Source organism: Sphingomonas faeni, assembly GCF_040407495.1.
Taxonomy (GTDB): Bacteria; Pseudomonadota; Alphaproteobacteria; order Sphingomonadales; family Sphingomonadaceae; genus Sphingomonas; species Sphingomonas faeni_D.
This window is the reverse complement of sequence record NZ_JAPZPP010000003.1, coordinates 57672-112726: the sequence shown is the minus strand read 5'-3', so window position 1 is coordinate 112726 and position 55055 is coordinate 57672. Positions and strand designations below refer to the sequence as shown.

The 55055-nt window shown below is 66.3% G+C and carries 62 protein-coding genes and 1 tRNA gene (2 of these 63 cut by a window edge); 30 read left to right on the top strand and 33 right to left on the bottom strand.

Annotated features, from left to right (window positions below; translation table 11 throughout):
- The 4 genes from hemE to O6W96_RS10455 form a co-directional block, all read left to right on the top strand.
- Window positions 1-531: the 3' portion of a uroporphyrinogen decarboxylase gene (gene hemE / locus O6W96_RS10470; protein ID WP_353469965.1), read on the top strand. It extends 519 nt beyond the left edge of the window; only the last 531 of its 1050 coding nucleotides appear in the window; its start codon lies beyond the left edge, outside the window; its stop codon occupies window positions 529-531.
- A complete protein-coding gene (locus O6W96_RS10465) occupies window positions 528-989 on the top strand; it encodes a CopD family protein (RefSeq protein ID WP_353469488.1) in 462 nt (153 codons plus the stop codon). Before hemE ends, O6W96_RS10465 begins: the two co-directional genes overlap by 4 nt.
- A 273-nt stretch (window positions 990-1262) precedes the next feature.
- Entirely contained in the window at window positions 1263-2519 is a 1257-nt protein-coding gene (gene rho, locus O6W96_RS10460; RefSeq protein ID WP_031395107.1) for a transcription termination factor Rho, read from the top strand.
- 206 nt (window positions 2520-2725) lie between these two features.
- Window positions 2726-3445: a TerC family protein gene (locus tag O6W96_RS10455; protein WP_333924278.1), complete on the top strand. Its 720-nt coding sequence runs from the start codon at window positions 2726-2728 to the stop codon at window positions 3443-3445.
- A 113-nt stretch (window positions 3446-3558) separates the two neighbouring features.
- Here the strand turns inward: O6W96_RS10455 and O6W96_RS10450 are convergent, their stop codons facing one another.
- Together O6W96_RS10450 and O6W96_RS10445 are read right to left on the bottom strand one after the other, a co-directional pair.
- The gene (locus tag O6W96_RS10450; RefSeq protein WP_353469487.1) at window positions 3559-4260 is read right to left on the bottom strand and encodes a dienelactone hydrolase family protein; all 702 of its coding nucleotides are present in this window, start codon (window positions 4258-4260) and stop codon (window positions 3559-3561) included.
- Window positions 4257-4727, bottom strand: coding sequence for a methylated-DNA--[protein]-cysteine S-methyltransferase (locus tag O6W96_RS10445; protein ID WP_353469486.1), 471 nt, complete (start codon window positions 4725-4727; stop codon window positions 4257-4259). Before O6W96_RS10445 ends, O6W96_RS10450 begins: the two co-directional genes overlap by 4 nt.
- 55 nt (window positions 4728-4782) lie before the next feature.
- Here O6W96_RS10445 and O6W96_RS10440 point away from each other — a divergent pair, with 55 nt between their 5' ends.
- Genes O6W96_RS10440 through O6W96_RS10415 form a run of 6 tightly spaced genes read left to right on the top strand, consistent with a single transcriptional unit; the run spans window position 4783 to window position 10483 of the window.
- Window positions 4783-5016 carry a DUF6489 family protein gene (locus tag O6W96_RS10440; protein WP_056053820.1) on the top strand — a complete coding sequence of 78 codons (234 nt, stop codon included), beginning with the start codon at window positions 4783-4785 and terminating at the stop codon, window positions 5014-5016.
- Between the two features lie 7 nt (window positions 5017-5023).
- Window positions 5024-6301 (top strand): tRNA uridine-5-carboxymethylaminomethyl(34) synthesis GTPase MnmE, encoded by a 1278-nt coding sequence (gene mnmE, locus O6W96_RS10435; RefSeq protein ID WP_353469485.1) that lies wholly within the window; start codon window positions 5024-5026, stop codon window positions 6299-6301.
- A 54-nt stretch (window positions 6302-6355) separates the two neighbouring features.
- A complete protein-coding gene (mnmG, locus tag O6W96_RS10430; RefSeq protein ID WP_353469484.1) occupies window positions 6356-8191 on the top strand; it encodes a tRNA uridine-5-carboxymethylaminomethyl(34) synthesis enzyme MnmG in 1836 nt (611 codons plus the stop codon).
- Window positions 8192-8250: 59 nt separating this feature from the next.
- Complete coding sequence (gene rsmG / locus O6W96_RS10425; protein WP_353469483.1) at window positions 8251-8808, top strand: 16S rRNA (guanine(527)-N(7))-methyltransferase RsmG; 558 nt, start codon at window positions 8251-8253, stop codon at window positions 8806-8808.
- A complete protein-coding gene (locus O6W96_RS10420; protein ID WP_056487592.1) occupies window positions 8805-9587 on the top strand; it encodes a ParA family protein in 783 nt (260 codons plus the stop codon). The genes rsmG and O6W96_RS10420 overlap by 4 nt, the downstream gene beginning before the upstream one ends.
- Window positions 9584-10483 carry a ParB/RepB/Spo0J family partition protein gene (locus tag O6W96_RS10415; protein WP_353469482.1) on the top strand — a complete coding sequence of 300 codons (900 nt, stop codon included), beginning with the start codon at window positions 9584-9586 and terminating at the stop codon, window positions 10481-10483. Before O6W96_RS10420 ends, O6W96_RS10415 begins: the two co-directional genes overlap by 4 nt.
- A gap of 264 nt (window positions 10484-10747) precedes the next feature.
- Here O6W96_RS10415 and holA read toward each other — a convergent pair whose 3' ends face one another.
- From holA to O6W96_RS10395, 4 genes are read right to left on the bottom strand one after another with little or no spacing between them, the layout of a single operon-like run.
- Window positions 10748-11767, bottom strand: a complete 1020-nt coding sequence (gene holA / locus O6W96_RS10410) for a DNA polymerase III subunit delta (RefSeq protein WP_353469481.1) — start codon at window positions 11765-11767, stop codon at window positions 10748-10750.
- Window positions 11764-12294 carry an LPS assembly lipoprotein LptE gene (gene lptE, locus O6W96_RS10405; protein ID WP_353469480.1) on the bottom strand — a complete coding sequence of 177 codons (531 nt, stop codon included), beginning with the start codon at window positions 12292-12294 and terminating at the stop codon, window positions 11764-11766. Before lptE ends, holA begins: the two co-directional genes overlap by 4 nt.
- A complete protein-coding gene (leuS, locus tag O6W96_RS10400; protein WP_353469479.1) occupies window positions 12291-14879 on the bottom strand; it encodes a leucine--tRNA ligase in 2589 nt (862 codons plus the stop codon). Before leuS ends, lptE begins: the two co-directional genes overlap by 4 nt.
- Before the next feature lie 11 nt (window positions 14880-14890).
- Window positions 14891-15322 (bottom strand): DUF3576 domain-containing protein, encoded by a 432-nt coding sequence (locus tag O6W96_RS10395; RefSeq protein ID WP_056053843.1) that lies wholly within the window; start codon window positions 15320-15322, stop codon window positions 14891-14893.
- Window positions 15323-15622: 300 nt separating this feature from the next.
- Between O6W96_RS10395 and O6W96_RS10390 the strand changes: the two genes are divergently transcribed.
- Entirely contained in the window at window positions 15623-16330 is a 708-nt protein-coding gene (locus tag O6W96_RS10390) for a hypothetical protein (protein WP_353469478.1), read from the top strand.
- 79 nt (window positions 16331-16409) lie between these two features.
- Here the strand turns inward: O6W96_RS10390 and O6W96_RS10385 are convergent, their stop codons facing one another.
- Window positions 16410-16970 (bottom strand): thiamine phosphate synthase, encoded by a 561-nt coding sequence (locus tag O6W96_RS10385; RefSeq protein ID WP_353469477.1) that lies wholly within the window; start codon window positions 16968-16970, stop codon window positions 16410-16412.
- Window positions 16971-16992: 22 nt separating this feature from the next.
- Here O6W96_RS10385 and O6W96_RS10380 point away from each other — a divergent pair, with 22 nt between their 5' ends.
- Together O6W96_RS10380 and O6W96_RS10375 are read left to right on the top strand one after the other, a co-directional pair.
- On the top strand, window positions 16993-17667 hold the full coding sequence (locus O6W96_RS10380; protein WP_353469476.1) for a YggS family pyridoxal phosphate-dependent enzyme: 675 nt from the start codon (window positions 16993-16995) through the stop codon (window positions 17665-17667).
- A complete protein-coding gene (locus O6W96_RS10375; protein ID WP_353469475.1) occupies window positions 17664-18326 on the top strand; it encodes an HAD family hydrolase in 663 nt (220 codons plus the stop codon). Before O6W96_RS10380 ends, O6W96_RS10375 begins: the two co-directional genes overlap by 4 nt.
- A 194-nt stretch (window positions 18327-18520) precedes the next feature.
- Here the strand turns inward: O6W96_RS10375 and O6W96_RS10370 are convergent, their stop codons facing one another.
- The 5 genes from O6W96_RS10370 to O6W96_RS10350 form a co-directional block, all read right to left on the bottom strand.
- Entirely contained in the window at window positions 18521-19000 is a 480-nt protein-coding gene (locus O6W96_RS10370) for a YdcF family protein (protein WP_353469474.1), read from the bottom strand.
- Window positions 19001-19029: 29 nt separating this feature from the next.
- Window positions 19030-20076 (bottom strand): GTP cyclohydrolase II, encoded by a 1047-nt coding sequence (gene ribA, locus O6W96_RS10365; RefSeq protein WP_353469964.1) that lies wholly within the window; start codon window positions 20074-20076, stop codon window positions 19030-19032.
- Entirely contained in the window at window positions 20070-20852 is a 783-nt protein-coding gene (locus tag O6W96_RS10360; RefSeq protein WP_353469473.1) for an exodeoxyribonuclease III, read from the bottom strand. Before O6W96_RS10360 ends, ribA begins: the two co-directional genes overlap by 7 nt.
- 94 nt (window positions 20853-20946) lie before the next feature.
- Window positions 20947-21099, bottom strand: a complete 153-nt coding sequence (locus O6W96_RS10355) for a hypothetical protein (protein WP_165886441.1) — start codon at window positions 21097-21099, stop codon at window positions 20947-20949.
- Between the two features lie 76 nt (window positions 21100-21175).
- Window positions 21176-21262: transfer RNA gene (locus O6W96_RS10350), tRNA-Leu, on the bottom strand.
- A 112-nt stretch (window positions 21263-21374) separates the two neighbouring features.
- Between O6W96_RS10350 and O6W96_RS10345 the strand changes: the two genes are divergently transcribed.
- The gene (locus O6W96_RS10345) at window positions 21375-22739 is read left to right on the top strand and encodes an MATE family efflux transporter (RefSeq protein ID WP_353469472.1); all 1365 of its coding nucleotides are present in this window, start codon (window positions 21375-21377) and stop codon (window positions 22737-22739) included.
- On the opposite strand, the gene O6W96_RS10340 is transcribed toward O6W96_RS10345, so the two are convergent.
- Window positions 22736-23524, bottom strand: a complete 789-nt coding sequence (locus O6W96_RS10340) for an MJ0042-type zinc finger domain-containing protein (protein WP_353469471.1) — start codon at window positions 23522-23524, stop codon at window positions 22736-22738. The two genes, O6W96_RS10345 and O6W96_RS10340, sit on opposite strands and share 4 nt — an antisense overlap.
- 152 nt (window positions 23525-23676) lie before the next feature.
- Here O6W96_RS10340 and ftsE point away from each other — a divergent pair, with 152 nt between their 5' ends.
- The 4 genes from ftsE to O6W96_RS10320 are packed head-to-tail and all read left to right on the top strand — an operon-like array spanning window position 23677 to window position 26493.
- Window positions 23677-24393, top strand: coding sequence for a cell division ATP-binding protein FtsE (gene ftsE, locus O6W96_RS10335; RefSeq protein WP_353469963.1), 717 nt, complete (start codon window positions 23677-23679; stop codon window positions 24391-24393).
- On the top strand, window positions 24390-25283 hold the full coding sequence (locus O6W96_RS10330) for a permease (protein WP_353469470.1): 894 nt from the start codon (window positions 24390-24392) through the stop codon (window positions 25281-25283). The genes ftsE and O6W96_RS10330 overlap by 4 nt, the downstream gene beginning before the upstream one ends.
- Window positions 25280-25816, top strand: coding sequence for a YdcF family protein (locus O6W96_RS10325; RefSeq protein WP_353469469.1), 537 nt, complete (start codon window positions 25280-25282; stop codon window positions 25814-25816). Before O6W96_RS10330 ends, O6W96_RS10325 begins: the two co-directional genes overlap by 4 nt.
- Window positions 25813-26493 (top strand): lysophospholipid acyltransferase family protein, encoded by a 681-nt coding sequence (locus O6W96_RS10320; protein ID WP_353469962.1) that lies wholly within the window; start codon window positions 25813-25815, stop codon window positions 26491-26493. Before O6W96_RS10325 ends, O6W96_RS10320 begins: the two co-directional genes overlap by 4 nt.
- Window positions 26494-26653: 160 nt before the next feature.
- Here O6W96_RS10320 and O6W96_RS10315 read toward each other — a convergent pair whose 3' ends face one another.
- Both O6W96_RS10315 and hisC read right to left on the bottom strand, forming a co-directional pair.
- Entirely contained in the window at window positions 26654-27562 is a 909-nt protein-coding gene (locus O6W96_RS10315) for a prephenate/arogenate dehydrogenase family protein (RefSeq protein WP_353469468.1), read from the bottom strand.
- Window positions 27562-28659: a histidinol-phosphate transaminase gene (hisC, locus tag O6W96_RS10310; protein WP_435372217.1), complete on the bottom strand. Its 1098-nt coding sequence runs from the start codon at window positions 28657-28659 to the stop codon at window positions 27562-27564. Before hisC ends, O6W96_RS10315 begins: the two co-directional genes overlap by 1 nt.
- 253 nt (window positions 28660-28912) lie before the next feature.
- Here hisC and metX point away from each other — a divergent pair, with 253 nt between their 5' ends.
- The 4 genes from metX (at window position 28913) to O6W96_RS10290 (ending at window position 31572) form a co-directional block, all read left to right on the top strand.
- Window positions 28913-30067 carry a homoserine O-acetyltransferase MetX gene (gene metX, locus O6W96_RS10305; protein WP_353469466.1) on the top strand — a complete coding sequence of 385 codons (1155 nt, stop codon included), beginning with the start codon at window positions 28913-28915 and terminating at the stop codon, window positions 30065-30067.
- A complete protein-coding gene (locus O6W96_RS10300) occupies window positions 30064-30498 on the top strand; it encodes a GNAT family N-acetyltransferase (RefSeq protein ID WP_353469465.1) in 435 nt (144 codons plus the stop codon). The genes metX and O6W96_RS10300 overlap by 4 nt, the downstream gene beginning before the upstream one ends.
- On the top strand, window positions 30495-31082 hold the full coding sequence (gene metW, locus O6W96_RS10295) for a methionine biosynthesis protein MetW (RefSeq protein WP_353469464.1): 588 nt from the start codon (window positions 30495-30497) through the stop codon (window positions 31080-31082). The genes O6W96_RS10300 and metW overlap by 4 nt, the downstream gene beginning before the upstream one ends.
- Window positions 31083-31185: 103 nt before the next feature.
- Window positions 31186-31572, top strand: a complete 387-nt coding sequence (locus O6W96_RS10290; RefSeq protein WP_353469961.1) for a response regulator — start codon at window positions 31186-31188, stop codon at window positions 31570-31572.
- On the opposite strand, the gene O6W96_RS10285 is transcribed toward O6W96_RS10290, so the two are convergent.
- The 6 genes from O6W96_RS10285 to O6W96_RS10260 form a co-directional block, all read right to left on the bottom strand.
- Complete coding sequence (locus O6W96_RS10285; RefSeq protein ID WP_353469463.1) at window positions 31562-33094, bottom strand: sensor histidine kinase; 1533 nt, start codon at window positions 33092-33094, stop codon at window positions 31562-31564. The genes O6W96_RS10290 and O6W96_RS10285 overlap by 11 nt on opposite strands.
- 5 nt (window positions 33095-33099) lie before the next feature.
- Window positions 33100-33690 carry a single-stranded DNA-binding protein gene (gene ssb / locus O6W96_RS10280; RefSeq protein ID WP_353469462.1) on the bottom strand — a complete coding sequence of 197 codons (591 nt, stop codon included), beginning with the start codon at window positions 33688-33690 and terminating at the stop codon, window positions 33100-33102.
- 8 nt (window positions 33691-33698) lie between these two features.
- The gene (gene feoB, locus O6W96_RS10275; RefSeq protein ID WP_353469461.1) at window positions 33699-35573 is read right to left on the bottom strand and encodes a ferrous iron transporter B; all 1875 of its coding nucleotides are present in this window, start codon (window positions 35571-35573) and stop codon (window positions 33699-33701) included.
- A gap of 9 nt (window positions 35574-35582) precedes the next feature.
- Window positions 35583-35858, bottom strand: a complete 276-nt coding sequence (locus tag O6W96_RS10270) for a FeoA family protein (RefSeq protein WP_055874807.1) — start codon at window positions 35856-35858, stop codon at window positions 35583-35585.
- Window positions 35859-36045: 187 nt separating this feature from the next.
- Entirely contained in the window at window positions 36046-36699 is a 654-nt protein-coding gene (locus O6W96_RS10265) for a COQ9 family protein (RefSeq protein ID WP_353469460.1), read from the bottom strand.
- Window positions 36696-37688, bottom strand: a complete 993-nt coding sequence (locus tag O6W96_RS10260) for a DMT family transporter (RefSeq protein WP_435372213.1) — start codon at window positions 37686-37688, stop codon at window positions 36696-36698. The genes O6W96_RS10265 and O6W96_RS10260 overlap by 4 nt, the downstream gene beginning before the upstream one ends.
- A 51-nt stretch (window positions 37689-37739) precedes the next feature.
- On the opposite strand from O6W96_RS10260, the gene O6W96_RS10255 reads away from it, so the two are divergent.
- Window positions 37740-38828, top strand: coding sequence for an alkene reductase (locus O6W96_RS10255; RefSeq protein WP_353469458.1), 1089 nt, complete (start codon window positions 37740-37742; stop codon window positions 38826-38828).
- 295 nt (window positions 38829-39123) lie between these two features.
- Window positions 39124-39633, top strand: coding sequence for a hypothetical protein (locus tag O6W96_RS10250; RefSeq protein WP_353469457.1), 510 nt, complete (start codon window positions 39124-39126; stop codon window positions 39631-39633).
- 5 nt (window positions 39634-39638) lie between these two features.
- On the opposite strand, the gene O6W96_RS10245 is transcribed toward O6W96_RS10250, so the two are convergent.
- From O6W96_RS10245 to gltX, 10 genes are all read right to left on the bottom strand, one after another.
- Window positions 39639-40010 carry a hypothetical protein gene (locus O6W96_RS10245; protein WP_353469456.1) on the bottom strand — a complete coding sequence of 124 codons (372 nt, stop codon included), beginning with the start codon at window positions 40008-40010 and terminating at the stop codon, window positions 39639-39641.
- A 47-nt stretch (window positions 40011-40057) separates the two neighbouring features.
- The gene (locus O6W96_RS10240; protein WP_353469455.1) at window positions 40058-40873 is read right to left on the bottom strand and encodes a DUF1206 domain-containing protein; all 816 of its coding nucleotides are present in this window, start codon (window positions 40871-40873) and stop codon (window positions 40058-40060) included.
- Window positions 40874-41227: 354 nt separating this feature from the next.
- The gene (locus O6W96_RS10235) at window positions 41228-41428 is read right to left on the bottom strand and encodes a DUF4169 family protein (protein ID WP_353469454.1); all 201 of its coding nucleotides are present in this window, start codon (window positions 41426-41428) and stop codon (window positions 41228-41230) included.
- 9 nt (window positions 41429-41437) lie between these two features.
- The gene (gene ribH / locus O6W96_RS10230) at window positions 41438-41860 is read right to left on the bottom strand and encodes a 6,7-dimethyl-8-ribityllumazine synthase (RefSeq protein ID WP_056053704.1); all 423 of its coding nucleotides are present in this window, start codon (window positions 41858-41860) and stop codon (window positions 41438-41440) included.
- Window positions 41860-43014: a 3,4-dihydroxy-2-butanone-4-phosphate synthase gene (ribB, locus tag O6W96_RS10225; RefSeq protein ID WP_136188794.1), complete on the bottom strand. Its 1155-nt coding sequence runs from the start codon at window positions 43012-43014 to the stop codon at window positions 41860-41862. The genes ribH and ribB overlap by 1 nt, the downstream gene beginning before the upstream one ends.
- Window positions 42998-43609, bottom strand: a complete 612-nt coding sequence (locus O6W96_RS10220) for a riboflavin synthase (protein ID WP_353469453.1) — start codon at window positions 43607-43609, stop codon at window positions 42998-43000. Before O6W96_RS10220 ends, ribB begins: the two co-directional genes overlap by 17 nt.
- Window positions 43609-44592, bottom strand: a complete 984-nt coding sequence (gene ribD, locus O6W96_RS10215; protein ID WP_353469960.1) for a bifunctional diaminohydroxyphosphoribosylaminopyrimidine deaminase/5-amino-6-(5-phosphoribosylamino)uracil reductase RibD — start codon at window positions 44590-44592, stop codon at window positions 43609-43611. The genes O6W96_RS10220 and ribD overlap by 1 nt, the downstream gene beginning before the upstream one ends.
- A complete protein-coding gene (locus O6W96_RS10210; RefSeq protein WP_056053696.1) occupies window positions 44589-44936 on the bottom strand; it encodes a hypothetical protein in 348 nt (115 codons plus the stop codon). The genes ribD and O6W96_RS10210 overlap by 4 nt, the downstream gene beginning before the upstream one ends.
- Window positions 44937-44991: 55 nt before the next feature.
- Entirely contained in the window at window positions 44992-45657 is a 666-nt protein-coding gene (locus O6W96_RS10205; protein ID WP_353469452.1) for an energy transducer TonB, read from the bottom strand.
- A gap of 519 nt (window positions 45658-46176) precedes the next feature.
- Window positions 46177-47502, bottom strand: coding sequence for a glutamate--tRNA ligase (gene gltX, locus O6W96_RS10200; protein WP_353469451.1), 1326 nt, complete (start codon window positions 47500-47502; stop codon window positions 46177-46179).
- Between the two features lie 96 nt (window positions 47503-47598).
- Between gltX and O6W96_RS10195 the strand changes: the two genes are divergently transcribed.
- Window positions 47599-48537: a ribose-phosphate pyrophosphokinase gene (locus tag O6W96_RS10195; RefSeq protein WP_353443058.1), complete on the top strand. Its 939-nt coding sequence runs from the start codon at window positions 47599-47601 to the stop codon at window positions 48535-48537.
- A gap of 88 nt (window positions 48538-48625) precedes the next feature.
- Here the strand turns inward: O6W96_RS10195 and O6W96_RS10190 are convergent, their stop codons facing one another.
- The gene (locus tag O6W96_RS10190; protein WP_056064110.1) at window positions 48626-48955 is read right to left on the bottom strand and encodes a PilZ domain-containing protein; all 330 of its coding nucleotides are present in this window, start codon (window positions 48953-48955) and stop codon (window positions 48626-48628) included.
- A gap of 335 nt (window positions 48956-49290) precedes the next feature.
- Between O6W96_RS10190 and sucC the strand changes: the two genes are divergently transcribed.
- The 4 genes from sucC (at window position 49291) to O6W96_RS10170 (ending at window position 53591) form a co-directional block, all read left to right on the top strand.
- Window positions 49291-50493: an ADP-forming succinate--CoA ligase subunit beta gene (sucC, locus tag O6W96_RS10185; RefSeq protein WP_056053980.1), complete on the top strand. Its 1203-nt coding sequence runs from the start codon at window positions 49291-49293 to the stop codon at window positions 50491-50493.
- A 231-nt stretch (window positions 50494-50724) separates the two neighbouring features.
- Window positions 50725-51471 (top strand): electron transfer flavoprotein subunit beta/FixA family protein, encoded by a 747-nt coding sequence (locus O6W96_RS10180; protein WP_353469450.1) that lies wholly within the window; start codon window positions 50725-50727, stop codon window positions 51469-51471.
- Window positions 51468-52397 carry an electron transfer flavoprotein subunit alpha/FixB family protein gene (locus O6W96_RS10175; protein WP_133029741.1) on the top strand — a complete coding sequence of 310 codons (930 nt, stop codon included), beginning with the start codon at window positions 51468-51470 and terminating at the stop codon, window positions 52395-52397. Before O6W96_RS10180 ends, O6W96_RS10175 begins: the two co-directional genes overlap by 4 nt.
- Window positions 52398-52832: 435 nt before the next feature.
- Window positions 52833-53591: an energy transducer TonB gene (locus tag O6W96_RS10170; RefSeq protein WP_353469449.1), complete on the top strand. Its 759-nt coding sequence runs from the start codon at window positions 52833-52835 to the stop codon at window positions 53589-53591.
- On the opposite strand, the gene O6W96_RS10165 is transcribed toward O6W96_RS10170, so the two are convergent.
- Window positions 53577-54707, bottom strand: a complete 1131-nt coding sequence (locus tag O6W96_RS10165; RefSeq protein ID WP_353469448.1) for an acyltransferase family protein — start codon at window positions 54705-54707, stop codon at window positions 53577-53579. The genes O6W96_RS10170 and O6W96_RS10165 overlap by 15 nt on opposite strands.
- Before the next feature lie 95 nt (window positions 54708-54802).
- Between O6W96_RS10165 and O6W96_RS10160 the strand changes: the two genes are divergently transcribed.
- Window positions 54803-55055, top strand: the beginning of a protein-coding gene (locus O6W96_RS10160; protein WP_353469447.1) for a dipeptidase. 989 nt of this gene lie beyond the right edge of the window; 253 of the gene's 1242 nt are visible here — the first part of the coding sequence; the start codon lies at window positions 54803-54805; its stop codon lies beyond the right edge, outside the window.

Here is a 55055-nt window from a genome sequence, read left to right as displayed (position 1 = left end):
TATCGCGATCCCGAGGCGTTCGGTGCGATCATCGATGCGATCGCCGACAATACGGTCGAGTATCTCGCGCGGCAGGTCGAGGCGGGCGTCGACGTGGTGCAGCTGTTCGACAGCTGGTCGGGGTCGCTATCGCCCGCACAGTTCGAGCGCTGGGTGATCGCGCCGACCGCGTCGATCGTCGAGCGCCTGCACGCGCGCTGCCCCGGCGTGCCGATCATCGGCTTTCCGAAGGGGGCGGGCGGCAAGCTGCCGGCGTATGCGCGCGAGACGGGTGTCGATGCGATCGGGCTGGACGAGACGGTCGATCCGGTCTGGGCGCACGCCTCGCTGCCTGCGGATATGCCTGTGCAGGGCAACCTCGATCCGCTGGCGTTGATCGCGGGCGGCGCGGATCTCGATGCGGCAGTCGACCGGATCCTGGCGGCGTTCGTCGAGCGCCCGCACGTCTTCAACCTCGGCCATGGCATCCTTCCCGACACACCAATCGAGCACGTCGAGCAGCTGATCGCCCGCGTAAGGAGCACGACATGAGCGGATTTCTCGGCGCTGCCTATGACTGGGTGAAGGCGGCGCATCTGATTTTCGTGATCTTCTGGATGGCGGGGCTGTTCATGCTGCCGCGCTATCTAGTGTATCATCAGGAGGCGCTGGCGGCGGGCAACACGACCGAGGCGGCGAACTGGGTCGAGCGCGAGAGCAAGATCCGCCACATCATCCTGACGCCGGCGATGATCGTCGTCTGGGTGCTGGGGATCGCGCTGGCGCTGAACCTGGGGCTTGCGGACGGTGCGCCGGGGCTGGGGTGGTTGCACCTGAAGTTGCTGCTGGTGTTCCTGCTGACGGGGTATCACGGCTGGGCGGTCGGCTATGCGAAAAAGCTCGCCGCGGGGAAGCCGACGCTGGCGGGGAAGCAGTTGCGGATCTTGAACGAGGTGCCGGCGCTGGCGGTGACGCTGATCGTCGTGCTGGTGATCGTTAAGCCGTTCTGAGTGCCACGTCATCCTGGACTTGATCCAGGATCTAGAGCGGCGGACGATACCGCTCGTGTCTCTGGATCCTGGGTCGAGCCCAGGATGACGGCCCGAGCGGGGTACGCACTCCCGCTTGACTAACCGCCCCCCCAATTCTAACCCCTTCTCCCAACACGGCCTCCTGGCGTCCTGCCCGGTCGTGGGTTCCAGAAGACTCGTCTCGCCCAGTTCCGCTTCCCAAGCGCACCGCCGACCGAGCGTTCTCCCGTTGATTGCTATCCGGAAATCCCCATGCATCTCAAAGACCTGAAGAAGAAGAAACCCGCCGAGCTGGTCCAGCTGGCCGAGGAACTGGGGGTCGAGAGCGCCTCGACGCTGCGCAAGCAGGACCTGCTGTTCGCGATCCTGAAGGTCCAGGCGGACAATGGCGACCAGATCATGGGGCTCGGCACGATCGAAGTGCTGCCCGATGGCTTCGGCTTCCTGCGCTCGCCGGAATCGAACTATCTCGCCGGTCCGGACGACATCTACATCTCGCCGAACCAGGTGCGGAAGTTCGGCCTGCGTACCGGTGACACGGTAGAGGGCGAGATCCGCGGACCGAAGGATGGCGAACGCTATTTCTCGCTGGTGAAGCTCACCGCGGTCAATTTCGACGACCCCGACGTCGTCCGCCACCGCGTCAATTTCGACAACCTCACGCCGCTCTACCCCGAGAGCAAGCTGACGCTCGATCCCGCCGACCCGACCGTCAAGGACAAGTCCGCGCGGGTGATCGACATCGTCTCGCCGCAGGGCAAGGGCCAGCGTACGCTGATCGTCGCCCCGCCGCGCGTCGGCAAGACGGTCATGTTGCAGAACATGGCCAAGGCGATCACCGACAACCACCCCGAGGTGTTCCTGATCGTCCTGCTGATCGACGAGCGGCCTGAGGAAGTCACCGACATGCAGCGCAGCGTGAAGGGCGAGGTGGTCAGCTCGACCTTCGACGAACCCGCACAGCGTCACGTGCAAGTCGCTGAAATGGTGATCGAAAAGGCCAAGCGCCTGGTCGAGCACAAGAAGGACGTGGTGATCCTGCTCGACTCGATCACGCGTCTGGGGCGTGCCTACAACACCGTCGTGCCGTCGTCGGGCAAGGTCCTGACCGGTGGTGTCGACGCGAACGCGCTGCAGCGTCCGAAGCGCTTCTTCGGTGCCGCGCGCAATATCGAGGAGGGCGGGTCGCTCTCGATCATCGCCACCGCGCTGATCGATACGGGCAGCCGCATGGACGAGGTGATCTTCGAGGAGTTCAAGGGCACCGGCAACTCGGAAATCGTGCTCGATCGCAAGGTCGCGGACAAGCGCATCTTCCCGGCGCTGGACGTCGGCAAGTCGGGCACGCGCAAGGAAGAGCTGCTGGTCGACAAGGCCAAGCTCAGCAAGATGTGGGTCCTGCGCCGCATCCTGATGCAGATGGGCACGATCGACGCGATGGAATTCCTGCTCGACAAGATGAAGGATTCGAAGACCAACGAGAATTTCTTCGACAGCATGAATCAATAACCGAGTGCGGCCTGCTGCAAGCTGCAGCAGGACTCGCACCGGTTCGGCCGGCGGGGGCGCGAGCCTCCCGACCGACGACATGGGCTTTGCCCATGTCCGCCAAGCAGACCCAAGCGGCACGCGAGAGCAATGGCTTTCGCGTGCCGTTTCGCTATTAAACCCTACGTAATCCGTCACCGGGAGCTGACATCTTGAGTATCATCGCCATGCTGGCCGCCGCCGCATCGAGCACCGCGGGCCCCGGCTCGCCGCTGGAGATCTGGCAGCACATCGTCGCCGACTTTTCCAACCTCGGCGACCCGAAGGCGCTCGCCGCATTCGGATCGGTCCTGATGATCGACCTCGTCCTCGCGGGCGACAACGCGATCGTCGTCGGCGCACTTGCCGCTGGCCTCCCTGCCGACCAGCGCAAGAAGGTCATCCTGATCGGCATCGGCGCCGCGCTCGTTCTGCGCATCTTCTTCGCGTTGATCGTCACGTGGCTGATGGGCATCGTCGGGCTGATCTTCGCGGGCGGCCTGTTGCTGCTCTGGGTGAGCTGGAAGTTCTGGCGCGAAATCCGCGAAGGCGCAGAGAACGCGGGTTCCGAGGAAATCGAGGGCGATGAGCGCTCGGGTATCCGCTCCTCGAAGGGCTTTGCGAGCGCGGCCTGGGCCGTCGCTGTCGCCGACGTCTCGATGAGCCTCGACAACGTCCTGGCGGTCGCCGGCGCGGCGCGCGAGCACCCTGGCATCCTCGTCATCGGCCTGCTGCTGTCGGTCGCGATGATGGGTCTGGCGGCGAACTACATCGCGCGCGTCATCAACAAGTATCGCTGGATCGCGTATATCGGCCTCGCGGTGATCCTCGTGGTCGCGCTGAAGATGATCTACGAAGGCTGGGTCGGCACCGGCGAGACGCTCGGGATCATCTCGTTGCTGCGCTGATCGCGGTGCGAGTGGGATGAGAAAAGGCCTCGCCGGGATCGTCCGGCGAGGCCTTTTTCATGTCTGTCCCGAGCAACCCGTCACCCCGGAACAGGGTAACGGGGAGGGAGTGGTCAGCCCAGATTCTCTGCGAAGAACTTAGCCGTCCGCTCGTCCGCCAGCTTGGCCGACGCATCCGACCGCCGCTCGCCGAACTCGGTCGCGAAACCGTGGTCCTCGCCGGCGTAATCGTAGATCGTCACCTTAGGGTGATCGTCGAGCCCCGCGTGCATCGCCGACTGTGCGTCCTTGTCGACGAAGTGATCCTCCTCCGGCACGTGCAGCAGCACCGGGTGTGCGATCGCGTGCTTTTCGCCGAGCAGGCCGTCGATCCCGACGCCGTAATAGCCGACGCTCGCATCGACGTCGGTCCGCGCCGCGGTCATGAACGCGAGGCGCCCGCCGAGGCAGTAGCCGACCACGCCGACCTTTGCGTCGTCACCGAGTTCCGACCGGACCGCGCGGATGCTCGCTTCGATATCGGCGATGCCCTTGTCCTGGTCGAACTGGCCCATCAGACCGAGCGCACGATCCATCTCGGGCTTGATGTCCGGGTCGAGCTCGATACCCGGCTCGAGACGCCAGAACAGGTCGGGGGCGATCGCGAGATAGCCGGCCTCGGCGAGCGTATCGCACTTGCGGCGGATCCCGGCGTTCACGCCGAAGATCTCCTGGATCACGACGATCGCCGCCTTTGGCGTGCCTGCCGGAGTCGCGCGATACGCGGTGAATTCGCCATCGCCCGCGAGCGTGGCGATCTTGGTAGTGTTCGTCATAACAGTCCTCCTGGCGGCCGCTCGTGGTCGAGCAGCCGGGATTTGGTGATCGGGCCGTCCCCCGCGGAGTACGCACCAAGCGCTCCGCCGGCTCCAAGGATTCGGTGGCAGGGGACGATGATCGGAAAAGGATTGCGTGCACACGCTTGGCCGATCGCGCGCGGGCTGGAGCCGATCGCCCTGGCGAGCGCGCCGTAGCTGGCCGTGGTGCCGTAGGCGATGTCGACGATCGCCTGGCGAAGGTCGGCACCGCGCGGGGTAGGGGAGAGTGCGAGGGGCAGGTCGAACACGGTCAGCCGTCCGGCGAAATACGCGTCGATCTGGCGAAGTGCTTCGAGGATCGCGGGGGCGTCGCTGGCCGAACCATCCTTCACGCCGATATCGATCGCGTCGATCCGGTCCCCGGTGCCGGTGACGCGGACCAGGCCGATAGGAGTTGCGATCGAGGCGGCATCGCGCGCATACATTCCCCGCTATGCAGCGCCGCGATGGACCGCTCAAGCGTCATCGAGGGTGCCTCACATGAAGATGAATATCGAAATCGAATGTACCCCGGAGGAGGCGCGTCGCGCGGTCGGGCTGCCCGACCTGACGCCGATCCACGACCGCTATATCGCGATGATGATGGAGGCGATTCCCGACGGCCAGATGAAGCCGGAAATGCTCGAATCGATGATGCGCGGCTGGCAGCCGATGGGCGAGGCGGGGATGGCGATGTGGAAGCGCCTGTTCGATAGCGCGACGAAAAGCGGCTGAGTTTCCCGTGAAGACGATTTTCGCGGTATCGAGCGGACGACCGCCAGCGGCGATCGCTGTCGTTCGGGTGAGTGGGCCTCAGGCGTTTGCCGCGGCAGAGGCGCTGGCGGGACCTTTGCCGGCGCCGCGTCATGCTAGCCTCCGGGGACTGCGGGACAGCGATGGTGCGTTGCTCGACCGGGCGCTAGTGATCGTGTTTCCGGGACCCGCGACGGCGACCGGCGAAGACCTGGTCGAGTTTCATTGCCACGGTGGTCGCGCAGTGATCGCGGCGGTCGAGCGTGCGTTGTCGGTAATGTCCGGCTTACGTCATGCCGAGCCGGGGGAGTTCACCCGTCGCGCGCTGACCAATGGCCGCATCGACCTGACCGAGGCGGAGGGGCTCGCCGATCTTCTCGAAGCCGAGACCGAGAGCCAGCGCGTCGCTGCGATGACGGCGGCGGAGGGGCGGGTGAGCCAGGCTGTTCGCAGTTGGATGGACTCGGTAGCGATGCTGTCCGCGCGGGTCGAGGCTATGCTCGATTTTGCGGACGAGGATGACGTCGCGAGCGATACCGCGGCGTTCGACGCGATAGTCTTGGAGATCGCCGCGCTCGCCACGCAGATCGAGGCGGTGGTCGATGCCCCGCCGGTGGAGCGGCTGAAGGATGGGCTGCGGGTCGTTATTGGCGGCCCCCCCAACAGCGGCAAGTCGACATTGCTCAACCTGCTCGGCGAACGCGACGCGGCGATCGTCTCGCCGATCTCGGGAACGACGCGTGACCGCATCGACGTGCCGGTTACGCGGAACGGGGTTGCCTATGTACTGACCGACACTGCCGGTTTGATCGATACACTGGACCCGATCGAGGCGATCGGCGTCACGCGTGCGGAAGGTGCGCTCGCCGCGGCGGACATCGTGATGTGGCTGGCCGATACCGTGCCGCCCCGCGTCGATGCGATCTGGATTCATGCGCGTGCCGATCTGCCGGGGCGGGGAGAGTTGCCGTCTGGTCGGACATTGGCGGTTTCACAAAACGACCGTGGATCACTCGATGCCCTGTGGGGTGAACTGCATCGGCGAGCGATTGCTATGCTGCCGCGTGGCGATGAGATCGCATTGAAGCAGCATCAGCGTCGGCAGTGCGCCGCAGCTGTGGAGGCGCTTCGTGATCGAAGCTCGGACGCGCTTATCGTTGCGGAACACCTTCGACAGGCCCGCGCGCTTCTTGCTGGTGTGCTTGGGCTCGACGCAACTGGGGAGATGCTCGACGCGCTCTTCGGACGTTTCTGCATCGGGAAGTGATGTTCCACGTGGAACATCTTTGACGCGTCGGCCGCGGCGTTCTACGGCCGTGACATGTTCGATGTAGTGGTTGTTGGCGGTGGCCATGCCGGAACCGAAGCCGCAGCCGCGGCGTCGCGGAGGGGCGCGCGTACCGCGCTCGTGTCGTTCGACGCGCGGCATATTGGCGCGATGTCGTGTAATCCGGCGATCGGTGGGCTTGGAAAAGGGCACATGGTTCGCGAGGTCGATGCGTTCGATGGGCTGATCGCGCGAGCGGCCGATGCTGCCGCGATCCACTATCGGATGCTCAATCGCAGCAAGGGTTCGGCGGTGCAGGGGCCTCGGATCCAGGCCGATCGGCGTCTCTATTCCGGTGCGATCCAGGCGATGCTGTCCGCCACGGAAAGGCTGTCGATCGTCGAGGGCGAGGCGACGGCGTTGCATTTCGACGGCGATCGCGTGGCGGGTGTCGTGCTGGCGGATGGCTCGATCGTGGCGGCACGAGCGGTCGTGCTGGCGACTGGCACGTTCCTTGGCGGACGTATCTTCCGGGGGGATGACCGCGAGGAGGGGGGCCGGATCGGTGAGCGTGCCGCCAAGCCACTCGCGGACCAGTTGCGCGCACGGAGCCTGCCGATGGCGCGGCTGAAGACGGGGACGCCACCTCGGCTCGATGGGCGCACGATCGATTGGGGCGCACTCGCCGAACAGCCATCGGACCTCGATCCCTGGACGATGTCGCCGATGACCCGCGCGCGTCCGCTGCCGCAGATCGCGTGTGCCATCACGCGTACGACTGATCGGACGCATGCGATTATTCGCGAGGCATTCCATCGGTCGCCGCTGTTCACCGGTGCAATCGAGGCGGCGGGGCCGCGTTACTGTCCGTCGATCGAGGACAAGGTGCATCGGTTTGGCGACCGCGACGGGCATCAGGTTTTCCTCGAACCCGAGGGGCTCGATGACGCGACGGTTTATCCGAACGGGCTGTCGACGTCGCTGCCGGTCGAGGTCCAGGCGGCTATGCTGGCTAGCATTCCCGGGCTCGAGCGCGTCAAGATGACGATGCCGGGCTATGCGGTCGAGTATGATTATATCGATCCGCGGGCGCTCGATACGCGGTTGGCGTTGGGTGCGATCGAGGGGGTATTTTGCGCGGGGCAGATCAACGGCACGACCGGGTATGAGGAAGCGGCGGGGCAGGGGCTTGTCGCGGGGCTCAATGCGGCGGCGTATGCGTGCGACCTCGCGCCGGTGATCCTCGATCGTGCGTCGAGCTATCTTGGGGTGATGATCGACGACCTCACGTTGCAAGGGGTGACCGAGCCGTATCGGATGCTGACGGCACGGGCGGAGTTCCGGTTGTCGTTGCGCGCGGATAATGCCGAGACGCGGCTGGGCGGGATTGCGGAGGCGGCGGGGTGTCTTGGACCCGAGCGTCTGGCGCATCAGCATGCGCTGGCCCGGGATCGCGCTCGTTTCCGCTCGGCACTCGACTGCGAGCGGACGGCAACCGAGGTTGCCGATCGGGGTGTTGCGATCGGTCGGGATGGTGCGCGGCGGACTGCGTTCGACTGGCTTCGGTTCGAGGGGGTAACGCTCGCGCATGTCGCGCCGGACGCTGCTGAAGGCATCCCGGCGGCGGTCGTTGACGAAGTGTTAGAGGACGCGCGCTACGCTCCGTATATCGAGCGGCAGGCGCAGGAGGTCGCGCGGTTGCGGGCTGACGAGGCGATCCGTTTGCCGGAGCACCTTGCCTATGACCGCGTGCCGGGTCTTTCGAACGAGATGATCGATCGCCTGAGTGCGGCGCGGCCGACCTCGCTGGCGGCGGCGGCGCGGGTACGGGGGATCACTCCGGCGGCGTTGTCCGCGGTATTATTGCATACGAAACGAGTGCCAGCATGACCGAAGATGAAGCACAGAGCTGGACGACCGAGCGGTTCGGGGCAGAGGCGACCGAGCGCTTGAATGCGTTCGTCGCGATGGTCGTCGAGGAAGCGCCGCATCAGAATCTTATCGCGCCGTCGACGATCCCGACGATCTGGGATCGGCACGTGGTGGACTCGCTCCAGCTCATTGCGCTCGCAGGGGCGGATACTTCGGCGAAGCGGTGGCTCGATATCGGCACCGGCGGAGGGTTTCCCGGTATGGTCGTTGCACTGGTTCGCGATGGGCCGGTCGATCTGGTCGAGCCCCGGCGCCGTCGTGCGGACTTCCTCCAGCTGTGTGTAGCTCGACTTGGCCTTGGCGAACAGGTCCGCGTTCATGCCTCGAAAGTGGAGAATGCCATTGCCGACGCTTCGATCATTTCCGCTCGTGCGGTCGCGTCGCTGCAAAACCTTTTGCGTGGTGCGGCGCACTGCGCCACAACGGAGACGCGGTGGTTGCTTCCTCGGGGGCGTTTCGACGAGGATGAGCTGGCCGCGCTCAAGCAGCATTGGCGGTTTATGTTCCACGTGGAACAAAGCGTCACGAACCCGGAGTCGTCGATCGTGGTTCTGGATCGGGTAAGCGCGCGATGATCACCATCGCGGTCGCCAATCAAAAGGGCGGGGTGGGCAAGACCACCAGCGCCATCAACCTCGCGACCGCGCTGGCCGCCACGGGAATGCGCGTGCTGCTGGTCGATCTCGATCCGCAGGGCAACGCATCGACCGGGCTCGGCATCGGCCATTCGCAGCGTGAACGGTCGAGCTACGACGTGTTGGTCGGCGAGACGTCGATCGAGGAAGCAGTGGTGCATACGCGCGTGCCGCGGCTCGATATCGTCCCCGCGACGGTCGACCTGTCGGGGGCGGAGATCGAGCTGGTCGATTTCGATGCGCGCACGCACCGGCTCGATCGTGCGGTGAAGGCGGCGCAGGGGCCATGGGATATCGCGCTGATCGATTGCCCGCCGTCGCTGGGGCTGCTGACGATCAACGCGATGGTCGCGGCGGACTCGCTGCTGGTGCCGCTGCAATGCGAATTTTTCGCGCTTGAGGGGTTGTCGCAGTTGTTGAGTACGGTCGAGCGCATCCGCCAGCGGTTCAATCCTGGGTTGTCGATCCTCGGTGTCGCGCTGACGATGTTTGATCGGCGCAACCGGCTGACCGACCAGGTCTCGGCGGACGTTCGCGCGGTGCTGGGTAAAGTGGTGTTCGAGACGGTGATCCCGCGCAACGTGCGGCTGTCGGAGGCGCCGAGCCACGGGTTGCCCGCGCTGATCTACGATCACCGGTGTTCGGGGTCGCAGGCGTATATTGCGCTCGCCCGCGAACTTATTGGGCGGCTTCCAGCAACTGCGCAGGTTGCGGCATGAGCGACGGTAACAAACGTGGTCGCCCGGGGTTGGGCAGGGGCCTCAACGCGCTGCTCGGCGAGATGGCCCGCGAGACGCCAGTATCGGCCGATGGTGCGGCGCAGCAATCTTCGGGTGTGCGGATGCTGCCGGTCAGTTCGCTGTCGCCGCATCCCGATCAGCCACGGCGGCATTTCGACGAGGCGATGCTCGACGAGCTGGCTGCGTCGATCGCGTCGCGCGGGCTGATCCAGCCGATCGTCGTCCGGCCGCATGGGCATGATTTCCAGATCGTCGCAGGCGAGCGGCGCTGGCGGGCGGCGCAGCGTGCGCGGCTGCACGAGGTGCCGGTCGTCGTTCGCGACTTCGACGATGCCGAGACGCTCGAGATCGCGCTGATCGAGAACATCCAGCGCGAGGATCTCAACGCGATCGAAGAAGCGCAGGCCTATCAGCGGCTGGCGGGCGAGTATGGCCACACGCAGGAGGTGCTTGCCAAGATCGTTCACAAGTCGCGTAGTCATGTCGCGAATCTGCTGCGGTTGCTGGAGTTACCGGCGCAGGTGCAGTCGCAGGTGGTCGATGGATCGCTGTCGATGGGACATGCTCGGGCGTTGCTGGGGTCGCCCGACGTGGAGTCGCTGGCGGACCAGGTCGTGTCGCGGGGGCTGTCGGTGCGCGAGACCGAGAAGCTAGCGCGGGATGCGAAGCCTGGGCGGAGTCGTGGGGGCGGTGGATCGTCCGAGCCTCGGGTGCCGGATGCCGATATTGCGGCGTTGGAGCGGCAGTTGGCGGATCTGCTCGGGTTGCAGGTGCGGGTGGCGCATACCGAGACTGGGGGGACGTTGACGTTGAATTACTCGACGCTCGACCAGCTCGATATGGTGTGCCAGCGGTTGACGGGTGGGGCGATCTAATCACGCGCTCCGTTCGTGCTGAGCGAAGTCGAGGCACCTGCGTCCTGGACCATCCTTCGACTTCGCTCAGGACGAACGGGGATAGGAGGGCGTGAAGGGTGGAGGGAGGACCAATAATTTCCGTCATCCCGGCGGAAGCCGGGACCCACGGTTGCGGTCCGCTTCGTTAGTGATCGCACCCTATCCATGGGTCCCGGCCTGCGCCGGGATGACGGAAGGGGGGCGGGAAGCGGAGGCAGACGCAGACGCAGACGCGGGTGCGCGTTAGTTTCGCCGGGCGATCGCTTGGGATAGCGCCACCACCGCTGCCTCCGCCACAACCCCGCCAGCATTCCCCGACGCCATGATCGCCCGCTCGGCGGTCCGGACGCGCTGGATCGCCGTCGCGAGCATTACCGGTGACCAGCGGCGTAGCGACCTAGCCGTGCTAGCCTCTTCCTTGAAGAACACCCTGTGGCGTTTCATCACGGCGTCGACCGCTTCGCCGCGGTCGATTTCGCCGCGCATGTCGGCGAGCGCGATCAGGCGGCGGACGAGTTGGCGTAGCCACGGGATCGGCGACGTGCCGGCTTCTTCGAGCACGGCGAGTTCGGCGCCGAGATCGTCGACCCGGCCTTCGATCACCGCATCGATCGCGCGGCTCATTTCCGCATCGCCGAGGTCTGCGCCGACCGCATCGAGTGCGTGGTGATCGAGGTCCGCAGGCCGATCGGGCGCGGCGTCGAGGTACAAAGCCAGCTTCTCGATCTCGCGTGAAATGACGGCTCGATCGCCTCCGGTGGTGTCAACGAGGCGGCGGGCGACGCCGGGGGCGGGGCGGAGGCCGTTCTCGTTGGCGATCGTCGTCGCGAGGCGTTCGGCGTCCTGCGCGGTCGGGGCGTAGCAGGCGAACGCCATTGCGCGGGGAGAATCGATCGCGAGCTTGACGATCTTGGCGGTGGATTTGACGGTCGGGGCGATCGCGACGACCGGGTTGCCGACGCGCTCGGCCGCGAGGAGGTTGGTGAACGCTTCGAGGCTTTCCTCGCCGGCCGACGCGACGCGGACGAACCGCGCACCGGCGAACAACGATAGCGACGCGGCTTCGTCGGTCAGCCGGCCCGGGTCGCCCTTGAGCGTCGAGCCGTCGAGATCGACGCGTTCGGCATCCGCGCCCATCGCCTTGGCGAGCACGCGGGCGAGGTCGCTTGCGCCGGCCTCGTCGGGGCCGTGGAGCAGGTACAGGCGGATGTCGCCACCCGGCTTGGCCAGCGCACCGCGGATCTGGCCGGCGCTGGCCTTCACTTTGCCGGCGTAGTGGCCTGCGCCGCTGCGACCGCGGGCGTGTTGCGTGCATACAGGGCGACACGCGCGACGATCTGGTCGGCGACGATCTGTGACAGGCGTTCGAGCGCGGTGTTCTCCGCCGCAATCGTCGCATATTCGGAGCGGACGACGTCGATGCCGGCGTCGGAGCCGGCAGTCGCGTCGAGCAGTACCGAATTGTCGCCGATCCGCACAAGCTGATAGCGCGCGCGCAACGTACGGCGTTCGCGCGAGACGCTGTCGTCGGTGCGGACACCGAGGCCGCTGATCTGGTCGTCGAGGCGGATGTCGATCCGGTAGAGTGCGGGTGCGCCGTTCGACGGCAGGCGGTCGCGCAGCGCGGTGGCCATCAGCCAGCCGTTCTTGCCAGCGATCGGCGCGATCTCGACCTGGCCGAGCGCACCCGCGACCGGACCGCTGCTGCCACCTGCATAAAGCGGGTGCAGGCCGCAGCCGGACAGCGCGGGGGCCAGCGCGAGCGCGCCGAGGATCGCTAGGCGCTTCATGCGACGATGTTCACGAGACGGTCGGGCACGACGATCACTTTCCGGGGCGACTTGCCCTCGAGCAGGCGGACGATCTTCTCGGAGGCGAGCGCGGCGGCTTCGACCTCGTCCTTGGCTGCGCCCTTGGGGAAGACGAGCGTGTCGCGCAGCTTGCCGTTGACCTGCACCGCGATCGTGACCTCGTCGTCGACCAGCATCGCCGGATCGACGATCGGCCAAGCGGCGTCGGCGATCAGGCCGTCGTTGCCTGCGGTCGCCCAGGCTTCCTCGGCGACGTGCGGGACCATCGGGCTGACGAGCAGCAGCAACGTGCGGATCGCCTGTTCGCGGTCTGCGGAGGGCGCGGCCTTCTCGATCGCGCTGCACAGCGAGTAGAGCCGCGCGACGGCCTTGTTGAACTGCAAGGCGTTGATATCGCTCTCGATACCGACGGTCGTGCGGTGGCAGAGTTTACGCAAGGCGATGTCTTCGCCCTCGGCCTTGGCGGCATCGTCCGACTCGATCAGGCGCCAGAGACGCTGGACGAACCGCCACGCGCCTTCGATGCCGGATTCGCTCCAGGGGAGATCGCGCTCGGGGGGCGAGTCGGAGAGCACGAACCAGCGCACCGCGTCCGCGCCGTACTGGTCGACGATCGGCTCTGGATCGACGGTGTTCTTCTTCGACTTCGACATCTTCGTCACGCGACCGACCGTGACGGGGCCGCCAGTCGCGATCTCGATATACCCCGCATCGGTCTTGCGGACCTCGTCGGGAGACAGCCACTTTGTCTTCACCGGCGCGTCGCTCGAATCGTCGTCGTCGGTGTCGGCCTCCGGTTGCACGTCGCCGGCGTCGCCTCGGCTATACGTCTCGTGCGTGACCATGCCTTGCGTGAACAGGCCGGCGAACGGCTCGGCGATATCGAGCATGCCGATATGCTTCAGCGCGCGCGTCCAGAACCGCGCGTAGAGCAGGTGCAGGATCGCGTGCTCGACGCCGCCGATATATTGGTTGACCGGCAGCCACTTCTCCGCGCCCGTCCGGTCGAACGGCTTGGCGTCCGGCTGGCTGGCGAAGCGGATGAAATACCACGACGAATCGACGAACGTGTCGAGCGTATCGGTCTCGCGCCGTGCGTTCGCACCGCAAGACGGGCAGGGGACGTGCTTCCACGTCGGATGGCGATCGAGCGGGTTGCCGGGGATGTCGAAGCTGACGTCCTCGGGGAGTACGATCGGCAACTGGTCCTTGGGCACCGGCACTGCGCCGCATGCGTCGCAGTGGGTGATCGGAATCGGGGTGCCCCAGTAACGCTGGCGGCTGACGCCCCAGTCGCGCAGGCGGAACACGGTCGTGCCCTTGCCCCAGCCTTCGCCCTCGGCGCGCTCGATCACGGTGCGCTTGGCGTCCTCGATGTCGAGCCCATCGAGGAAGTGCGAGTTCACGATCGTGCCGGCGCCGGTCCAGGCGGTGTCGCCGACGAACACGGGGGCCTCGTCATCGCCTTCGCTGACGACGCGCTTGACGGGCAGGTCGTATTTGCGCGCGAAATCGAGATCGCGCTGGTCGTGCGCGGGAACGCCGAACACAGCGCCGGTGCCGTATTCCATCAGCACGAAGTTCGCGATGTAGACGGGGAGGTGCCACGTGTTGTCGAGCGGATGCACCGCGCGAATGCCGGTGTCGAAGCCGAGCTTTTCCTGCGTGTCGAGCTCCGCCGCGGTGGTGCCGCCACGCTTGCACAGTTCGATGAAGGCTGCGGCTTCGGGGTTCGTCTCGGCGATGGCGCGCGCGATCGGGTGATCGGCTGCGACCGCGACGAAGCTCGAGCCGAACATCGTGTCGGGGCGGGTGGTGAAGACGTCGACCGAGCCGATGCCGGTCGCGTTGCCCGCCAGGGCGAACTTGAACTGCAGGCCTTGGCTGCGGCCGATCCAGTTTTCCTGCATCAGCTTGACCTTGTCGGGCCAGTGCTCGAGCGCGCCGAGGCCGTCGACCAGCTCGTCGGCAAAGTCGGTGATCTTCAGGAACCACTGCGACAGTTTCCGCCGCTCGACCAGCGCACCCGAACGCCAGCCGCGGCCGTCGATCACCTGTTCGTTGGCGAGCACGGTCATGTCGACCGGGTCCCAGTTCACCGCCGATTCCTTGCGGTACACGAGCCCCGCCGCGAACAGGTCGAGGAACAGCGCCTGCTCGTGGCCGTAATATTCAGGCTCGCAGGTCGCCAGTTCGCGCGTCCAGTCGAGCGCGAAGCCGAGGCGCTTCAGCTGCGCCTTCATCGTCGCGATGTTGGCGCGCGTCCAGTTGCCCGGATGCACGCCCTTTTCCATCGCCGCGTTTTCCGCGGGCATGCCGAACGCGTCCCAGCCCATCGGATGGAGCACTTCCATGCCCTTCATCCGACGGAACCGCGCGAGCACGTCGCCCATCGTGTAGTTCCGGACATGCCCCATGTGGATGCGCCCCGACGGATAGGGGAACATCTCGAGCACGTACGAACGCGGCTTGGTCGACAGATCGTCGGCGGCGAACGTCTTACGCTCGTCCCAGATCTTCTGCCACGCCGCGTCCGCCTTCAACGCATTGAAACGCGACGCCATTATATCAGTCCTCAGCCCGCGATCGAGGCGCGGCGCAGATCGCGGGCCTTGGTCAGGATGATGTCTTCCAGCTTCTGCGTGGTCGCGGCCTGGACCGGCGACGAGACCCACTGGCCGTTGCGGTTGACTTCGCGGAGGGCGGCGACGCGCAGCGCATCGGCGCGCAGATCCTGGTCGAGGATCGAGACGGTCACCTTCATGCGCTCGGTTGGCGTCTGCGGGTTGATGTACCAGTCGGTCACGATCACGCCGCCATTGGAGTCAGTCTGGAGCAGCGGCATGAAGCCGAGCGTGTCGAGGCTCGCGCGCCACAGATAGCTGTTGACGCCGATTGTCGTGATCTTCGACGCGGCGAGATCCGCCTTGGGACGCGCCGATCCGCCGCCGCAAGCGACGAGAGGCAGGGCAAACAGCACGACTGCGATACGCGAGCGGCGGAACATGGGCATCATCCTGGCAAGAAAATCAGCCCTTGCTCTACAGGCGAGCCCGCGTGCCCGCAAGCAGACGCGGGTATCCAGTCGTGGCGCACGGCAGGGCGGTATCGGCTTGCCGAAACGGGTCGGTTAGGACCGATTCGGTAGCGCTATCGCAGCGATCTGTGTGCTGATTGCAACACTGTCTGACAATTCGGCTACGAAGGGTGGGAATGGGCGGTTCTGCGGCCTTCGCTGTGGATCAATTCATGTTAGATGCGGTTTAACAGGATCCGATTACGGGATTCGAAGGACAGATTCGTTGTGATGACGCGTGGGGGAATTTTCGGGGTGGTTGCCGGGGCGCTTGTCGCCACCGCCGCAATCGTCGCGCCCGCGTTCGGCGCCAGCGAACAGCCCGCCCGGATAGCCAAGCATAACGTCGCCGCGGTTCGCGGTATCGGATCATTTACACCAGCCGCTGCCGACCCCCGCCTTGCCGCGATGTTCGCGCGCGGTGGCTTTGACGCGGGCAGCTTCCGCTTTACGCCTGCCGAAACGCGCCAGGATAACCGCGCGGTGACCGTTGCGGTGCGTGCGCAGACCAACCGCGGTGTTGCGAACACAGCCAGCCTTGCTTCGACCACGCCGACCGTTGGGATCGCGCCGATCGCGTATAATCTCGGCATGTCGGTCGGCTGGAAGCGGTTTGCGATCTCGGGTGACGTGAACAAGCTCGATCTCGGCGCGATGCCGGGTGGGCGTGAAGCGGCCGACCTCTCGGTGAGCTATAGCGCCAAGCGGTTCAGCGGCACGGTGAAGGCTGCGGCGGATCGTCCGTTGTCGAATGCACCGCGGCTTGTTGAAGATGCGCCGAGCTATTCGGTCGATCTTGGCGGGTCCTACGCTCTGACGCGTAGCCTCGCGGTGACGGCGGGCGTGCGGTATCGGTCGGATCGTGAGCGCTTCGTGAAGGTCGATGACGACCGTCGCGACAGCCAGGCCGTGTATCTGGGCACTGCCTTCCGCTTCTAAGCGCCCGGCGGAGCAATGCTCGGCTTTCTTTCCGTCATCCTGACGAAAGTCAGGACCCAGAGTAACCGATCGCTGCGTCTCATGGCACTGGATCCTGACTTTCGTCAGGATGACGGCGCGTTGTAGGTAGCCACGCATCTATCGCGGCCCAGCCGTGGAAGCCGAACCGCTGGATGCGCCGCCAGCGCGGCTCGGTCATTCCGCCGAGCGCGATCACTGGTATCCCAAGTCCTCGTCCAATTTGTATGGCCCGCGCTGGACCGATTCCCGCCGAGCCGTCGTGCGACCGGGTGGCATGAACCGGCGATACGAACAGGGCAGCAGCTCCGGCGCGCTTGCCAGCCAAGGCCTCGCCTCTCGAATGCGCAGGCCAGGTTCTGATCCCGTGAGTTCGTGCCCGACCATGCACGCCGTTGGCCGCGATCAAAGAGTTTCCGGCCACCACGACGACCAGCCGGCGCGCTTGTGCGATGCGGATAACCCGCCGCAGCAAGGCCCGCCGTTCTCGCTCGGGCGTGGCATAATGCCGAAACACCACGCCGGATCCCGGCGGCAAGCGCCTCAGCGCCCGCCACAAGGCGTCGCCCATTCGCTCGTCCGTCATCAGCCAGCGCGCGGGAATGGGGTTACGACGAGCCACGCCGCTGCCTATAGCGCGCCGCATGATTGCTGACGACACCACCAAATTGCTGGCCATCCGCAGCCGGATCGCCAAGGCCGCAGAGATCGCTGATCGCCGCGAGGACGACGTGACACTGATCGCGGTCTCCAAGACGCACTCGGTGGAGGCAATCGAACCATTGCTCGCCGAAGGCCAGCGTGTGTTCGGCGAGAACCGCGTTCAGGAAGCGTCCGAGAAATGGCCGGCGCTGCGTGCGGCGTATCCCGACGTCGAACTGCACCTGATCGGGCAGCTTCAGTCGAACAAGGCGGCCGAGGCGGTGGCATTGTTCGACTGCATCCATGCGGTCGATCGTCCGTCGCTCGTCACCGCGCTGGGGAAGGCGATGGAGGCGAGCGATCGTCGGCCGGACTGTTTCCTCCAGGTCAATATCGGTGATGAGCCGCAAAAGGGTGGTTGCGCGATTGCGGACCTGCCCGCGCTGGTGGAGCAGGCGCGTGCCGCCGGCCTGCCGATCGCTGGGCTGATGTGCCTGCCGCCTGCGGATATCGAGCCGGCGCCATATTTTGCGCTGCTGGCCAAGCTCGCGCGCGACCACGGGCTGACCGGCCTCAGCATGGGCATGTCGGACGATTTCGAAACCGCGGTGACGATCGGCGCGACTCATGTCCGGATCGGCAGCGCGCTGTTCGGCGCTCGGGGGACGGCCGCATGAAGTTCGACGCGCTGCTGTTCGACTTCGACGGCGTGCTGATCGACAGCGAGGCCGTCGGCAATCGCCACATCGCCGAATGGCTCACCGCCGCCGGTCACCCGACCACCGCCGACGAGTCGATGGCGAACTTCATGGGGCTCGCCGGGCCGCAGTTCACCGATGCGATCGAGCGCTGGATCGACCGGCCGCTGCCTGAGGACTTTTACGCCGCGCGCAAAGCTGAGGACGAGCGCGTAATGGCGGCCGGTGTCGACGCGATCGAGGGCGCGGTGGCGTTCGTGCGTTCGCTTCCTGCCGGCCTGCCCAAGGCGATCGTGTCGTCGAGCCCGGTCGCGTGGATCGCGCGGCATCTGGAGCATATCGGCTTGCGCGATGCGTTCGGCGATCATCTCTATAGCGGGCGGGAGCATGTGACGAACGGGAAGCCTGCGCCTGACCTGTATCTGTTCGGGGCGCGGCAACTTGGGGTCGATATTGCGCGGACGGCGATTCTTGAAGACTCGCCGGTGGGTGCGACCGGCGCGGTGGCGTCGGGGGGCTATGTCATCGGTTTGTCGGCAGGATCGCATTGTAATGCGGAGCACGGCGCGCGGCTGAAAGCTATCGGTGTTGATGCGCTGGCGGAGAGTTTTGCCGACGTCGCGCGCCTTCTGGACTAGAGCGGATCGACTGTCAGTCGGCCTATCCCGAAAGCTGCAGGCTCCCCTCCCTGAAAGGGAGGGGCTGGGGGTGGGTAGGGCGGCGTGAGCCACCAGCGTTCGATTATGCGGAAGCCGACCCACCCCCGACCCCTCCCTTTCAGGGAGGGGGAAGATTCGTGATACGTCGATTTCAATCCTGCGCGCGCAGGCCGTCAGCCCCGGTTCCGCCGCCAGATCGCGCCGATCCCCGCAACCAGATCATACGGGATAGCCGCCGCCTCGCGCGTCCGCATCTTAAGCTGGTACCGCCGGCTCCCGCCATGCGGCATGTGGATCGCGCTCGCGGGCATGCCGAGCATCGCGAACAGCATGCGGATGCGGGGCTGGTGATAGCCGTCGGTGCAGATCATGCACTGTGCATACTGGCCCGCGCGCGCGAAGGCGGTCGCGGCGACGACGCTTTGCAGCGTATCCACGCTGGTCTCGTCGAGATGGATCCGCGAGCGGTCGACCGTCTCTTCCAACACTTCGGCCATCACGGACGCTTCCGAAGGCCCGTACGTCCCCTTCGCCCCCGAGCAGAACAGGTCCGCATCGACATACCGCGTTGCCGCCGCCGCCGCGAAGGCGATACGGCGGGCGAGGGTAGGGCTCGGGCTGCCATCGGGACGAACGGCCGCACCGAACACCACGATCAGGCGCCGGGAGGGTGGGATATTGGTCAGAACTGATGGCCCGTGCGGTCGCGCTTGGTGGCGAGATACTGCGCGTTGTGGGGGTTTGAGGGGAGGAAGTGCGGCACGCGTTCGATCACCGTCACGCCTGCCGCTTCGAGCCCGGCGACTTTGGCGGGGTTGTTGGTCAGCAACCGAACCTCGCGCTGGCCGAGCAGCGTGAGCATCCGCGCCGCCACACCGAAATCGCGCGCATCGACCGCAAAGCCGAGCCGCGTATTCGCGTCGACCGTATCGAAGCCTTGGTCCTGCAACGCGTAGGCGCGGAGTTTGTTGACCAGCCCGATCCCGCGGCCTTCTTGGCGCAGGTAGAGCAGGATACCCCAGCCGCCGTGCTGGATCGCGTGGATCGCGGCGTGCAGCTGCGGCCCGCAGTCGCATTTGAGGCTGCCGAGCACGTCGCCCGTCAGGCACTCGCTGTGGAGGCGGACGAGCGGCGGCTGACCGTTGGGTTGGCCGATCAGCAGTGCGATATGCTCGTCCGCGCTCTCGGGGCTGCGGAACGCGACGATCTCCGCATCCTCCGCGCCTTCGACCGGAAGCCGCGCGCGTGCCGCCAGCGTCAGCCGGTTCGCGTCCTCGTGCGCGTCGATATCGGCAGTGGTTATGCCGACTTCGGGCTCGCCGGTGCCGAGGAAGAAGGCGGGGAGCAGTCCGGCAATCCTCGCGAGGCGTAAGGCTCCGGCCGCAGCTTCGGGATCGCTCACTGGGAGCGTGCGGAACGGACCCTTCAACGGCGTCGCGAGGTCGAATTGCGGATCGGCCAGCGCGGTCGCGGCGGCGAAGTCGATCCAGGGCGCGCGATCGACAAGCACGGGCTCGGTCGGATCCGCCGCCGCGAGCTGGTTCGCGAGCTTCAATGTCGCCGCGCGCCCCGACGAGATCAGCACGCCGCCGTTCGCTTCGGGATCGAACGCAGCCAGGCGCTCAGCATCCGCCGTCTCGACCGCGAGCAGGACAAGCCCGTCGATCGCGATCGGCCAGCCACGCCTGAGCGCGTCGACCGCGCGGGCGGCGGCGCGCGGGTTCAAAATGCGAACTCGGTCATGATCGGGACGTGGTCGGACGGCTTCAACCAGCTTCGGCAGCGTTCGTAGACGTGGTGCGAGACCGCGGCTTCGGCGGCGGCACCGGTCGCCCACATATGATCGAGCCTTCGCCCGCGGTCCGAGGCTGCCCAATCCTTTGCGCGGTAGCTCCACCAGGTGAACAGGCGGGCGGGGGCGGGGTGGAAATGGCGGCCGAGATCGACCCAGTCGCCTGACGCCTGCAACTTGCCGAGCGCCTCGACCTCGATCGGAGTGTGGCTGACGACGTCGAGCAACTGCTTGTGGCTCCAGACGTCGGATTCGAGCGGGGCGATGTTGAAGTCGCCGACCAGGATAGTGGGGCCCGCCAGTGTTTCGGACCACGTCGTCATGCGCTCGATAAAGTCGAGCTTCTGGCCGAACTTGGGGTTCACCTCGCGATTGGGGACATCGCCGCCGGCGGGGACGTAGACGTTCTCGAGCCGTACGCCGTTCTCCAGCCGGACGCCGATGTGGCGCGCCTCGCTGTTCGCCTGCCAGTCGAAGCGGTCGTCCTCGACGATCGGCACCCGGCTGAGGATCGCGACGCCGTGGTGCATGCGCTGGCCGTGCAGGACGATGTGCTCGTAACCGAGCGCGCGGAACGCCTCGAGCGGGAAGTCGCCGTCGATGACCTTGGTCTCCTGCAGGCACAGGATGTCGGGCTGCTCGTCGCGCAGAAACTGTTCGACGATGGCGATCCGGAAACGGACCGAGTTGATGTTCCAGGATACGATCTTCACCGGCGCGATGTAGCGTTGCGGGGAGATGGGGACAAGGAAGCGCGGGGCGGGATCGCAGCGCTTTATCCTCGACCGCTGGAACCCGAGCGTGCCGCTATTTCTCGTCGGTGGTCAGCTTCACCTTGTTCGGCAGCTTCTTGCCCTTGGTCCGGCGCGAGGGCAGCTGGACGGGGTTCTTCTTCTTCCACTGCGCAAACGTCATCGGGCCCTCGGGCGTGTCGATGATGGTGTCGTCGATCGAACTCATGCAAGCCTCCGTCAAGCCCAACGCGCAACAGCGAAAGGGGGGCCCTTGAAAGGGTGGTTCATTCTATCTGGAAAAATGGTGCGGCCAAGAAGACTCGAACTTCCACGGGCTTTCGCCCACAACGACCTCAACGTTGCGCGTCTACCAGTTCCGCCATGGCCGCCCATGAAACATCACCGGGCGAACCCGGCATCTGGTAGGCGAGCGCCACTAGCAAGGCTTTCCGCATCGCGCAACGGCCTTTGCGAAAAAGCGTTGGTCCGGTACCGCAAATGATGCCTGCAGCTTTTATCTCTGCCGATCTGAAGGCCGAAACGCGGCGCATTCTGGCGCTGGCGTGGCCGGTGATGCTGACCAGCCTCAACTGGACGATCCTGCACGTCACCGACGTGATCGTTGTCGGGCTGGTCGGCGCGCACGAGGTGGCGGCGCTGGGGGCGAGCCGCTCGCTGACGTTCATTGCGATCGTCACCGGGCTTGCGTGGCTGTCGGGCGTGCTCGTCCATACTGCGCGTGCCGACGGGGCGGGAGATCTGCCGCGGACTGGGCAGGTGCTCCGCGAAGGCCTCGTACTCGGCTTGCTGCTCGGGCTGGTCGTCGGCGGCGTGATGTTCGTGTTCGCGGACGTCATGCTCGCCGGGATCGGCGTCGCGCCGGCGCTGGTCGAGCCTGCCGGGCGGGTCGTGCGGGTGATGGCGTTCACCTATCCGCCGCAGCTGATGATCGTCGCCGCCAGCTTCTTCCTGGAGGGCGTCAGCCGACCGCGCCGCGTCGCGGTGGTCAACCTGTCGATCCTGCCGCTCAACGCGGTGCTGGCCTGGGCGATGTCGGGCGGTCATCTCGGGTTGCCGGCAATGGGGGCGGTCGGGGCGGCAATGGCCACTGCGATCGCGTCGGGATTGGGGGCGGTTGGGATGATCGCGGCAGCGCTGACCTTGCCGCGCGCCAAGGAGCGCGGCGTTCGGCGAATCGACCTGGCTGCATGGCGTGGCGTGCCGGCGGGAATCGCCGCGCTGGCGGTGTTCGGGATCGTGCCCGCCGTCGCGTCGGGGCTTGAGCTGGCCGGCTTCTCGATCCTGATCGCACTGTCGACGCAGTTCGGCGACGACGTCGCGCATGCGTTCCAGATCGTGTTCTCGGTCCACAACGTCACGTTCGGGTTGGCGCTTGGGCTTGGCTCCGCGTGTGGCGTCCGTGTCGGCAATGCGGTGGGCGAGGGGGATCCCAAGGACGGTATTTCGCGCGCGCTGATCGCGACCGGGCTGTCGATGCTTGCGCTGGGCGTGTGCGGGATCGTGCTGATCGTCGCGCGAGGGCCGATCGTCGCGGCGTTTCCGGCCGATGCCGCGACGCACGCGGTCGCGCTGGCGATGTTGCCGGTATGGGCGCCGTTCATCCTGTTCGACGGCGCGCAGGTAGTGCTGGTCTATGCGCTTCGTTCGCTAGGCGATCAGGTCGTCGCGGGCGTGAACAGCATCGTCGCGTATTTCGTCGTCACCGGTGGCGCAGGCTGGTGGATGGTCCACGCCGGGAGGGGGCCGATGGCGCTGGTCTATGCCTCTGGCCTCGGCATGTTGACGGCCGCGCTGTTGCACGGCGCGCGGTTCTGGATCGTGAGTCGGCGTTTGCGGCGCGCTTAGCGGCTTGCCTCGCCTGCAAAACTCAACTCGAGACGCTTCGAGTTCGCCGGCACGTTCAGCGTCGCCGAGTTGAAGTCGATCGCACCACCCGGCGCCAGCGTCCGCTGCTGCGGGGTGATCGTCCAGCTATAGACCAGCCGCCCCTGCGCATCGCGAAGTTCGGCGCGGATGTCGGGCACGCGCTGGCGCTGATCGGACGGGTTGGTCACCTGGCCACTGACCGCGAACAGCTCGGAGCCGTTGTCGAGTTCGCGCCGCTCGATCGGATTGTCGCGCAGCCGCAGCGGCGTCTCGTCGCTGCCGGTCCCGAGCCCCAACTTCGCGGCGACGCCTGGCGCACCGAGATATACGATCGCGCCCGCAGCGATCAGCATCAGCAGCCCGGCGAGCACCGCGATGATCGTCCAGCGCCGCGTCGTATTGCTGCGGGGACGGAACGGGGCTTGCTCGGCAACCGGCGGAAACGTCGGTGGCACGAACGTCGGGACGACGGTCGGTTCTGGCGCGACAGGCGCAGCGGGGACGAAAGACGGCGGAGCGGGCACGAAAGGCGCAAACCGTTCAGTAGGCTCCGCGATCGGCGGACGCGCAAGTGGGGCGAGTGGTGGCGGCGCGGCCGCGAGCGGGGTTGGCTCGGGGATCTCCAACGCGTCCTCGACCACCGGTGCGGGGGCCTGGAACCAGCTATGCCGGCAATTGGCGCAGCGCACGGTGCGCCCCTCGGTCCCGATCGCGCTGTCGGGGACCAGGTAGCGCGTGCTGCACTCGGGACATTGGAGGATCATGGATGCGCTTCACCAGCGGCCGCTGGAGCGCGACCGGTCTTGTGCCGAATAAGCACGCGGCCCGCATATGTGGCAAGCTTGAAGCGGCGCGGGCTTTCATGCGAAAGCGATGGTTCGGGCATCAAGCGGGCGAGAGCGGGCGCAACCACGTCATGGCGAATATCGTCCAATTCGAAAATGTCGGCTTGCGATACGGGTCGGGGCCGGACGCGGGACCGGAGACGTTGTCGGACGTCAGCTTCACCTTGCGCAGCGGTGCGTTCTATTTTCTGACCGGGGCGAGCGGCGCGGGGAAGACCTCGTTGTTGAAACTGCTGTATCTCGCACAGCGGCCGACGCGCGGCGTGATCCGGCTGTTCGGCGAGGATGCGGTGGTGTTGTCGCGCGACCGGCTGCCCGGGTTTCGGCGGCGGATCGGCGTGGTCTTCCAGGATTTCCGGCTCGTCCCGCATCTGTCGACCTGGGACAATATCGCGCTGCCGTTGCGCGTGGCGGGCATGCCCGAGGCGGATATCGAGCAACCGGTGCGCGAGATGCTCGCCTGGGTCGGGCTCGGCGACCGCGCCGATGCGCGCCCCGCGACGCTGTCGGGCGGCGAGCAGCAGCGCGTCGCGATCGCGCGTGCCGTCATCGCGCGCCCCGAGATCCTCGTCGCGGACGAGCCGACCGGCAATGTCGATCCCGACATGGCCGAGCGGCTGCTGCATCTGTTCGAATCGCTCAACAAGCTGGGGACGACCGTGGTGGTCGCGACGCACGACTTCCACCTGCTCGGGCGGATACCGGGCGCACAGATGATGCGGCTCGATCGCGGGCGATTGCTCGATCCGACCGGTTCGCTCCGCTATCCACCGACGCGGCCCGAATGATGAGGGTGAAGGCGCGATCATCGGCCGAACGCCGGGTGCTCGACGAAGCGGGCGGCCTGCGCGCGATGACGTGGGTGATGGCGATCATGCTGTTCCTGACGATGCTTGCCGCCGCCTTGGGGCTGGCGACCGCGGGTGCGGCGCGCTTGCTCGATCGACAGTTGGCGGGGCGGTTGACGGTGCAGGTCGTCGACGGCGATCCGGTGCGGCGTGACGCCGTCGCGGCGCGCGTGCTGGCGGCGTTGCGGACGATGCCGGCGGTCGCGACGGCAACGCCGGTCGACTGCGCCGAACTCACGCGGCTGCTGCAACCCTGGCTCGGGTCCGATGGCGCGGACCCGCAATTGCCCGTGCCGGCGATGATCGACGTCGACCTCGCCGATCATGACGGAGCGGCGGCCGCGCGCGTCGCGGCCACAGTGCGTCGCCTGAGCCCGATCGTCCGCGTCGACCGCCACGAAAGCTGGATGTCGCCCGTCAACGACGTGATGCGGTCGCTGACGTTCCTCGCGCTGGCGCTGGTACTGCTGATGGCGAGCGCGACCGCCGCGGTCGTCGTGCTTGCCGCGCGCGCGGGGCTCCAGACGCATCACGCGACGATCGCGGTGATGCACATGCTCGGCTCGACCGATCTGCAGGTCGCGCGGCTGTTCCAGCGGCGGATCGCGCTCGATGCGACGATCGGTGGTGTCGGCGGCGGCGTCGCGGCGCTGCTGGTGGTCGCATTCATCGGCATCCGGTTGCACGGGCTGGGCTCCGAACTGCTCGGCGGGGTGACGCTCGGCGGAGTCGACTGGGTGGTGCTGGCGCTGCTCCCGGTCGCGTTCGTCGTGCTGGCCACGCTCGCCGCGCGCGTGACGATCGTGCGCGCGTTGAGGCATATCCTGTGATCGTGCGGTTCCTCGGCATCCTGGGTCTCGCCTGGGCGTTCGGGTTCGCGGTGTTCATGCTGCTGTTGCCCAAGCCGCTCGACGGTTTCACCTCCGACGCGATCGTCGTGCCGACCGGTGGGGCAGGGCGGATCGACCGCGGCATCGCGCTGCTCCGCGATCACCAGGCGAAGCGGATGCTGGTGACCGGCGTCGCGCCGGGGGTGCGGCCGATCGATCTTGCGCTCGAGTATCGGACGTCGCCGGCGGTGTTCGCGTGCTGCATCGATCTGGGTGCGGACGCGGTCGATACGCGCTCGAACGCCGAGGAGACCGCACAGTGGGTGAGAGCGCACAAATACCGGTCGGTGCGGCTGGTGACCTCGGACTGGCACGTCGCGCGCGCGCGAATGGAGCTGGCGGCGGCGCTCGACCAGAACGTCGTGATCCTTGGCGACGGCGTGCCGGGGACGCCGCGGCTCGGGACTTTAGTCAACGAATATAACAAGTTGATCCTTCGCCGGATCGCATTGTGGATTGGATTTGGCGGATGATCTGGCTGCGCAACTGGGCGTTCATGCTCGTTTTCTATACGATCTCGGTGCCGATCGTGGTGACCGTGCCGATCTCGGCATTGTTCGGTTCGCGCGCGGTGATCGTGCATTCGACGATCTGGACGCGCTTCCATCGGTGGTGCGCACGCGTGATCCTCGGCGTGCATATCCGCGTGGAAGGGACGCGACCGACCGAGCCGGCGTTCTATGCGTGCAAGCATCAGGCGATGTTCGAGACGCTCGAATTGCAGGCGTTGCTCGATGGCCCGGCGATCGTGTTGAAGCGCGAGCTTGCGGATATTCCGGCCTGGGGCTGGGCGGCGCGGCGTTACGGCGCGATCGTCGTCGACCGCGAAGCATCGGCGACGGCAATGCGCAGCATGATGCGCGAGGCGACCGCAGCGAAGGCGACCGGGCGCTCGATCCTCATTTTTCCGGAAGGGACGCGGGTGTCGCCGGGCGAGCATCCGCCGCTGAAGCCGGGGTTTGCCGGGCTGTATCGTGCGCTGAAGATGCCGACGGTGCCGATCGCGTGCGACAGCGGATTGGTGTGGCCGAAAAAGGGGCCGAAGCTGCCGGGGGTGATCACCTTCCGATTCGGCGAGGTGGTGCCGCCGGGTTTGCCGCGGGAAGAGGCCGAGCGGCGAGTCCACGCGGCGATGAACGCGCTGGATTAGTTTCGGAAGGATACCCCAACCAATCCACCACCCCGGCGGAGGCCGGGGCCCCGCTGGGTAGGCCGGAGTAACGGCTCGCAGCGCAGATTGGCAACGTCGCCCAACTGGGCCCCGGCCTCCGCCGGGGTGGTGCAATTCTGAACGGGGGGAGAGACCCAGCTTACCCGTGGGTACGTCCGAAATCCTGCACGTCGTCGTCCTGGCCCTGCTCGACGATACTCCGCCGGATCGCCCGAGTCCGCGTGAACAGGTCGAACAACGCATCGCCGTCGCCCCAGCGGATCGCCCGCTGGAGATGGCTCAGGTCCTCCGAGAAGCGTTGCAACATCTCCAGCACCGCCTCGCGGTTGTTGAGGAAGATGTCGCGCCACATCGTCGGGTCGGACGCCGCGATCCGCGTGAAATCGCGGAACCCGCCGGCGGAGTATTTAATGACTTCGGACTGGGTCACTTCCTCCAGATCGCCGGCGGTGCCGACGATCGTGTAGGCGATCAGATGCGGCAGATGGCTCGTAACAGCGAGGACGCGGTCGTGGTGCTCGGGCGCCATCGTCTCGACCTGCGCGCCAAGCCTGCGCCAGAATTCGGACACGCGCTCGACCGCGACCGGGTCGGCACCTTCGGGGGGCGTGACGATGCACCAGCGGTGGCGGAACAGCGTTGCGAAGCCAGCCTCCGGGCCGCTCCGCTCGGTGCCCGCGACCGGGTGTGCCGGGATCACGGTCGCGTTGGGCAGTGCCTCGGTGAGCGCTCGGACGATCTCCGCCTTGCAACTGCCGACGTCGCTGACAATCGCATCCGCCGGCAGTTCGGCCGCGAACTCGGCAGCGACCTCGCCCATGATCCCGACCGGCACGCACAGGATGACGAGGTCGGCGTCGATCACCGCTGCGCCGGCTGAGTCCGCGACGTCGTCACAGAATTGCAGCCGGTCGGCGGTTTCGCGCACGGTCGCATCGGCGTCGTAGCCGGTGACGCGGACCGTAGGCATCGTCGCCTGCACCGCGCGCGCCATCGACGAGCCGATCAGCCCCAGCCCGATAATCGTGACGCGCGCGAACGGCAGCATCAGGCGGCTTCGACCAACGCACGCAGCGCGGCCGTAACGCCGCGCGTTTCCGCCTCGGTGCCGATCGTGATGCGCAGCGCGTTGGGCAAGCCCTGGCCCGGCAGCCAGCGGACGATGTAGCCTGCGTCCATCAGCCCGTGATACGCGGCGTCGGCGGTCAGCTTGCCCTCGAACAGCACGAGCACGAAGTTCGCCTTCGACGGCACCGCACGGAGCCCGGCATTGCCCATCTGCCCGATCTGCTCGACGAACCAGCCGCGCCACGTGTCGTTATGCGCGCGCGTCGCGTCGACGAAAGCGGTGTCGGCGATCGCGGCGACCGCCGCCGCCTGGCCAGCCGTCGTCACGTTGAAGGGCGCGCGGATGCGGTGCATCGCGTCGATGATCGGCGCGCACGCATAGCCCCAGCCGATCCGCTCGGCGGCCAGCCCGTGGATCTTCGAGAAGGTCCGCGTGACGAGCACGTTCGCCTCGGTCATCGCCAGCGCGAGCCCTGCATCGTCCTCCTCGGGCGAGAGATATTCGGCATAGGCCTGGTCGAGCACCAGCAGCACCGACTTCGGCAGCCCCGCATGCAGTCGCGCGATTTCGGCGCGTGGCGTGAACGTGCCGGTCGGGTTGTTCGGGTTGGCGACGAACACGACGCGGGTACGCTCGGTGACCGCAGCGAGAATCGCGTCGACATCGGTCGCATAATCGCGGTCGTCGACGATCACCGGCTCGGCACCGACGCGGCGCGTCGCGATCTCGTACACAGCGAAACCGTAGCGGACGTGGACGATCTCGTCGCCGGGGCCCGCATAGGCGCCCGCGATGAGATGGAGGATCTCGTCCGAGCCGGTGCCGTAGATCACGCGCGCCGGATCGAGATCGTAATGCGCCGCCAGGGCCTCGCGCAGCGCGACTGCGCTCGCATCCGGATAGCGTTCCAACGTCCGGTCGGCGGCGTCGAATGCGGCCTTGGCGGCGGGGCTGGTGCCAAGCGGGTTCTCGTTCGACGACAGCTTGATCACCGTGCGGCCATCGTCGGTCGTCGAGCGGCCGGGCGTGTACGGCGCGATCCCCAGGATCCAGGGCTTCGGCGCGGGTGCGGGCATGATGTTTGTCATGGTCGCGGGACATAGCGGGCGCGGTGGCGCGGTGGCAAATTTTTGTGCGTGGGAGTGGGGGGCCGCTTGCAAGGATCGGAACCCCGCCCGTCCAGCGTCATCCTGACGAAAGTCAGGACCCAGAGCCACGCATGTCGCCGCTCGTTACCCTGGGTCCTGACTTTCGTCAGGATGACGGTGTGAAGGGATCACAGCCCGACCGCACACTTACGACTGCACGCTGGCACGACGCTGCTGCCTTATGGTAGCGCGCGTCATGCTCGACACGTCCGCTATCGACATTCCGACCGACCAGCGCTTCGGTCTTGCGCGGCGCGTTACGTTGCCGGGGCCGCTGCGGCTCGATGGCGGCGTGCTGCTGTCGCCGGTCGATATCGCCTACGAGACCTACGGCACGCTCAACGCCGATGCGTCGAATGCGGTCCTGATCTGTCACGCGCTGACCGGGGACCAGCATGTCGCCTCGCACCACCCCCGCACCGGCAAGCCCGGCTGGTGGACGCGGATGGTCGGCGAGGGGAAGCCGATCGACCCTGCGCGCCACTTCGTCGTCTGCGCGAACGTGCTCGGCAGTTGCATGGGGACGTCCGGCCCCGCGACGATCAACCCGGCGACGGGGCGGCCTTGGGCGATGGGGTTCCCGGTCATCACGATCCGCGACATGGTGCGTGCGCAGGCGATGCTGCTCGATCATCTCGGCGTCGCCGTGCTTCACGCGGTGGTCGGCGGATCGATGGGCGGGATGCAGGCACTGAGCTGGCCCGCGACCTTCCCTGAGCGCGTGAAGGCGTGCGTCGTGATCGCCTCTACCGCGCGCCACACCGCACAGAACATCGCTTTCCATGAGGTCGGGCGGCAGGCGGTGATGGCGGATCCGAACTGGCGTGGGGGTGAGTATCACGATGACAACGCGCCGACCGCGGGGCTCGCGGTCGCGCGGATGGCGGCGCACATCACGTATCTGTCGGAAGCGGGGCTGACCGAGAAGTTCGGGCGGCGACTCCAGGCGCGCGACGCGAAATCGTTCGGCTTCGACGCGGACTTCCAGGTCGAGAGCTATCTGCGCCATCAGGGGCTCGCGTTCACCGACCGGTTCGATGCGAACTCGTACCTCTACATCACGCGGGCGATGGATTATTTCGACCTCGCCGAGGAGCATGGCGGGCTGCTCGCCAACGCCTTCCGCGCGACCAAATCGCGGTTCTGCCTCGTCAGCTTCGACACCGATTGGTTGTACCCGACCGCCGAGTCGCGTGCGATCGTCCAGGCGCTGAACGCAGCGGGCGCGCCGGTCAGTTTCGTTGAGCTGTCGAGCCCGTATGGCCATGATGCGTTCCTGCTGGAGGCGCCGGACCTGAACCGGGTGGTCGACGGCTTCCTGAAGGCCGGCCGATGACCATCACCCTGTCCGACGACGCGAGCAAGCTGCAGGTCGATCGCATCCACGGCTGGCTCGCGAGCAGTTATTGGTCGCCGGGGATCGAGCGCACTCTGGTCGAGCGCGCGATCGCCGGGTCGCATTGTCTCGGCGCGTACCAGGACGAGCAGCAGGTCGGGTTCGCGCGGATGATCACCGATCACGCCACCTTCGCGTGGCTCGCCGACGTGTGGGTCGAGGAGTCGGCGCGCGGGCAGGGGCTCGGGCGGCGGATGGTGAGCTGGTTTCTCGAGCATCCGTCGTTTGCCGGGTTGCGCAGGTTCGGGCTCGTCACCGCAGACGCGCATGGCGTGTATGCGGACCTCGGTTTCCATCCGCTGGTCCGCGCCGACCGCTACATGGAACGCCTCGCGCCCGGCCTCGCCGAGCAATTGCGGACCGCACCATGACCTTACGCACCGATCTCGCCGTTATTGCCGAGAACGTCGCGCAAGGCAGCCGGGTGCTCGATGTCGGCTGCGGCGACGGGGCACTGATGGCGGCTCTGCGCGACACGCGCGACGTCGATGCGCGCGGGCTCGAGATCGATGCGCACAACGTCGCCTCGGCGGTCGCGCGCGGGCTGTCGGTGATCCAGGGCGACGCCGATATCGACCTCGCCGGCTATCCCGACGCGAGCTTCGATTACGCAATCCTCAGCCAGACGCTGCAGACCGCGCGCGCGCCCGATCTCGTGCTCGATCATCTGCTAAGGATCGGCCGGCGCGCGTTCGTGAGCTTCCCCAATTTCGCGCATTGGCGCGTGCGGCTGTCGCTGCTGTGGGGCGGGCGGATGCCGGTGACGCGGCAGTTGCCCGAGTGCTGGTACGACACGCCGAACATCCACCACGTCACGATCGACGATTTCCGCAGCTTCGTGAAGGCGCGCGGGATCATTGTCGAGGATGCCTGGTTCCTGTCGGGCGACAAACGCACGGGGGCGGGGGGTGCCAACCTGCTCGCCGAGCATGCGGTGTTCCTGCTGCGGCGGTAATCGTTTGTGAAAAATTGCGTCGATCGGGCCATATCGGGACAAGCGGTTGATCTAAATCACCGATTTGGCGGAACCGATCGGCGGGCGACTGGTTACTTCGCCGATGACCAAGACCGCCCTCATTGTCGAAGACGAAATCTTCGTCGCGCTCGACCTCGAGAGAATCCTCATGGATGCCGGCTACGGCGTCGCGGGGATCGCGGCGGATCGCGACAGCGCGATCGCGGCGGCACCGGGCTGTAACTTCGCGTTCGTCGACATCAACCTGCGTGACGGACCAACCGGGCCGGAGATCGCCAAGCGGATGGCGCAGGATTACGGCGTCAAGGTCGTGTTCGTGACCGCCAACCCTGCGCAGATCGGCGACGCCGAGTGCCTAGGGTACATCCGTAAGCCGTTCAGCGACGCGGCGATTCTGGCTGCCGCAGCGCTGGCCTGCAACGACGATCCCATCGCTCATGACGACGTCATTTGCGCCGTCAACGGCTGAACGCGGCTTTCGGGATCATCAGGTCGACGATCAGGCCGTCGCCGTTCCAAGTTCGGTTCACACTACCACCTAGCTGACGCACCGCGCTCATTTCGATCAACTGCGTACCAAACCCTGCTGGCGTGGTCGGTTTCGTCACGGACGGACCACCTTGTTCGCACCACGTCAAACTCACCGCATCATCGCTCGCCGTGACAGTGATCCGTACAGTCCCGAGTTCGGTTGCGAGCGCCCCGTATTTCGTCGCGTTGGTGGCAAGCTCGTGGAACAGCAGCGCTAACGGCGTGGCTGAGCGATCATCGATGCTGACATCGTCGCCGGTCACGCTAATGCGCGCGCCGTCGATCCGCTGATACGGCTCGAACAATTCCTGCAACAGGCCGTGCAGGCTGTTCTGCGCGGCGGAGGGACGCGAGTTGGCGCTGTGCGGGCGGACGAAGTCGTGCGCGCGGCCAAGCGCGTTGATCCGGTGACGCAGGTCGGTCGCGATTCCTGCGAACTCCGGCTTGCCCCGCGCGGAAAAGGCGATCAGCCCGGCAATCACCGCGAAGATGTTCTTGATGCGGTGGCTCAGCTCCTGGCTGATGATCTCGCGCTCTTCATACGCCAGCTTCTGTTCGTGGATGTCGGTGCACGTCCCGAACCAGCGCTGGATCGCGCCGCTTTCATCGCGGACCGGCAGCGCGCGGCCGAGCACCCAGCGATAGGTGCCGTCGAAATGCCGCAGCCGGTATTCGATGTTGTAGGGCTCGCCGGTGTCGAGCGACTGGCGCCAGATCGCCCAGGCGCGATCCTGGTCGTCGGGATGGAACACGTCGTTCCAGCCTTCGCCGTCGGTCGTCCCGACAGGTGTGCCGGTAAACTCGTACCAGCGCGCGTTGAAGTAATCGTGGAAGCCGTCGGGGAGCGTCGACCACACCATCTGTGGCATGGTGTCGGCGAGCGTGCGGAACTTCAGGTCGCTCGCTTCCAGCGTACGGCGGGCTTCAGCCTCGGCCATCGCCTGCTCGCGCGCGGTGCGGCGGTCGTCGAGTCGGCCCATCGCCGCCTTCGCCAGCAGCGTGAGGCCGTCACGCTGGAACCGGGTGAGGCCCTCGCGAGGCTCGTTCGCCAGCACGCAGAGTGCGCCCAACGGCACGCCCTCGCTGGAGACGAGCGGGGCGCCGGCGTAGAACCGGACATACGGCTCGCCGGTCACCAGCGGATTGTCGACGAAGCGCGGATCGGCCTGCGCGTCGGGCACTTCCATCACCTCGTGATGGTGCATCGCGTGCGCACAGAACGACATGCTGCGCGGAGTCTGCTCCAGGTCGAACCCGGTTCGCGCCAGGAAACGCTGATATTCCTCCTCGACCAGGCTCAGCAACGCGACCGGGGCGTCACACAGCTCGGCTGCGAACGCCACGATATCGTCGAGCTGGCCCTTCGCCCGCGCGCCGGCGACGTCGTAGGCCGAGATCACGCGGGAGCGCTCGGCCTCGTCGAACGTGGCGGTCTTGGGAACGGAATACAGCGTCGTCACGGCAATCAGAACGGCACGTCGTCGTCGAGATCGTCCGAGAAGCCGCCGGTCTGGCCGAAGCTGCCGCCGCGTGCGCCACCACCCGAAGGCGCGCTGCCACCACGACCACCGCCGCCGCCGCCGTAACCGCCGCCGCCACCCGACGAACCACCGCCGAAGTCGTTGCCGCCACCGCCGCCGGCCCAGTCGTCGCCACCGCCGCGGCTACCACCGCCGCCGCCTGCACCACCGCCAGCGCCGCCATTCGGGCCGTCGAGCATCGTCAGCACGCTGTTGAAGCCCTGCAGCACGATCTCGGTCGAATACTTGTCCTGGCCCTGCGCGTCCTGCCACTTCCGGGTCTGGAGCGCGCCCTCGATATAGACCTTCGAGCCCTTGCGGAGATACTTCTCGGCGACGTTCGCGAGACCTTCGTTGAAGATCGCGACCGAATGCCATTCGGTCTTTTCCTTGCGCTCGCCCGACATCTTGTCCTTCCAGGACTCCGATGTCGCAATGCGCAGGTTGACGACCTTGCCGCCGTTCTGGAACGCCTTGCTCTCCGGGTCGCGACCCAGATTGCCGACGATGATGACCTTGTTGACGCTGCCTGCCATGATGCCCCTCAGAGGCCGGCGAACACCGCCAGCCAATATGTGATTCCGGCCATGATGTAGGCGGCGGCGAACAAATAGCCAACCATGAACGCCGGCCATTTCCAGCCATTGGTCTCGCGACGGGTGACGGCGATCGTCGAAATGCACTGCGGCGCGAACACGAACCACATCAGGAAGGCGAGCGCGGTCGGCAGGCTCCAGCGGCCGCGGAGGTTCTCGATCATCGCCTTGCCGCCCTGGTTGCTGGCGGGATCGTCGATCGCATAGACCGTGCCGATCGCGGCAACGGCGACTTCGCGCGCGGCCATCGCCGGGATCAGCGCCAGGACGATGTCGCGGTTGAAGCCGATCGGTGCGAAGATCGGCGCGATGCCGTTGGCGATGCGGCCGGCGACCGAATAATCGACCGCCGAGATCTTCGGCGCGCCCGCGGGCTGTTCGGGCGGCTTGGGAAAGCTCAGCAGCACCCACAGGATGATCGTCGAGGTGAGGATGATCCCGCCGGCGCGCTTCAGGAAGATCTGCGCGCGGCTCCACAGGCCGATGCCGACGTCGCGCCACTGCGGCCACTGGTATTTCGGCATCTCCATCATGAAGCCCGACGACACGCCCTTGGTCACCGTCCGGCGTAGCACGAGCGCGGCGACGAACGCGCCGACGATGCCCATCACGTACAGCCCGAGCATCACCAACCCCTGCAATCCGACGAACGGCAGCACCTGCGTATTCGGAATGAACGCGCCGATGATCAGCGTGTAGACCGGCAGGCGCGCCGAGCACGTCATCAGCGGCGCGATCAGGATCGTCGTCAGCCGGTCCTTCTCGTCGTCGATCGTCCGCGTCGCCATGATGCCGGGAATCGCGCAGGCGAAGCTCGACAGCAGCGGGATGAACGCGCGACCCGAAAGGCCGACGCTCGCCATGACGCGGTCCATGAGGAACGCCGCGCGGACCATGTAGCCGCTCGCCTCGAGCACGAGGATGAAGAGGAACAGGATGAGGATCTGCGGCAGGAACACGATCACCGCACCGACGCCCGCGATCACGCCGTCGACCAGCAGCGAGCGGAGCAGCGAATCGGGCAGTTCGGCGGTCAGGAACCCCTGCAACGCGGTGAAGCCCGCATCGATCGCGTCCATGAACGGCTGTGCCCAGCTGAACACCGCCTGGAACATCAGGAACATGATTGCGAGCAGCATGATCGGCCCGGCGACGGGGTGCAGCGCGACCGCGTCGAGCATGTGCGTCCAGCGGCGGACCTGCGTCTCGGAGACGGTCGCGGACGTTGCGATCTGGCGGGCGCGGCGCTGGAGCGTGACGATATCGTCCTGCACGCTGCCGTCGGATTTGCGGAGGCGCATCGGGCCGTTGACGACGATGCCGGACAGCGCCGCCTTCAACTCGTCGAGGCCACGCTTGCGCACCGCGACGGTCGGGATCACCGGCACGCCAAGTTCACGTTCGAGCACCTTGGGATCGAGCTTCAGCCCGTCGCGTTCGGCAAGATCGACCATGTTGAGCGCGACGACGACCGGCAGGCCGAGCGCGATCAGCTGGAGCGTGAAGCGCAGGTGGTTGTCGAGATTGGCAGCATCGACGACGACAACCAGCGCATCGGGGAGTCGTTCGCCGTCCTGCGTGCCGGTGACGACGTCGCGCGTGACTCGCTCGTCGGGGGATGAGGGTTCGAGGCTGTACGCGCCGGGCAGGTCGACCAGTTCGACCGGCCGCCCGTCGTCGAGCATCAGCCGACCGACTTTGCGCTCGACCGTGACGCCGGGATAATTGCCGACCTTCTGGCGCGCACCGGTGAGCGCGTTGAACAGCGCGCTCTTGCCGGCATTGGGATTGCCGACCAGCGCAACCAGCGGTGCTGCGTTCATTTTAGGGGATTATTCAGCCGCGGCAGGCATGGGAGAGACCTGGATCGCGCCGGCGACGGCACGACGGAGCGCGACGGTCATCCGGCCGATACGGCAGGCGATCGGACCTTGGCCCAGCGTCGCGCGGTGCAGGACCTCGACATCGACGCCCTCGTCGAAGCCCAGTTCGCGCAGGCGACGCGCCTCTGGCCCGGCGAGCCGCGCCCACTCGATTGCCGCAACAATCGCGTGCTGCTTGCGCGGCAGGGTTTCGAGACTGACGGAACGATCGGGGCGAGTGTCCATGATGCGAGTGATTATCAGTAACGCCCGGGGAAGGGAAGCCCTAACCGACGTTGGTCACGACCGTCTCGACGTCCCGTCATCCTGACGAAAGTCAGGATCCAGAGTTACAAAGCGCGTCGTTCCCGGCTCTGGATCCTGGGTCGAGCCCAGGATGACGGATCTTTGGCAGTCGCCCGCGCTAAATCCCTCAGGCGGTCGGATAGCGCAGGCGGCCGACGAATCGCGACAGGCTGAAACCATGTTCGGTACGCTTGAGGAATCCCGCCTTGGCCTTTTCGAACTGCATTATCCCGTCGATCCGCCGGTCAAGAAACGCGCGGGTGTCGGCGAGACTTTCGCTCTCGTCGTCGAGGAAGACCGTGATCGTCGACGCGTACACGCCGAGCAGGATCGTGCGCTTGGTGTAGTAATTATAGTCCGTCGCGACGTCGCCAGCGGCACGCCAGATCGTGTCGACCGTCCGCCAGCCGAGCCGTGTCGCCTTTGCGAGGTTCTGGGGGAGCGCGAGGATCGCCAGCGCGCGCCGCAGCGATTCGCGATCGATCGACGTCGCGTCCAGGCGGGCTTCGACCAGCGCGGTGATCTTCTCGCGGATCTTCATGAGTGCAAGCCGCTCGGGCGGCACCGCGGCCAGCATCACGTCATCAATATGCGCGAACCACGCGTCGATCATGTCGACCGGGCCGTCCTTGAATGCGAGCGCGGCGATGTCGGTGTCGATCCCCTCGGCTTGCGCGGCCATGTCGCGCGCGGCGTCGCTCCAGCCGTCGAACGCCGCGTTGGCAGCGATGCCGGGGGCGAGCTTTGCGCGGATTTCGTCGAGCGTAAGGTCCTGGGTCATACCGTCTCCTGCCGTTCAAAATCAGGCGTATCAAGCGCGTCTTCAAGGGGGACTTCGGGGGGAGGCCCGCGGCGGACGAGCACCAGCGCGATCGCCACCATCACGACGCCGACCAGATCCGCCGCGCCGAGCCGCTCGCCGTACACCAGCCAGCCGACCACGCCAGCGACCACCGGCTGGATGAGCAACGCGATCCCGATCACCAGCGGCGAGAAGCGGCCGAGCGCATAGATCATCAACCCCTGGCCGAGCACCTGGCTGCACAGAGCGAGCCCGATCAGCGGCCCCCAGTGCGTCGGCATCACCTGCTCGCCCATCGCCAGCGCGAACACCAGCAGCGGTACGATCCCCGCGAGCGTCGACAAAGTCAGCGCGGACAGCGGGGCCAACGTCGCCCGCGCCCGCGCCATCAGGATGAAATAGACCGTATAGAGCAGCCCCGCGAGGATGCAGAGCAGGTCGCCCACGAGGTTCTTCGCATCGAGCTGATACGAGCGCCCGAGCAACAGAGCAGCGCCCGTCGCCGCCAGTACCAGCGCCCAGCCCTGAGTCCGTGTCGGCCACGTCTTGGCGATCAGGAAGCCGTAGATCGGGAAGATCAGCGTCGCCGCGTTGCCGAACAGCGTCGCATTGGCGAGCGTCGTGCGCCGGATGCCGAGATGCCACGCACCGAGATCGGCCGCGAAGCACACGCCGCCGACGATCAGCCCGATCCACACGCCGCGGCTCAGCCGGGTCGGTCGCGCGCCTTGCTGGACCGCGAGGGCGATCAGGAACGGCACGGCCAGCGTGAGGCGCCAGAACCCTGCGGCTACCGGCCCGACCTCGGTCGCGCGCACGAACCACGGCCCGAATGCGAGTGCGACGTTCGCCACTACCAACGCCGCGAACGCGATCAGGCCCGGCGCAGCGACACTGTTCGCCTCCGTCGTCAAACCGTGCGCCGTATCGGGCACGCTAGATAATCTTTGCGGGTCGGGGCGATGCATGCCGCCCTGTAGCCTCCTATCTTCCGCCCGTCAGGCCAATAAGGAGCCCTCATGCCTAGCCTTTTCGATCCGATTACCCTTGGTGCCGTCGAAGCGCCGAACCGCATCATCATGGCGCCGCTCACGCGCGGGCGTGCCGACAGGGATGCGGTGCCGTCCGACATCATGGTCGACTATTACACGCAGCGTGCGAGCGCCGGCCTGATCATCTCGGAAGCCACCGGCATCAGCCGCGAAGGCCTCGGCTGGCCGTTCGCCCCGGGTCTGTGGACCGATGCGCAGGTCGCCGCCTGGAAGCCCGTCACCGACTCGGTTCATGCCGCTGGTGGCCGGATCGTCGCGCAGCTGTGGCACATGGGTCGCCAGGGCCATTCGTCGGTCTACGAGACGCAGCCCGTGTCGTCGTCGGCCACTGCGACCGAAGGCCAGGCGCACACGTTCGAAGGCAAGAAGGACTTCGAGGTCGCGCGTCCGCTCGAGACCAACGAGATTCCGCGCCTGCTGGCCGACTACGAGTTGGCAACGAAGAACGCGCTCGCAGCCGGCTTTGACGGCGTCCAGATTCACGCAGCCAATGGCTATCTGATCGACCAGTTCCTGCGCGACAACGCCAATTTCCGCACCGACGAATATGGTGGTTCGATCGAGAACCGCGTCCGCCTGCTGCGCGAAGTCGCCGAGCGCGTGATATCGGTCGCGGGTGCCGACCGCGTCAGCGTCCGCCTGTCGCCGAACGGCGATTCGCAGGGTGTCGACGACAGCAACCCCGAGGCGCTGTTCACCGCCGCTGCCAAGGCGCTGTCCGATCTCGGCATCGCGTTCCTCGAACTGCGCGAGCCCGGCCCCGACGGCACCTTCGGCAAGACCGACGTGCCGAAGCTCAGCCCGGCGATCCGCAAGGCGTTCAAGGGCGTACTGATTGTGAACTCGGACTATGACACGCTCGAGAAGGCGCAGGCCGAACTCGACAAGGGCGATGCCGATGCGATCAGCTTTGGCCGGCCGTTCATCGCCAACCCGGACCTGCCCGAGCGCCTGCGCGATGGTGCACCGCTCGCGAAGGACGATGCGAAGACGTGGTACAGCCAAGGCCCCGAGGGCTACATCGACTACCCTGCGCTCGAGACTGCCAACGCGTAAGCGGTGAAGGAGGCTGACGCTCGATCCTCCCCCGCCAGGGGGGGGGCAGGCGTCAGCCTGACGGAGGGGGAGGCACGCGCGAACCGGTCCGTGTCCTCCCCCTCCGTCATCTTCGGCGACACAGTGCGAGGCCGATCATGCTCCCAGCATGATCTTGGATTGCCGGGGGCAATCCAACCTCGCACTCCCTGGCGGGGGAGGATCACGAAGGGCTGCCTCTGGTCAACCGCGCCGCCATCGCTTAGCAGCGCGCTTCCGCGCTCTGGGTAGCGCACCGGTGACGACAGGATGTGTGATGACCGACGGCTGGCCGAGCGGCGGCAGGGGAACGGGGCCGCTCATGCCCGGCACCGCCGACCGTGCCGCGAAGCGGGCTGAGGAGCGTGCCAACGGTCGCGAGCAACGCGCGAGGGAACGGCTCGCGGCGTCCGAACAACGGTCCGAATCGCGCGCTGCCCAACGTGACCTGCAGTCCCAGGACCGCGAACGCGCCCGCGAAAGCCGGCGGATCGAGGAGGATCAGCGGATCAAGTCGCGGCTCGATGCACCGCCGACTAACGACGCCGAAGCGCTGAAAATCTCCAAGCGTCGTCGCTCGGGCGCGCTCGCGCGCAGCGGCGAGGAATCGAAGACCGACCGCGACACGCGCAGCTACAAGACGATCGTCGACATCGCGCGGATCCGCACGCTCGCCGATCGCGGCGCGTCGGTGGCGGGGCTTGCCGGCGCGTTCGGCATCACGATCGAAGAGGTCGAGGCGGCGTTGCTGGAAACGGCCCCACCGGAGAAGGCCGCGCAGGACTGACGCCGTCAGGCGCGGCGGTCGCCCGCAAGCCAAGCCTTCGCCTCGTCGATATCGAGGAACGTCCGGCAATTCTCGGCCTTCAGATAGCGTTCGGTCTGGAGCTTCGCCAGATGCGACGCGACCACTGCCGCGATCGGCGCCGACGTCACCTTGAGCGCCTTGGGCATCATCGCCTCCAGCGCATCGACGACCTTCAACGGCTGGATCGCCGCCTTGCGCAGGTCGGCCAGCACGACGAACCGGCCATGATACAATCGTGCCGCCGTACCTCGTGCGAGCAGTTCGGCGGAGAACGCCGCGGTCGTCGCAACCGACCAGAACCCCTCGGTGACGATGGTAAGCGTCTTGCTCGGGACGTCGAAAGCGATCGTGTACATGCTGATCTCCGTTAAGCTCAGCGTCTTAACGATATGCTGTCGTTCGCTTAGTCGGTTCCCGGCAGGTCGACATGAAGGCGCCGGAAGCGGGCCTCGACGAGACTGTACGCACCGAACAACGCGAGACCGATCCCGGTCAGCGCGAGCAGCCATTTGCCGCCGGGTTGCGATTGCAGCCGCTCCAGCGCCTCGGCCACGCCGCCCGCGTCGCTCGCATGCGCAGTCCAGGCGGCAAGTCCGAACAGTCCCGCGACGATCAGGAAGACGAGCGCGCGCGCGCCGTAGCCGATCCGGCCCATCGTGCAGACATAGCCGGGGGCAGGGCCATCGCCGCGCAGGTCGTGAATGAAATCGCCGCGCCACGCCTTCTGCGCCTGCTGGAACGCCGCGACGAGGATCCCGATCGCGACGGCGCCGACCAAGACGCGGCCGGCGGGCTGGTCGAGCAGCAACGCGGTCCAGTCGCGGGCGCTCTCGTCGCCGGGCGAGACGGCGATCTTGCCCTTGCCGAGATCAAGCGCCAGCCGCGTCGCGGTCCAGGCTAGGATGAGATGCGCGATCCCGCTGACGACATGGCCGATCCGCCTGAGGCTGCCCTTGGCATCGCGGGTAATCTGCTCCGGGTTCGCCGCGGCTTCGGTCAGCCGCCAGATCGCATAGCCGAGCAACCCCGCCGCGACGATCGCCAGCAGCACCGGGCCGAGCGGTCCGCCCGCCATCGAACCGATCGCGCCCTGGTTGTCGGCGATCTCGCCCCCGTGCAGCGCCGCATCGACCGCGAACCAGCCGACTAGGATGTAGACCACCCCGCGCGCGGCAAAGCCGAGCTTGGCGAGCAGCGTCGCATTCGCATCCGAAATCATGATCGCCCCTTTGTTACGGGAGCATAACGGCGCCGGGGTCGCGACGTTCCTGTGGGGGGCGGCGGGCTGGGGGCGAGATTAAGAACTGGGGGTGGTTTTCGATTTCGCCGGAGGTCTTACCGTTCTCGCCAATCAAGGGTGCAGACCTCGCGATCCTCCCCGCCAGGGGGGGCAGGTAATAGCCTGACGGAGGGGGAGGTCAGGGAGAACCGTCGCTGCGTGTCCTCCCCCTCCGTCGCCTACGGCACCACCTCCCCCTGGCGGGGGAGGATTGCAGGTTCAACGTTCGCGAGAGGACTGCGAGGGACAACGCCGAGTGCCACGCTCGCGGCGTGAACATCGGGAAGGGTGAGCCTATTTTGAGGGTTTGCCAGATGTGGGGCTCTCGAGTCTCGCGCCATTGAGCGTCTTGTCGATCCGAGCCTTCACCGCCGCTTCCGTCGCCTTCTCCGCGGCCGTCCGCCCGAACACCCGTCGGTTCTGATCCGCCCGCACCTCAGCCTCGGCCCTGGCACGCTGTTTCCGCACGAGCCGCAGGTTGATCACCTTACCCACGTGCGCCGCTCAAGCGATGAAGCGGTCCTTGAGCGCCAGCATCGCCAGCGCCGCGTTCGCTGCGCCGCCGCCCTTGTCGCCTTCGGTGGGCTTTGCGCGCGTGAGAGCCTGCGCCTCGTTCTCGGTGGTCAGGATGCCGTTGCCGATCGCCAGGCCGTCCATCGTCAGTTGCATGATCCCGCGTGCGCTCTCGCCCGCGACGATCTCGAAATGATAGGTTTCGCCGCGGATCACGACGCCCAGCGCGACATAGGCGTCGAACGTCTCGCTCTCCGCCGCCAGTGCGATCGCGCCGGGGACTTCGAGCGCGCCGGGCACGGTGATCGTCTCGTGGGTGTGGCCGGCGGCTTCGATCGCCGCCTTGGCGCCCTCGACGAGGAGGTCGTTCAGATGATCGTAGAACCGGGCTTCGACGATGAGGAGATGCGCCATCAGTTGCTCTTTTCCGTGTTCAGGGACGCGATCGGGCGCTCGCCGACGATCGACAGGCCGTAGCCGTCGAGGCCGACCAGCGTGTGATGCGTGTTGGTGATCAGCACCATGTCGTGGACGCCGAGCTCGGTCAGGATCATCGCGCCGACGCCGTAGTCGCGCAGTTCCTCCATGTCCGGGGTGATCTCCGCGCCCGCCTTCTTCATCACCGCCGAGGTGAAGGTGTTGCTGCGCGGACGGTTGATCACGACGATCACGCCCGCGCCCTCGTCCGCGATCATCTGCATCGAGCGCGCGAGAATCCGGCCGCGATCGCCCGATTCGCCGAAGATATCCGCGAACGGCGACAGTGCGTGCATGCGGACGAGCGTCGGCTTGGCAGGGTCGATCTTGCCCTTCACGAGCGCGACCTGCTCGGTGCCGGTCGCCTTGTTCCAGAACGTCAGTGCGCTCCAGTCGCCACCCCATTCGGAGGTGAACTTGGCTTCGGCGCGCTTCTCGACGAGGTGATCGTGGCGGCGGCGATAGGCGATCAGGTCGCGGATCGTGCCGATCTTGACGTTGTGGAACTGCGCGAAGGTGACGAGGTCGTCCATCCGCGCCATCGTGCCGTCCTCGTTCATGATCTCGCAGATCACGCCCGACGGGTTGAGCCCGGCGAGCCGCGCGACGTCGACCGCCGCCTCGGTATGGCCGGCGCGGATCAGCACGCCGCCGTCGCGGGCGACCAGCGGGAAGACGTGGCCGGGGGTGACGATGTCCGGCTTACCCTTGGTCGCATCGACCGCCACCGCGATGGTGCGCGCACGATCCGCTGCGGAGATACCCGTCGTGACGCCTTCGAGCGCCTCGATCGAGACGGTGAACGCGGTCTCGTGCCGGGTGCCGTTGTTGCGGCTCATCAGCTCGAGCCCGAGTTCTTCGGTCCGCTCCCTGGTCAGCGCGAGGCAGATCAGCCCGCGACCGAACTTCGCCATGAAGTTGATCTTCTCCGGCGTCGCCATCTGCGCGGGGATGACCAGATCGCCCTCGTTCTCGCGATCCTCGTCGTCGACCAGGATGAACATCCGGCCGTTGCGCGCCTCGTCGATGATCTCTTCGGGGCTGGAGAGGTAACCGTGCTTCAGACGGGCGAGTTCAGCTGGCTTTGACACGGTAATGCTCCATGCGTTGGAGATAGCGGGCGAGGACGTCGATCTCGATATTGACCGACTGCCCCATCTGGATCGTCCCGAGCGTGGTGACCGCCCAGGTATGCGGGATGATGTTGAGGCCGAATTCGACCTCTCCATCGATGTCTTTGACGCTGTTTACCGTGAGCGAGACGCCATCGACCGTTACCGAACCCTTGGGAGCGATGAATGGCGCGATGTCGGCGCCGGCGCGGATGGTGACGCGGTGCGAGCCGCCTTCCTCCGCGAGCGCGACGACTGTGCCGAGGCCGTCGACGTGGCCCGTGACGATATGGCCGCCGAGTTCGTCGCCGAGCTTCATCGCGCGTTCGAGGTTGAACTTGCGACCCTCGGTCCACTGATCCTTGGCGGTGCGACTGATCGTCTCGCCGGAGACGTCGACCGCGAACCAGTTGGGGCCTTTATCCACGACCGTCAGGCAGACGCCCGAGCAGGCGATCGACGCGCCGAGATCGACGGTGGCGGTATCATAGGCGGTGCTCACGACTACACGCGTATCGCCGGGCGATTCCACGGTTGTGACGGTGCCGATGTCGGTGACGATTCCGGTGAACATTATGCCTCGTTTCGTTCGCGCTCGTAGACCTCGAGCCGGTCGCTGCCAAGTTGCCGCGCATCGACGATCGCCCATCGTTGGTGTGCTTTGGCCAGGTTTGTGAGGCCGATGTCGCGGAGTGCGGGCTTGCCGTTGCCGATCAGGATCGGCGCACGGTAGAGGAGGATGCGGTCGACCAGGTCGGCCGCGAGGAACGCAGACGCTACGGCCGCGCCGCCTTCGACGAGGATCTGGTCGATATTGGGAAGGGTGGCGATGGCGGACGGGGAGGGGATGACGGTCCAGCCTGGCATGTCGTGGATGGTCGACGATAAAAGTACACGCTTTGGCGCACGGTCTTCCAAACCCGGCAACCGCACGTCGAGTTGCGGCGTATCGGCCTCATACGTCCCGCGACCGACGAGAATCACTTCGCGCCGACTCCGCTCCAGATGGGCATGCGCGCGTGCTTGCGGACCGGTGATCCAGCGACTCGACCCGTCGGCCATCGCGATGCAGCCGTCGAGCGACGTAGCAAGCTTCAGGGTGACGTGCGGGCGGTCGAGAGCTTGGCGGGTAAGAAAGCCGGCCATCGAACGGCGGGCCTCGTTCGCGCGAGCACCGCGCGTCACCGCGATGCCAGCGGCCTCCAGCCGGGCAAACCCTTGGCCTGCCGTTCGTGGGTCGGGGTCTTCGAGAGCGGCAACGACGCGCGCAACGCCTGCTTCGATCAGCAAGTCGCTGCATGCGGGCCCCCGCGGCGACCGATGCGCGCACGGTTCGAGTGTGACGTAGGCCGTGGCCCCTCGCGCTTTCGCACCAGCCTCAGCCAGCGCCATCGCCTCCGCATGCGGACGTCCGCCGAACTGCGTCCAGCCGCGCCCGACCACGCGGCCTTCGTGCAGGATCACGCAGCCGACATTGGGGTTAGGCGCGGTTCGCCCTCGGCCGCGCTCGGCTAGTGCCAGCGCGGTGCCCATCCAGCGGGTATCCGCCTGGGTCAGATGCCCATCGCCTTCAGCTTGTCGTCCAGCCGCTTGAACGAGGCGCGCTGTGCGTCCTCGCGCGCCTTCTGCTCGGCGAGCGCCTTGGCCTTGATCGGCGCGTCGATCTTCTGCTGCGCGATGATCTGCGCATCGGTGCGATCCGCGGGCCATTGCTCGACGTAGATGATCTTCGGGCGGTATTCCTTCTCGACGTACGAATCCTTCATGAACGCGTAGATCAGGAAGCTGGTGACGCAGAGCGCCGCCACGAGAAAGATGAGCTCGTACGGCCGGCGCTGGCTGAGGAAGAGCCGCAGGTCGCGATAGGCGACGATCGGCGTGAAACGACTGAAAAAGCCCATGCGCGCCAAGATAGGGGGGCGGAGCCGGCTAGGCCAGCCCCGCGCCTCGCAAGCTTCAGTTCTGGAGCACGAACGTCAGCGCCATCGATCGCCACGCCTCGACCGGAACGCCGTCGCGGGTCGCGGGCTTAAACCGCCACTTCGCCAGCGCGCGGTCCAGCGTCGCGCGGTAGAACGCGTCGGTGGTCGCACTGACCCGCTCGACCTGTTTCACGCGGCCATCGGTGCCGACCAGCACGCGGACCACGACCTTGCCCTCGCGTTCGGCGCGGCGTTCCTCGGACGGGTAACTCGGCTGGAGATCGGCAGCGTAGCGCGGGTCGATGCCGGGCTGGACGAACAGCGGCGGCAGTTTCGGCGGATCGACCGCGACGGTGCCGGTGCCCGTGCCTTCGACTCCGATCGGCGGCGTGTAGGGGAGCGGATCGGGCGCGACCGTGAAGCCGTCGGTTTGCGGTATCTGCACTACCGTATCCGGCGCGTCGGGACGCGAGGCGGGGCGCGGTTGCTGGCGAACCAGCGGATCGGCGGGCGGCACCGGCTCGGGCGGCGGCGGCGGGGTGTACGGTACATAAGTGATGAGTGGTTTGTCGGGCACGAACGGCAGCACGTTAGGCGCTGCGAAGAACAAGGCTCCGATGACCGCGCTATTGATTGCCAGCGCGACGCCGAGGCTCCCGGGATTGAATCCGCCCGTCCGGTTCAGTCGATCCGCGTACATTACCGTCTCCTTCGCTTCTCCTCGAGGATGGCGGCGAGATAGGTACCGCCGGTTGGGATGGTACATCATTACATTTTGGGGGCAAGGGGAGATAGGTGGGGGAATGTGGTGGGCGCTATTGCATCGGCAGGCGATCGGTGCCGGTTGCGTTCGCGATTTGACTGATCGTCGGAATGGTTCGGCGCACTAATCCGACCGGTTAGGCAGCATGCGCGCCCCAACGCCGCCACCCCGGCGGAGGCCGGGGCCCAGTTGGGTTACGTTGCTAACTGAAGCCGGCGCTTCGTCACTGCGGCCTTTCCAACTGGGGCCCGACCTTCGCCGGGGTGGTGGTGAAAGGGAAGGGCGGTGCTTTTTTCGAGCGGGCAAAGTGGACACCAGCGAAGTATAGTCTGTAACTATCGGATCGGCCGCAGCCCGCCCTTCCTTGTTCTCCCGCGAAGGCGGGAGCCCAGGCTGGACTCCCGCCTTCGCGGGAGAACAAGCTTTCTGAAAGACCGGACTTGCGGGGACGCTCGATCAGCGCGCCGCCAACCGCTCCAAAGCCCGCTCCCGCCCGATCAGCGGCAGCAGCGCCGCCATGTCCGGTCCATGATCGCGACCCGTCAGCGCACGCCGCATCGGCAGGAACAATGCCTTCCCTTTGCGCCCCGTCTCCGCCTTCAACCGAGCCGTCAGCGCGTGCCAGGGATCGCTCGACCAGTCGATCTCCCCAGCCGCCGCCAGCGCCTGGTCGAGATACGCCGCATCGACGTCACCCTCGACCGCGACCGGCCCCTCGATCACGCCCCACCAGTCCGCTGCATCCGCCAGCGTCACGAGGTTCGGCCGCACCGCCTCCCAAGCCGCCACATCCATGCCCTTGGGCAACCGCTCGGCCACCGCCTCGAACGGCAGCGCATGCAGGATTCGCGCGTTCAATGCCGCCAGTTCGGCCTCGTCGAACCGCGCCGGCGCGCGCCCGAACCGGGCAAAGTCGAACCCCGCGATCAGCGGCGCCGCGTCGGCGATCGGCTCGACCGGGTCGCTTGTCCCGATCCGCGCGAGCAGCGCACGCACCGCCTGCGGCTCGATCCCGACCTCGCGGAAATGATCGACGCCGAGCGAGCCGAGCCGCTTCGACAGCTTGCCCTCCGCTCCCGTCAGCAACGCCTCATGCGCGAACCGCGGCGGCGTCACGCCAAGTGCGGCGAACATCTGCAACTGGAGCGCGGTGTTCGAGACGTGATCCTCGCCGCGCACCACATGAGTCACGCCCATCGCGGCATCGTCGATCGCCGACGGCAGCATATACAGCCACGACCCATCCGCGCGCCGGATCACGGGATCGCTCATCGTCTTAGCCTCGAACTGCGCCGCGCCGCGGATCAGGTCGTCCCACGCGATCGCCGAGTCGTGATCGAGCTTGAACCGCCAATGTGGGCGCACACCGTCCGCTTCGAGCTTCGTCCGCGCATCGTCGTCGAGCGCCAGTGCGGCACGATCATAGATCGGCGGCAATCCGCGTCCGGCCTGGATCTTCCGCTTCAGATCGAGTTCCTGCGACGTCTCGTACGCGGGATACACGTGTCCGCTCGCGACCAGCGCCGCGAACCGCGCCTCGTACAAAGCGAACCGTGCCGACTGCCGCTCCTCCGCATCCGGCGTCAGCCCGAGCCAGTCGAGATCGGCGCGGATCGCGTCGACGAACCGCTCTTCGCTGCGTTCGGGATCGGTATCGTCGACCCTGAGCACGAACTTGCCCCCGTTCGCGCGCGCGAACATCCAGTTGTGGAGCGCGGTGCGGATGTTGCCGACATGCAGCCGGCCGGTGGGCGAGGGGGCGAAACGGGTGATCACGGTCATCTCGCCGCTCTAGTGGGAGTGCGTCGGCGGGCAAACCCTTCCACCACACGATTCGTACGCCTAAGGGGTGCGCGTGATCGAGCGGGGAAGACTTTCATGAAACTGATGACCGGCAATTCGAACCTGCCTCTCGCGCAGGAAATCGCCGCCTATCTCGAAACGCCGCTGACCGATGTCAGCGTGCGGCGGTTTGCGGACGAGGAGGTCTTCGTCGAGATCAACGAGAACGTTCGCGGCGAAGACGTGTTCGTGATCCAGTCGACCGGCTACCCGGCCAACGACAATCTGATGGAATTGCTGATCATGATCGACGCGCTTAAGCGTGCGTCGGCGCGGCGGATCACCGCGGTGATCCCGTACATGGGCTACGCGCGGCAGGACCGGAAGCCCGGCCCGCGCACGCCGATCTCGGCCAAGCTCGTCGCCAACCTGATCACCGTCGCGGGCGCCAACCGCGTGCTGTCGGTCGACCTGCATGCCGGGCAGATCCAGGGCTTCTTCGATATCCCGACCGACAATCTTTACGCGGCGCCGGTGATGTCTGCGGACATCCTTGCACGGTTCAAGGGCAAGAATCTGATGGTCGTGTCGCCGGACGTCGGCGGCGTGGTCCGTGCCCGCGTGCTCGCCAAGCGACTCGACAACGCCCCGCTCGCGATCGTCGACAAGCGCCGCGAGCGCGCGGGCGAGTCGGAGGTGATGAACATCATCGGCGAAGTCGAAGGACGCTTCTGCATCCTGATCGACGATATCGTCGATTCGGCGGGGACGCTGTGCAACGCCGCGGCGGCGCTGATGGAAGCTGGCGCGGAGGGCGTGGTCGCCTATGTCACGCACGGTGTGTTGTCGGGTGGCGCGGTCGCGCGAGTTGAGGGCTCGGAACTGCGCGAGCTGGTCATCACCGATTCGATCGGCAACCACGACGTGATCAAGGGCGCGCACGGCAAGATCCGACACCTCCAGATCGCGCCGTTGCTTGGCGAGGCGATCAAGCGGATTGCGGATGAGACGTCTGTGTCGAGTCTGTTCGACTGAGAAGATAATTTGTTTCCCCGCGAAGGCGGGGACCCAGACTGGGCTCCCGCCTTCGCGGGAGAACCAGAAAGTGGGAGCGACGCTCTGATCAGCGCTGCGACAACGCCACAATATGCTCGAACACCGCCGGATGCAGCGGTTTTGCGAATGCACAACCGTATTTGAACTTGTCGCGCCACGCGACCACCGCTTCGAGCGCGGCCAGCCCAGGCAGTGTCAGCCACACCACCGTACCCGGCCACAACGTAAAGCTCGTCTCCGCCCGAAAGCCCGAAAGCGACAAATCCGTCACCTCGATCTCGAAGCGCGTCTGGCCCCGATCGCGCAGGTGCGCGCGCATCTTGACGGCCTTGCGTAGTGCCTGACGGAGCTCCTCGCCGGTCGGTTCGGCTGGGGGAATGGGGACGGGCTGTGTCATGGTCGGAACACTGCTCCTCAAGTGGTTACCAATCTCCAAACGCCTTGCGATTCGACTGCGGGAAGTTTGGTGCGTGACTGAACCAACGCATCACCGGCGCCTACTGGTACGCGCGGACCACAATAAAGGGGGGCCGATCTCCGTAGTCGCTACTTGAAGGCGGCAGAGCCGACGGGGACGGGAATTGCCTCAAAAAAAGTAATTATCCATCGCAAAAACTGGCTAATGATAACGACACGCAACTGCAAATGCCTTAAGGGTGGATTTGCAGCCCGCCCTGTGCTTTACGCCCAACCAATTCCCGAGTTTCCTAAAAATTGCGTGGAGCCTTCCCGATGAACATCCATGAATACCAGGCCAAGGAACTGCTGGCCAAGTTCGGCGTCCCCGTGCCTGCCGGTTTCGCGGCACTGACCGTCGAGGAGGCCGTCGAGGCCTCGAAGAAGCTTCCCGGACCGCTTTATGTCGTCAAGGCGCAGATCCACGCCGGCGGCCGCGGCAAGGGCAAGTTCGTCGAGCTCGGCCCCGATGCCAAGGGCGGCGTGCGCCTCGCCAAGACCGAGGACGAGGTTCGCGCAGCAGCGACCGACATGCTCGGCAACACGCTCGTCACCATCCAGACGGGCGACGCGGGCAAGCAGGTCAATCGCCTGTACGTCACCGACGGCGTCGACATCGACAAGGAATTCTACCTCGCGCTGACGCTCAACCGCACCACCGGCCGCGTAATGATGGTGGTCTCGACCGAAGGCGGCATGGACATCGAGGCGGTCGCACACGACACCCCCGAGAAGATCCAGTCGATCGACATCGACCAGGCGACCGGCTTCATGCCGCATCACGGCCGTGCCGTTGCTGCCGCGCTGAAGCTGACCGGCGATCTCGCCAAGCAGGCCGCGAACACCGCGTCGAAGCTGTATGACGCGTTCATGGGCACCGATGCCGAGCAGATCGAGATCAACCCGCTCGCGGTCACCAACGACGGCAAGCTGATGGTGCTCGACGCGAAGGTCGCGTTCGACGGCAACGCGCTGTTCCGCCACAAGGACCTGCTCGAACTGCGCGACGAGACCGAGGAAGATCCTGCCGAGCTCGAGGCGTCGAAGTACGACCTCGCCTACATCAAGCTCGATGGCGACATCGGCTGCATGGTCAACGGCGCCGGCCTCGCGATGGCGACGATGGACATCATCAAGCTGAACGGCATGTTCCCGGCCAACTTCCTCGACGTCGGCGGCGGCGCCAACAAGGAGAAGGTGACGGCGGCGTTCAAGATCATCCTCGCGGATCCGAACGTGAAGGGCATCCTCGTCAACATCTTCGGCGGCATCATGAAGTGCGACATCATCGCCGACGGCATCGTCGCCGCGGCGAAGGAAGTGAACCTCTCGGTACCGCTCGTCGTCCGCCTCGAGGGCACGAATGTCGAGAAGGGCAAGGAGATCCTCGCGAACTCCGGCCTCGCGATCGTCCCGGCGAACGACCTTGGCGATGCGGCCAAGAAGATCGTCGCAGAGGTGCAGAAGGTCGCGGCCTAACCGCTACCAACTGCATACTGATTGTGCGAAATTGGGGCTCGGACGGAAACGTCCGGGCCCTTTTTCGTTGGTATCACGACTGGTCGGACAGGTGGATCGGCGTGACGCTACGGCATGGTGATGTTTCCATACCGCACTTGCGAAAACGACGTAAAACCGCCATCTGTCGCGCCAACGCCGCCGGGTAACGCCGTCAGTGAACGAACTATATCCACCTTGGAAGGAATCCCGATGAAGGTGCTGGTGCCGGTCAAGCGCGTGCTTGACTACAACGTGAAGCCTCGCGTGAAGGCGGACGGAACGGGCGTCGATCTGGCGAACGTCAAGATGAGCATGAACCCGTTCGACGAGATCGCGGTCGAAGAGGCGATCCGTCTCAAGGACAAGGGCGTGACCGAGATCGTCGTCGTCTCGATCGGCGAGCAGAAGAGCCAGGAAACGCTCCGCACCGCGCTCGCGATGGGTGCCGACCGTGCGATCCTCGTCGTCAGCGAGACCAAGGTCGAGCCACTCGGCGTCGCCAAGATCCTCGCCAAGATCGTCGAGGAGGAAAAGCCCGATCTCGTGATCCTCGGCAAGCAGGCGATCGACGACGACAACAACCAGACCGGGCAGATGCTCGCCGGCCTGCTCGGCTGGGGCCAGGGCACGTTCGCGTCGAAGGTCGAGATCGCCGATGGGTCGGTCAACGTGACTCGCGAAGTCGATGGCGGCGCGGAGACGGACACGCTGAAGCTCCCTGCGATCATCACCACTGATCTTCGCCTCAACGAGCCGCGTTACGCCTCGCTGCCGAACATCATGAAGGCGAAGTCGAAGCCGATGGCGCAGAAGACGCCGGCCGATTTCGGCGTGGATGTCACCCCGCGCCTGACCACGCTGAAGGTCGTCGAGCCCGCCAAGCGCTCGGCCGGGATCAAGGTCGCCGATGTCGACGCGCTGGTCGGCAAGCTCAAGGAAATGGGAGTCGCCAAGTGAAGACGCTCGTCTGGGTCGAACATGACGGTCAGGCCGTCAAGGATGCCACGCTGTCGGCGGTCACGGCCGCATCGCAGCTCGGCGAAGTCCATCTGCTGGTCGTCGGCCAGGGCGTCGACGGCGTCGCTGCCGAAGCCGCCAAGATTGCCGGTGTCGGCAAGGTGCACGTCGCGGATGACGCTGCGTTCGCGCATGCGCTGGCCGAGAACGTCGCGCCGCTGATCGTCGAGTTGATGGCGAGCCACGACGCGTTCGTCGCGCCATCGACCACGCACGGCAAGAACATCGCCCCTCGCGTGGCAGCGCTGCTCGACGTCATGCAGATCAGCGACATCCTGTCGGTCGAGAGCGAAGACACGTTCACGCGGCCGATCTACGCCGGCAACGCTATTGCAACCGTCCAGTCGACCGACGCGAAGAAGGTCATCACGGTGCGCGGCACGGCGTTCGCCAAGGCTGCGACCGAGGGTGGCTCGGGCGAGATCGAAGCGGTCGCGTCGACCGGTGACAAGGGTCTGTCGACCTTCGCCGGCTCGGAGATCGCCAAGAACGAGCGTCCCGAACTGACCAGCGCGAAGATCATCGTCTCGGGTGGCCGCGCGCTCGCTTCGAGCGACCAGTTCCATGCGATGATCGATCCGCTGGCGGACAAGCTCGGCGCGGGCGTCGGTGCCTCGCGCGCCGCGGTCGACGCGGGCTATGCGCCGAACGACTATCAGGTCGGCCAGACCGGCAAGATCGTTGCCCCGGAAGTGTATGTCGCGGTCGGTATCTCGGGCGCGATCCAGCATCTCGCGGGGATGAAGGACTCGAAGGTCATCATCGCGATCAACAAGGACGAGGACGCACCGATCTTCCAGGTCGCGGACATCGGTTTGGTCGGCGATCTGTTCAAGATCGTGCCGGAATTGACGGCGAAGCTGTAGGCGAATGCCGCTGCGCGGGTGAAGCCTCGCGCAACAGCAAGCCCGGCTGGCGGCGCATCAGCGCCGACCGACGACGCGGGATTTACTCCCGCGTCGCGCGCCACGAACGGGCGGTGTGACTTCGGTCGCTCCGCCCGTTCTAGCGTCTGCCGAACGCACAGGTCTGCCGACGCCGAACCGGTTTTGTTTCCAAACCCAGGCCTAATTTTACACAAAGTGACAACCTCCCCGGCGAAGGCCGGGGCCCAATTGGGAAACGGAGGTAACGACGGACGGTCCTTCGTCACATCGACCTTTCCACTTGGACCCCGGCCTGCGCCGGGGAGGTGAATCTGTCGAAGCGGGATAAGCACCGAATACGTCCGGAGTACTGAGATCGTCATCGCGCCCTCATGCGCAGTTGCCGCCCACCGCACGCCCCCCCAATTATCCAGCATGTACGGCGTCCACTCGAACCCGCGCGATCGCCTGATATCCGCCGCTGGCGCCGCGACACTCTGCGCCGTCATCGGCTACGCGCTGATCCTCGGGCTTGGCGTCAGCATTCCCACCGCTATCCCCGACGCGCTGAAGACCTTCGCCGTCGGCCCTACACCGCCGTCCCCGCCGCACGAAAAGATCGTCCCCCGCCCCGCAAAGAGCCACCGTTCCGAAGGCGCAGCGTCTCCTGCGAACCTGCGCTCGAAGGCGACCGAACTCGTCGTTCCCAAGCCGATCATCCCCCCGATCGTTCCACCGCCCCCGGCTATCGCCACACTGAAACCAGGTTCAGGTAGCGACGCCACCAGCGGCGCGGCCTCCGTTCCCGGACCAGGGACGGGCACGGGCGGCGAGGGGAACGGCACTGGCAGCGGTCGCTCCGGGAATGGCGACGGCGATGGCGGCGACGAAACCCCGCCCCGCCTCCTCAAGGGCCGCTTCAAGAACAAGGATTTCCCCAATGCCGAAGCCGTGATCGGTGCGGGTGGGGTCGTCGGCGTTCGCTACACCGTCGAGACCGATGGGAGCGTCACGCACTGCATGGTCATGCGCTCGAGCGGCAATGCGGTGCTCGACGCGACCACCTGTCGCCTGATCGAACTGCGCTTCCGCTATCGCCCGTGGCTCGACGCCACCGGTCGGCCGGTTCGCTCGACCGTCGTCCACAACCAGGAATGGGTGAACCAGCTCGGTCCGCCGTCACGCGGTACCTGAAGCCGATCGCCCCAGCCGGCCGCCACTGAGCACCCGCGCGACTGCCGGCGAGAGCGCCATCAGCACCTGCCCCAGCACGACCGTGACGCCGAGCACCAGCAGCGGCTGCACCAGCAGATATGCCGGATACAGTTCGGCCCCCAGCGCGCCGGTCGCGAGCCCAAGTACCGGTCCGAACAGCCACAGCAGCACTAGGTGATCGCAGAATGCGAGAAACCCGTACCGCTCGATCCCGCGCAATCGGTCTGCAATGTTGCTTCCCGCCAAGCCCCAGGCGAGCCGCCAGAACAGCACCGCGGACGCCAGTCGAAACACGATGTCGAATGCCGCCATCAGATGCGGATGTGCGTCGAAGAACGCGTTCCCCAGCAGCGCGGTCCACAGCCGCGGCGCGATCAGTAGGACGAATGGCAGCGCGCATAGGGCGACAGGCCACCCCGCTACCCGCTCTGCCACGCCAGATCGTCGCGCGGCGATCCCAGCGGTAAAGAAGAGCAGGATCTGCGGTCGCAGCAACAACGGGACGTGCACCCCGGACACGCTCCACGCGACCGCCACCAGCGCTACCAGCGCAAGCCAGGCATTCGACGCGCGTACCAGACCGGGCGCGATCATCATGCAGACGAACAGGTCGCGCAGGAACGGCATCTGCACGTTGATGTCGTTCGCATGCACGAGCGGCACGAGTTCATTGAGCGTCCAGCCGATGCTCGTCGGCGCCGGCGCCTTCAGGTCGCCAAACGTCGCCGCCGCCCCCACCAGCAGGATCGCAATCGCGTTCCAGAGAACCATCGGCAACAGGATCGTCCGCGCCTTGCCACGTAGGAACGCGCCGTACGGTTGCCTCTTTGCGGTCGAGACGACCAGCCAGCCCGAAATCATCCCGAGCAACGGCACCGCGCTACGGCCGAACACTTCGCCGAGCAGCGTTCGCAGCACCGCCTGCCAGCTGAACGCCACCGCGGCCAGTTCTTCCGCGGTGCGCCCGGTCCAGGCGTGGACATAGACGATCCCCAGGATCCCGATCAGCCGCGCGATCGCTATCGCAGTGGACAGGCGCGTGTCGTTGGTCCGGGCACTGCTGCCGGCGCGTATATCGATCGATTTGGTGCTCAAGTCCGCCACTTCGCTCTGGTTCAGCGCGGCGTACCCGGCTTGTCGCGCGCGAACACCTCCTTCAGGATGAAATGGACGTTACGGGGGACCAAGAGATGATCGCCGCCTTCCTGCTCATCGCCGCGCAGGCGAGCCCGGCCGCTGCGCCCGACCCGCAGATCGCGCGGCGCGTCGCGCGCGTGCTGGAGCGCAGTCCGGTGATCGACGGACATAATGATCTTGCCTGGGAGATTCGCGAACTGCACGACGCGAAGGTCGAGGCGGTGGATCTTTCGGTCGACACCGCGCGGCTGCCGAACCCGTTGCAGACCGACATTCCTCGTCTGCGACGGGGCCATGTCGGCGGGC

Coding starts and splice junctions, on each gene's coding strand:
- ftsE (WP_353469963.1), top strand. CDS start 23,677: ATGGCGAATATCGTCCAATTCGAAAATGTCGGCTTGCGATACGGGTCG.
- O6W96_RS10180 (WP_353469450.1), top strand. CDS start 50,725: ATGAAGGTGCTGGTGCCGGTCAAGCGCGTGCTTGACTACAACGTGAAG.
- O6W96_RS10265 (WP_353469460.1), bottom strand. CDS start 36,699: ATGACCCAGGACCTTACGCTCGACGAAATCCGCGCAAAGCTCGCCCCC.
- O6W96_RS10190 (WP_056064110.1), bottom strand. CDS start 48,955: ATGACACAGCCCGTCCCCATTCCCCCAGCCGAACCGACCGGCGAGGAG.
- O6W96_RS10445 (WP_353469486.1), bottom strand. CDS start 4,727: ATGTATGCGCGCGATGCCGCCTCGATCGCAACTCCTATCGGCCTGGTC.
- O6W96_RS10330 (WP_353469470.1), top strand. CDS start 24,390: ATGATGAGGGTGAAGGCGCGATCATCGGCCGAACGCCGGGTGCTCGAC.
- O6W96_RS10290 (WP_353469961.1), top strand. CDS start 31,186: ATGACCAAGACCGCCCTCATTGTCGAAGACGAAATCTTCGTCGCGCTC.
- O6W96_RS10420 (WP_056487592.1), top strand. CDS start 8,805: ATGATCACCATCGCGGTCGCCAATCAAAAGGGCGGGGTGGGCAAGACC.
- O6W96_RS10250 (WP_353469457.1), top strand. CDS start 39,124: ATGACCGACGGCTGGCCGAGCGGCGGCAGGGGAACGGGGCCGCTCATG.
- mnmG (WP_353469484.1), top strand. CDS start 6,356: ATGTTCGATGTAGTGGTTGTTGGCGGTGGCCATGCCGGAACCGAAGCC.
- O6W96_RS10220 (WP_353469453.1), bottom strand. CDS start 43,609: ATGTTCACCGGAATCGTCACCGACATCGGCACCGTCACAACCGTGGAA.
- rho (WP_031395107.1), top strand. CDS start 1,263: ATGCATCTCAAAGACCTGAAGAAGAAGAAACCCGCCGAGCTGGTCCAG.
- O6W96_RS10450 (WP_353469487.1), bottom strand. CDS start 4,260: ATGACGAACACTACCAAGATCGCCACGCTCGCGGGCGATGGCGAATTC.
- O6W96_RS10300 (WP_353469465.1), top strand. CDS start 30,064: ATGACCATCACCCTGTCCGACGACGCGAGCAAGCTGCAGGTCGATCGC.
- hisC (WP_435372217.1), bottom strand. CDS start 28,659: ATGCCCGCACCCGCGCCGAAGCCCTGGATCCTGGGGATCGCGCCGTAC.
- O6W96_RS10270 (WP_055874807.1), bottom strand. CDS start 35,858: ATGGACACTCGCCCCGATCGTTCCGTCAGTCTCGAAACCCTGCCGCGC.
- O6W96_RS10205 (WP_353469452.1), bottom strand. CDS start 45,657: ATGTACGCGGATCGACTGAACCGGACGGGCGGATTCAATCCCGGGAGC.
- O6W96_RS10415 (WP_353469482.1), top strand. CDS start 9,584: ATGAGCGACGGTAACAAACGTGGTCGCCCGGGGTTGGGCAGGGGCCTC.
- O6W96_RS10315 (WP_353469468.1), bottom strand. CDS start 27,562: ATGCTGCCGTTCGCGCGCGTCACGATTATCGGGCTGGGGCTGATCGGC.
- sucC (WP_056053980.1), top strand. CDS start 49,291: ATGAACATCCATGAATACCAGGCCAAGGAACTGCTGGCCAAGTTCGGC.
- O6W96_RS10380 (WP_353469476.1), top strand. CDS start 16,993: ATGATTGCTGACGACACCACCAAATTGCTGGCCATCCGCAGCCGGATC.
- O6W96_RS10375 (WP_353469475.1), top strand. CDS start 17,664: ATGAAGTTCGACGCGCTGCTGTTCGACTTCGACGGCGTGCTGATCGAC.
- leuS (WP_353469479.1), bottom strand. CDS start 14,879: ATGGCGTCGCGTTTCAATGCGTTGAAGGCGGACGCGGCGTGGCAGAAG.
- O6W96_RS10240 (WP_353469455.1), bottom strand. CDS start 40,873: ATGATTTCGGATGCGAATGCGACGCTGCTCGCCAAGCTCGGCTTTGCC.
- O6W96_RS10345 (WP_353469472.1), top strand. CDS start 21,375: ATGCCTGCAGCTTTTATCTCTGCCGATCTGAAGGCCGAAACGCGGCGC.
- O6W96_RS10320 (WP_353469962.1), top strand. CDS start 25,813: ATGATCTGGCTGCGCAACTGGGCGTTCATGCTCGTTTTCTATACGATC.
- O6W96_RS10465 (WP_353469488.1), top strand. CDS start 528: ATGAGCGGATTTCTCGGCGCTGCCTATGACTGGGTGAAGGCGGCGCAT.
- feoB (WP_353469461.1), bottom strand. CDS start 35,573: ATGAACGCAGCACCGCTGGTTGCGCTGGTCGGCAATCCCAATGCCGGC.
- gltX (WP_353469451.1), bottom strand. CDS start 47,502: ATGACCGTGATCACCCGTTTCGCCCCCTCGCCCACCGGCCGGCTGCAT.
- O6W96_RS10455 (WP_333924278.1), top strand. CDS start 2,726: ATGCTGGCCGCCGCCGCATCGAGCACCGCGGGCCCCGGCTCGCCGCTG.
- O6W96_RS10440 (WP_056053820.1), top strand. CDS start 4,783: ATGAAGATGAATATCGAAATCGAATGTACCCCGGAGGAGGCGCGTCGC.
- ssb (WP_353469462.1), bottom strand. CDS start 33,690: ATGGCAGGCAGCGTCAACAAGGTCATCATCGTCGGCAATCTGGGTCGC.
- O6W96_RS10245 (WP_353469456.1), bottom strand. CDS start 40,010: ATGTACACGATCGCTTTCGACGTCCCGAGCAAGACGCTTACCATCGTC.
- O6W96_RS10210 (WP_056053696.1), bottom strand. CDS start 44,936: ATGGGCTTTTTCAGTCGTTTCACGCCGATCGTCGCCTATCGCGACCTG.
- O6W96_RS10260 (WP_435372213.1), bottom strand. CDS start 37,688: ATGCATCGCCCCGACCCGCAAAGATTATCTAGCGTGCCCGATACGGCG.
- metX (WP_353469466.1), top strand. CDS start 28,913: ATGGTAGCGCGCGTCATGCTCGACACGTCCGCTATCGACATTCCGACC.
- O6W96_RS10195 (WP_353443058.1), top strand. CDS start 47,599: ATGAAACTGATGACCGGCAATTCGAACCTGCCTCTCGCGCAGGAAATC.
- O6W96_RS10355 (WP_165886441.1), bottom strand. CDS start 21,099: ATGAGTTCGATCGACGACACCATCATCGACACGCCCGAGGGCCCGATG.
- ribH (WP_056053704.1), bottom strand. CDS start 41,860: ATGGCGCATCTCCTCATCGTCGAAGCCCGGTTCTACGATCATCTGAAC.
- O6W96_RS10170 (WP_353469449.1), top strand. CDS start 52,833: ATGTACGGCGTCCACTCGAACCCGCGCGATCGCCTGATATCCGCCGCT.
- O6W96_RS10390 (WP_353469478.1), top strand. CDS start 15,623: ATGACGCGTGGGGGAATTTTCGGGGTGGTTGCCGGGGCGCTTGTCGCC.
- lptE (WP_353469480.1), bottom strand. CDS start 12,294: ATGAAGCGCCTAGCGATCCTCGGCGCGCTCGCGCTGGCCCCCGCGCTG.
- O6W96_RS10255 (WP_353469458.1), top strand. CDS start 37,740: ATGCCTAGCCTTTTCGATCCGATTACCCTTGGTGCCGTCGAAGCGCCG.
- O6W96_RS10395 (WP_056053843.1), bottom strand. CDS start 15,322: ATGTTCCGCCGCTCGCGTATCGCAGTCGTGCTGTTTGCCCTGCCTCTC.
- metW (WP_353469464.1), top strand. CDS start 30,495: ATGACCTTACGCACCGATCTCGCCGTTATTGCCGAGAACGTCGCGCAA.
- O6W96_RS10340 (WP_353469471.1), bottom strand. CDS start 23,524: ATGATCCTCCAATGTCCCGAGTGCAGCACGCGCTACCTGGTCCCCGAC.